The sequence below is a fragment of the Pseudofrankia saprophytica genome (genome assembly GCF_000235425.2).
GTDB classification, from domain to species: Bacteria; Actinomycetota; Actinomycetes; order Frankiales; family Frankiaceae; genus Pseudofrankia; species Pseudofrankia saprophytica.
Window position 1 is genome coordinate 1241409 of record NZ_KI912266.1, and the last position, 51980, is coordinate 1293388.

43 protein-coding genes are annotated in these 51980 nt (G+C 73.5%); 18 read left to right on the top strand and 25 right to left on the bottom strand.

Annotated features, from left to right (window positions below; genetic code table 11):
- Positions 1-161 precede the first annotated feature (161 nt).
- Positions 162-359 (top strand): DUF3073 domain-containing protein, encoded by a 198-nt coding sequence (locus tag FRCN3DRAFT_RS0205445; protein WP_007515514.1) that lies wholly within the window; start codon positions 162-164, stop codon positions 357-359.
- Positions 360-758: 399 nt separating this feature from the next.
- Here the strand turns inward: FRCN3DRAFT_RS0205445 and purM are convergent, their stop codons facing one another.
- The 3 genes from purM to FRCN3DRAFT_RS0205460 form a co-directional block, all read right to left on the bottom strand.
- Entirely contained in the window at positions 759-1940 is a 1182-nt protein-coding gene (gene purM, locus FRCN3DRAFT_RS0205450; RefSeq protein ID WP_007515513.1) for a phosphoribosylformylglycinamidine cyclo-ligase, read from the bottom strand.
- Positions 1937-3802, bottom strand: coding sequence for an amidophosphoribosyltransferase (gene purF, locus FRCN3DRAFT_RS42795; RefSeq protein WP_007515512.1), 1866 nt, complete (start codon positions 3800-3802; stop codon positions 1937-1939). Before purF ends, purM begins: the two co-directional genes overlap by 4 nt.
- Before the next feature lie 336 nt (positions 3803-4138).
- The gene (locus FRCN3DRAFT_RS0205460; RefSeq protein WP_232793929.1) at positions 4139-4963 is read right to left on the bottom strand and encodes a sterol carrier family protein; all 825 of its coding nucleotides are present in this window, start codon (positions 4961-4963) and stop codon (positions 4139-4141) included.
- Positions 4964-5147: 184 nt separating this feature from the next.
- Between FRCN3DRAFT_RS0205460 and FRCN3DRAFT_RS0205465 the strand changes: the two genes are divergently transcribed.
- Entirely contained in the window at positions 5148-8903 is a 3756-nt protein-coding gene (locus FRCN3DRAFT_RS0205465; RefSeq protein WP_007515510.1) for a sacsin N-terminal ATP-binding-like domain-containing protein, read from the top strand.
- A gap of 10 nt (positions 8904-8913) precedes the next feature.
- Here FRCN3DRAFT_RS0205465 and FRCN3DRAFT_RS0205470 read toward each other — a convergent pair whose 3' ends face one another.
- The 6 genes from FRCN3DRAFT_RS0205470 to FRCN3DRAFT_RS57585 all read right to left on the bottom strand — a co-directional run bounded on the left by FRCN3DRAFT_RS0205470 (position 8914) and on the right by FRCN3DRAFT_RS57585 (position 15004).
- Complete coding sequence (locus tag FRCN3DRAFT_RS0205470; RefSeq protein ID WP_007515509.1) at positions 8914-9870, bottom strand: TauD/TfdA dioxygenase family protein; 957 nt, start codon at positions 9868-9870, stop codon at positions 8914-8916.
- 101 nt (positions 9871-9971) lie between these two features.
- Complete coding sequence (locus FRCN3DRAFT_RS0205475; RefSeq protein WP_027140288.1) at positions 9972-11171, bottom strand: LLM class flavin-dependent oxidoreductase; 1200 nt, start codon at positions 11169-11171, stop codon at positions 9972-9974.
- A gap of 88 nt (positions 11172-11259) precedes the next feature.
- Positions 11260-12300 (bottom strand): ABC transporter substrate-binding protein, encoded by a 1041-nt coding sequence (locus tag FRCN3DRAFT_RS0205480; protein WP_007517022.1) that lies wholly within the window; start codon positions 12298-12300, stop codon positions 11260-11262.
- A gap of 70 nt (positions 12301-12370) precedes the next feature.
- Positions 12371-13258: an ABC transporter ATP-binding protein gene (locus tag FRCN3DRAFT_RS0205485; protein WP_007517021.1), complete on the bottom strand. Its 888-nt coding sequence runs from the start codon at positions 13256-13258 to the stop codon at positions 12371-12373.
- Positions 13231-14229: an ABC transporter permease gene (locus FRCN3DRAFT_RS0205490; protein WP_007517020.1), complete on the bottom strand. Its 999-nt coding sequence runs from the start codon at positions 14227-14229 to the stop codon at positions 13231-13233. Before FRCN3DRAFT_RS0205490 ends, FRCN3DRAFT_RS0205485 begins: the two co-directional genes overlap by 28 nt.
- Positions 14230-14935: 706 nt before the next feature.
- The gene (locus tag FRCN3DRAFT_RS57585; RefSeq protein ID WP_425343334.1) at positions 14936-15004 is read right to left on the bottom strand and encodes a hypothetical protein; all 69 of its coding nucleotides are present in this window, start codon (positions 15002-15004) and stop codon (positions 14936-14938) included.
- Between the two features lie 14 nt (positions 15005-15018).
- Between FRCN3DRAFT_RS57585 and FRCN3DRAFT_RS0205495 the strand changes: the two genes are divergently transcribed.
- The 3 genes from FRCN3DRAFT_RS0205495 (at position 15019) to FRCN3DRAFT_RS51060 (ending at position 17729) form a co-directional block, all read left to right on the top strand.
- Complete coding sequence (locus tag FRCN3DRAFT_RS0205495; RefSeq protein WP_007517018.1) at positions 15019-16404, top strand: NtaA/DmoA family FMN-dependent monooxygenase; 1386 nt, start codon at positions 15019-15021, stop codon at positions 16402-16404.
- Between the two features lie 63 nt (positions 16405-16467).
- On the top strand, positions 16468-17286 hold the full coding sequence (locus FRCN3DRAFT_RS42800) for a sulfotransferase domain-containing protein (protein ID WP_007517017.1): 819 nt from the start codon (positions 16468-16470) through the stop codon (positions 17284-17286).
- 83 nt (positions 17287-17369) lie between these two features.
- Entirely contained in the window at positions 17370-17729 is a 360-nt protein-coding gene (locus tag FRCN3DRAFT_RS51060; protein WP_007517016.1) for a DUF2530 domain-containing protein, read from the top strand.
- 135 nt (positions 17730-17864) lie between these two features.
- Here FRCN3DRAFT_RS51060 and FRCN3DRAFT_RS0205510 read toward each other — a convergent pair whose 3' ends face one another.
- The 3 genes from FRCN3DRAFT_RS0205510 to FRCN3DRAFT_RS0205520 form a co-directional block, all read right to left on the bottom strand.
- Complete coding sequence (locus tag FRCN3DRAFT_RS0205510; RefSeq protein ID WP_007517014.1) at positions 17865-19124, bottom strand: IS110 family RNA-guided transposase; 1260 nt, start codon at positions 19122-19124, stop codon at positions 17865-17867.
- A 229-nt stretch (positions 19125-19353) separates the two neighbouring features.
- Positions 19354-19992, bottom strand: a complete 639-nt coding sequence (locus FRCN3DRAFT_RS42805) for a flavin reductase family protein (protein ID WP_051466149.1) — start codon at positions 19990-19992, stop codon at positions 19354-19356.
- A gap of 216 nt (positions 19993-20208) precedes the next feature.
- A complete protein-coding gene (locus tag FRCN3DRAFT_RS0205520) occupies positions 20209-20802 on the bottom strand; it encodes a winged helix-turn-helix domain-containing protein (protein ID WP_007517011.1) in 594 nt (197 codons plus the stop codon).
- An 81-nt stretch (positions 20803-20883) separates the two neighbouring features.
- Here FRCN3DRAFT_RS0205520 and FRCN3DRAFT_RS0205525 point away from each other — a divergent pair, with 81 nt between their 5' ends.
- Positions 20884-21063 carry a hypothetical protein gene (locus FRCN3DRAFT_RS0205525; protein ID WP_027140289.1) on the top strand — a complete coding sequence of 60 codons (180 nt, stop codon included), beginning with the start codon at positions 20884-20886 and terminating at the stop codon, positions 21061-21063.
- 211 nt (positions 21064-21274) lie between these two features.
- Here FRCN3DRAFT_RS0205525 and thpR read toward each other — a convergent pair whose 3' ends face one another.
- Positions 21275-21859 (bottom strand): RNA 2',3'-cyclic phosphodiesterase, encoded by a 585-nt coding sequence (gene thpR, locus FRCN3DRAFT_RS42810; RefSeq protein WP_035926449.1) that lies wholly within the window; start codon positions 21857-21859, stop codon positions 21275-21277.
- Positions 21860-22146: 287 nt separating this feature from the next.
- Between thpR and FRCN3DRAFT_RS0205540 the strand changes: the two genes are divergently transcribed.
- A complete protein-coding gene (locus FRCN3DRAFT_RS0205540) occupies positions 22147-23166 on the top strand; it encodes a Gfo/Idh/MocA family oxidoreductase (RefSeq protein WP_007517008.1) in 1020 nt (339 codons plus the stop codon).
- Positions 23167-23247: 81 nt separating this feature from the next.
- Here the strand turns inward: FRCN3DRAFT_RS0205540 and FRCN3DRAFT_RS0205545 are convergent, their stop codons facing one another.
- Entirely contained in the window at positions 23248-23673 is a 426-nt protein-coding gene (locus FRCN3DRAFT_RS0205545) for a MarR family transcriptional regulator (RefSeq protein WP_027140290.1), read from the bottom strand.
- 244 nt (positions 23674-23917) lie between these two features.
- On the opposite strand from FRCN3DRAFT_RS0205545, the gene FRCN3DRAFT_RS42815 reads away from it, so the two are divergent.
- The 3 genes from FRCN3DRAFT_RS42815 to FRCN3DRAFT_RS42820 all read left to right on the top strand — a co-directional run bounded on the left by FRCN3DRAFT_RS42815 (position 23918) and on the right by FRCN3DRAFT_RS42820 (position 27695).
- Complete coding sequence (locus tag FRCN3DRAFT_RS42815) at positions 23918-25096, top strand: sensor histidine kinase (RefSeq protein ID WP_007517005.1); 1179 nt, start codon at positions 23918-23920, stop codon at positions 25094-25096.
- Positions 25097-25110: 14 nt separating this feature from the next.
- A complete protein-coding gene (locus tag FRCN3DRAFT_RS0205555) occupies positions 25111-25800 on the top strand; it encodes a response regulator transcription factor (protein ID WP_007517003.1) in 690 nt (229 codons plus the stop codon).
- A 527-nt stretch (positions 25801-26327) separates the two neighbouring features.
- Entirely contained in the window at positions 26328-27695 is a 1368-nt protein-coding gene (locus tag FRCN3DRAFT_RS42820; protein WP_007517001.1) for a citrate synthase, read from the top strand.
- A gap of 340 nt (positions 27696-28035) precedes the next feature.
- Here FRCN3DRAFT_RS42820 and pdxH read toward each other — a convergent pair whose 3' ends face one another.
- Positions 28036-28905: a pyridoxamine 5'-phosphate oxidase gene (gene pdxH / locus FRCN3DRAFT_RS42825; RefSeq protein WP_007516998.1), complete on the bottom strand. Its 870-nt coding sequence runs from the start codon at positions 28903-28905 to the stop codon at positions 28036-28038.
- Positions 28906-29238: 333 nt separating this feature from the next.
- Here pdxH and FRCN3DRAFT_RS0205570 point away from each other — a divergent pair, with 333 nt between their 5' ends.
- The 4 genes from FRCN3DRAFT_RS0205570 to FRCN3DRAFT_RS0205585 all read left to right on the top strand — a co-directional run bounded on the left by FRCN3DRAFT_RS0205570 (position 29239) and on the right by FRCN3DRAFT_RS0205585 (position 33409).
- Positions 29239-30336 (top strand): citrate synthase 2, encoded by a 1098-nt coding sequence (locus FRCN3DRAFT_RS0205570; protein WP_007516996.1) that lies wholly within the window; start codon positions 29239-29241, stop codon positions 30334-30336.
- Entirely contained in the window at positions 30329-31450 is a 1122-nt protein-coding gene (serC, locus tag FRCN3DRAFT_RS0205575; RefSeq protein WP_007516994.1) for a phosphoserine transaminase, read from the top strand. The genes FRCN3DRAFT_RS0205570 and serC overlap by 8 nt, the downstream gene beginning before the upstream one ends.
- Positions 31451-31861: 411 nt before the next feature.
- Positions 31862-32638: a hypothetical protein gene (locus tag FRCN3DRAFT_RS0205580; RefSeq protein WP_007516993.1), complete on the top strand. Its 777-nt coding sequence runs from the start codon at positions 31862-31864 to the stop codon at positions 32636-32638.
- A gap of 3 nt (positions 32639-32641) precedes the next feature.
- The gene (locus tag FRCN3DRAFT_RS0205585) at positions 32642-33409 is read left to right on the top strand and encodes a L,D-transpeptidase (RefSeq protein WP_007516990.1); all 768 of its coding nucleotides are present in this window, start codon (positions 32642-32644) and stop codon (positions 33407-33409) included.
- Between the two features lie 701 nt (positions 33410-34110).
- Here the strand turns inward: FRCN3DRAFT_RS0205585 and FRCN3DRAFT_RS0205595 are convergent.
- On the bottom strand, positions 34111-34383 hold the full coding sequence (locus FRCN3DRAFT_RS0205595; protein WP_007516986.1) for a hypothetical protein: 273 nt from the start codon (positions 34381-34383) through the stop codon (positions 34111-34113).
- Positions 34384-35054: 671 nt separating this feature from the next.
- Here FRCN3DRAFT_RS0205595 and FRCN3DRAFT_RS0205600 point away from each other — a divergent pair.
- Entirely contained in the window at positions 35055-36194 is a 1140-nt protein-coding gene (locus tag FRCN3DRAFT_RS0205600) for a CE1 family esterase (RefSeq protein WP_035924364.1), read from the top strand.
- A 57-nt stretch (positions 36195-36251) separates the two neighbouring features.
- On the opposite strand, the gene FRCN3DRAFT_RS0205605 is transcribed toward FRCN3DRAFT_RS0205600, so the two are convergent.
- Positions 36252-37178 carry a hypothetical protein gene (locus FRCN3DRAFT_RS0205605; protein WP_007516983.1) on the bottom strand — a complete coding sequence of 309 codons (927 nt, stop codon included), beginning with the start codon at positions 37176-37178 and terminating at the stop codon, positions 36252-36254.
- Between the two features lie 1118 nt (positions 37179-38296).
- Between FRCN3DRAFT_RS0205605 and mscL the strand changes: the two genes are divergently transcribed.
- From mscL to FRCN3DRAFT_RS54845, 3 genes are all read left to right on the top strand, one after another.
- Positions 38297-38737 (top strand): large conductance mechanosensitive channel protein MscL, encoded by a 441-nt coding sequence (gene mscL, locus FRCN3DRAFT_RS0205610; RefSeq protein ID WP_007516981.1) that lies wholly within the window; start codon positions 38297-38299, stop codon positions 38735-38737.
- 452 nt (positions 38738-39189) lie between these two features.
- The gene (locus tag FRCN3DRAFT_RS0205615) at positions 39190-40848 is read left to right on the top strand and encodes a S1C family serine protease (RefSeq protein WP_027140291.1); all 1659 of its coding nucleotides are present in this window, start codon (positions 39190-39192) and stop codon (positions 40846-40848) included.
- 709 nt (positions 40849-41557) lie between these two features.
- A complete protein-coding gene (locus FRCN3DRAFT_RS54845; RefSeq protein ID WP_198939429.1) occupies positions 41558-43372 on the top strand; it encodes a hypothetical protein in 1815 nt (604 codons plus the stop codon).
- Positions 43373-43405: 33 nt separating this feature from the next.
- Here the strand turns inward: FRCN3DRAFT_RS54845 and FRCN3DRAFT_RS0205625 are convergent, their stop codons facing one another.
- The 8 genes from FRCN3DRAFT_RS0205625 to FRCN3DRAFT_RS0205660 form a co-directional block, all read right to left on the bottom strand.
- Positions 43406-44053: a response regulator transcription factor gene (locus FRCN3DRAFT_RS0205625; protein WP_007516976.1), complete on the bottom strand. Its 648-nt coding sequence runs from the start codon at positions 44051-44053 to the stop codon at positions 43406-43408.
- 136 nt (positions 44054-44189) lie between these two features.
- Complete coding sequence (locus tag FRCN3DRAFT_RS0205630; RefSeq protein ID WP_007516974.1) at positions 44190-45059, bottom strand: MOSC domain-containing protein; 870 nt, start codon at positions 45057-45059, stop codon at positions 44190-44192.
- Positions 45060-45243: 184 nt separating this feature from the next.
- A complete protein-coding gene (locus FRCN3DRAFT_RS0205635) occupies positions 45244-47385 on the bottom strand; it encodes a copper resistance protein CopC (protein WP_232793930.1) in 2142 nt (713 codons plus the stop codon).
- An 88-nt stretch (positions 47386-47473) separates the two neighbouring features.
- Positions 47474-48223 (bottom strand): YcnI family copper-binding membrane protein, encoded by a 750-nt coding sequence (locus FRCN3DRAFT_RS0205640; protein ID WP_007516970.1) that lies wholly within the window; start codon positions 48221-48223, stop codon positions 47474-47476.
- Between the two features lie 274 nt (positions 48224-48497).
- Positions 48498-49148 carry a hypothetical protein gene (locus FRCN3DRAFT_RS49195; RefSeq protein WP_027140292.1) on the bottom strand — a complete coding sequence of 217 codons (651 nt, stop codon included), beginning with the start codon at positions 49146-49148 and terminating at the stop codon, positions 48498-48500.
- A gap of 211 nt (positions 49149-49359) precedes the next feature.
- Positions 49360-50259: a metal ABC transporter permease gene (locus tag FRCN3DRAFT_RS0205650; protein ID WP_007516967.1), complete on the bottom strand. Its 900-nt coding sequence runs from the start codon at positions 50257-50259 to the stop codon at positions 49360-49362.
- Positions 50256-51119 (bottom strand): metal ABC transporter permease, encoded by an 864-nt coding sequence (locus tag FRCN3DRAFT_RS0205655; protein WP_007516966.1) that lies wholly within the window; start codon positions 51117-51119, stop codon positions 50256-50258. The genes FRCN3DRAFT_RS0205650 and FRCN3DRAFT_RS0205655 overlap by 4 nt, the downstream gene beginning before the upstream one ends.
- A gap of 58 nt (positions 51120-51177) precedes the next feature.
- On the bottom strand, positions 51178-51957 hold the full coding sequence (locus FRCN3DRAFT_RS0205660; protein WP_051466655.1) for a metal ABC transporter ATP-binding protein: 780 nt from the start codon (positions 51955-51957) through the stop codon (positions 51178-51180).
- Positions 51958-51980: the final 23 nt, after the last annotated feature.

A 51980-nucleotide genomic window follows, 5' to 3' on the forward strand; every position in this document is an offset into this window, starting at 1 on the left:
GCGAGGCGCGAACGGTGCGCTCAGCACGCCTTCGAGTGACCGCCGCTGACAACTGTCGGGTTGGCGTGCCGACCGGCCCACGATCCCTGTAGTCTCGGTAGGCACGAGACAGTTAGAGCACCGGGGCGGGTCCCCGTCGTCATGTTCGAGGGGGTCGAGCCATGGGGCGCGGCCGAGCGAAGGCCAAGCAGACGAAAGTCGCCCGCGAGCTCAAGTACAACTCGCCGTCGATGGATCTGGACCGGCTCAAGGCGGATCTGGGCGTCTCTGGATCGACCACTCGGGACACCACCGAGGAAGACGATCCGTACACGGATGACGAGGACGACTACAGCTCGTACCTCGACGAGGACGATTAGTCTGGTTCGCTCCGTGCGGGCTGTGTTGCTGGTTCGCTCCGTCCGGGCGGCGCGCTCCGGCCCCGTACTCACGACCTCCGAAATCGGCTTCGCCGATTCCGCAGGGACCCCGTCGCTCCCACGGGACCTCCGCGCGCCGTCCTCCTCCGCTCACGGGCGCTGCGGCGACCTCGCGGAGGCCCAGCCCCGTTCGCTTCGCTCCGGGGCCGGGCCTCCGCGAGGCGCGCCTCCGCGCCGCACGGTCGCCCGCCGCTGAACGTCACCAAACCAAGACCAACCCGATCTGGGGCCTTGCGGCGCCACTTCGCATCGCTCGTGGCTGGGCCTTCGCGCCAGCTCGGGCACGACACGCTCGGACGATGCGAGGTTGGCGTACCTGACGGTGTGAGGTAGGCCTACCTATGGGTGGTCGCCGGTGAGGCGGGCGGTAAGCCCATCCACAGCGGGCTCGGTGCCCTTGCTGTTGTCCGCTTCGGTGACGTGGCCGGCTAGCCAGGCGGGGACACCGCGGGTCGCGAGGACAGCCAGGGCGTCGTCCACGGCCGCCGGCGCCACGACCGCGACCATGCCGATGCCCTGGTTGAAGGTGCTCTCCATCTCCTCCCGGGCCACCGGGCCGCGTTCCGCGAGCAGCGCGAAGATCGGCGGGGGCGTCCAGGTGGACCGGTCGAGCGTGGCCAGCAGGCCCGCCGGGATCACCCGGGCGAGGTTCGCGGCGAGCCCGCCGCCGGTGATGTGCGCGAACGCGTGGACGTCGGTCGCCGCGGCGAGCGCCAGGCAGTCCTTCGCGTAGATCCGGGTCGGTGTGAGAAGCGCGGCACCGAGGGTGGTGCCGAGCGCCGGCTCCTCGCGCCGCAGCACCGCCTGGCCGTCCGGGCCGATCCCCCCTGGGAACTCCGGCTCCACGCGGCCGAACAGCACGTGGCGCACCAGCGAGAACCCGTTCGAGTGCACCCCCGACGACGCCATCGCGATCAGCGCGTCCCCGGGCCGGACCCGCTCGGGCCCCAGGACGTCGTCCGCCTCGACGACGCCGATCCCGGTCGCGGCCAGGTCGTAGTCGTCCGCGCCCATCAGGCCGGGATGCTCCGCGGTCTCCCCGCCGACGAGCGCGCAGCCGGCCTGCTCGCAGCCGGTCGCCACCCCGGAGACCAACAGCGCCACCCGGTGAGGGTCGAGCGAACCGCAGGCGATGTAGTCGAGCAGGAACAGCGGCTCGGCGCCGCAGACCACCAGGTCGTCGACCACCATCGCGACGAGGTCGACGCCGACCGTGTCGTGGACGTCCAGCGCCCGCGCAATGGCGATCTTGGTGCCTACCCCGTCGGTCGACGAGGCGAGCAGGGGCTTGCGGTAACGGCTGGTGTCGAGAGCGAACAGCCCGGCGAATCCGCCCAGCGAGCCGACCACCTCGGGTCGGCTGGCCCGCGCCACATGGCCGCGCATCGCCTGGACGGCCCGCTCGCCGGCCGCGACGTCCACGCCGGCGGCCTGGTACGACGCGCCCCGCGGGGCACCACTGGCCTCGGCCCCGTGGGACGGAGCGACGCGGCCGTCGCCAGGGCTCACGGGCGCGGTCATGGCCGGACGCTCCCAGCCGGCGCGACACCGGCACCCGCGCCACCGGCACGCCCCGCCGACACCGCCGGCGCCTTCGACGCCGGCGCGGGCGAGGAGGCGTCCAGGGCGGACAGGTCCTCGATGCCCTCGAACGTGTCTATGCCGGCCAGCTCGTCGAGGTCGTCGGGCGACGGGTCCGCGCCGTTCATGCCGGCCACGACCCCGCGGCGGAACGCCTCGGCGAGCGCGGCGCTGGTGGCCTCGCCGCTACCCATCGCCTCCAGCTGGTGCTTGCCGGCCAGCCGGTCGGAGTCGGACAGCGGCACCGGGTAGATGCCGTCGAAGCATGCCCGGCACAGCTCGTCAGCCGGCTGGCGGGACGCGGCGATCAGGCCGTCGAGCGAGACGTAGGCGAGCGAGTCCGCGCCGAGCGACTCCCGCACCTGCTCCACCCCCGCCCCGCTGGCGATCAGCTCGGCCCTGGTGGCGAAGTCGATGCCGTAGAAGCAGGGCCAGCGCACCGGCGGCGAGGAGATGCGGATGTGGACCTCGGCGGCGCCGGCCTCGCGCAGCATCCGCACCAGCGCCCGCTGGGTGTTGCCGCGCACGATCGAGTCGTCGACGACGACGAGCCGGCGGCCCTCGATCACCTCGCGCAGCGGGTTCAGCTTCAGCCGGATGCCCCGCTGGCGGATCGTCTGGGACGGCTGGATGAACGTTCGCCCGACGTAGGAGTTCTTGACCAGGCCCTCGCCGAACGGAATGCCGGAGGCCTCCGCGTAGCCGACGGCGGCCGGCACACCGGACTGCGGCACCGGGATGACCAGGTCGGCGTCGACCGGCGCCTCGCGGGCGAGGGCCCGTCCGGTCTCGACCCGGGTGGCGTGCACCGAGCGGCCGGCGATCGTCGTGTCCGGGCGGGCAAGGTAGACGAACTCGAACAGGCAGCCGTGCCGGTCGGCCGGGGCGAAGCGCGCCGAGCGCGGCCCGGTCGCGTCGATGATGACCAGCTCGCCCGGCTCCACCTCGCGCACGAACGTCGCGCCCACGATGTCGAGCGCGCAGGTCTCGCTGGCCACCACCCAGGCCCCGGCTCCCGCCGCCGGGTCGGCGGCGGCCGATCGCTCGGCCCGTTCGTCGGCGCGGCTGTCGAGGCGGCCCAGCACGAGCGGATGGATGCCGTGGGTGTCACGGGCGGCGTACAGCGTCGAGGCGTCCGAGAAGACCAGCGAGAAGGCGCCGCGCAGGCGGGGCAGGATGTCCAGCGCCGCGTCCACGAGCGTCGGGCCGGCATGGCTGGCCAGCAGCGCGGTGATCAGGTCGGAGTCGGTGGTGGCGTGCATGCCGGCGTCCCGGTCGTCACCGAGTTCCTCGGCCAGTTCCATGATGTTGGTCAGGTTGCCGTTGTGCGCGAGCGCGACGCCCTCGCCGAGGCGGGCGGTGCGGTAGGACGGCTGGGCGTTCTCCCAGGTGGACGAGCCGGTGGTCGAGTACCGGGTGTGCCCGACGGCCATGTGCCCGGACAGGCTCGACAGCGTCCGCTCGTCGAACACCTGGGCGACCAGCCCCAGCTCCTTGAACACCACGATCGCGCGGCCGTCCGCGACGGCCATGCCGGCCGCCTCCTGGCCGCGGTGCTGCAGGGCATACAGGCCGTAGTAGGTGAGGTTCGCGACGTCCTCGCCGGGCGCCCAGACCCCGAACACCCCGCAGGCGTCCTGGGGGCCGGCGGCGTCGCGCAGCTCGAGCTCCCAATCCCTGTCGACACGGTCCCGGTCGACACCGGCCCGGGCGGCCGGGCCGGGCAGGCGGCCGGCGGACTGACAGGGACCGGCCGAACAGTGATCACCGGAACCGGAAGCGGCGACTGTCCCCTTGGTCATGGCACCAGGTCTCCTTGCGTGTCACCGTCCGGGATCCGGGCTCGTCCCCGGGCTGACAGAACGGGCGGGCCCGCCAGGCCGCCCGCGCGGGAGCCAGTACGCCAACCCGCCGTAATCGAGATATGGACGGACCGTCCCACCATGAACGCGCCGTCGGCAGCCACTGTCTTCCACGCTAACAGGAGGCGGGTTAGTGGGCATTTCGCTTCGGACCTACCCGTGAGCAGTACCACCACGCGCCCACGCCCGTTCGGTCCACCGAGCGGACGGACGGTCGCCCGAGAGCCGAACGGGGCGAGAGGAGACGGGTGGCTGGTCGCCGGGCGGCTGGATGGGCTACAGGAGCGGGAAGTAGGGACGCAGGTCCGAACGCTCGCCGCTGGCCGTGAGGCGGCCGTCGGCCAGGGCCGCCGACCAGTCCAACCGACCTGCGGCCACCGCGACGAAGGCGACCGGGTCGGCCTCGACGACGTTCGGCGGGGTGCCACGGGTGTGTCTGGGTCCCTCGACCACCTGCGCCGCGGCGAACGGCGGCACCCGGACCTCGACCGACCGGCCGGGCGCCCGCGCGGCGAGCAGATCGACGAGCGTGCGCGTCACGATGCGCAGCGCGTCCCGGTCCGGCGCGAGCCCCAGGTCCAGGCCGTGCACGACTCCCTCGACGCACCGGGTCGCGACGAAGTCACCCAGCCGCACCGGCCCGCCGGGCGAGGTCACCACCTGGTCCCAGGCCGCCGGCCCGCCGGGCTGCCCGGTGGTCGCCGCCGCGAGGGCGCCGCGCGACGCGGCCACCGCCGTCCGCAGCAGCGAGCGCAGCTCGCTCGGGGACAGGCCCGCGGCGTCCGAGCGGGCGGTGTCCGCGATCGTCTCGGCACGGCCACCGACCCCGCCCAGGTACTCGACGGCGTTCGCCGCGCCGACGTCGCCCGCGCGGGCCTCGCCCCGGCCGGCGCCGGCCGCGCCAGCGGCGTCGGTGTCGGCCGTCTGGGTGGGCGACGCGTCGATGAGCGCATGCGCCAGCGCCCCACCAGACCGGGCGCAGTGCGCCACCAGGTCGGCCGTCGTCCAGCCGGACAACGCGCTGGCGGCGGCGAAATCCTCGTCACCCAACGCATCGACGCCGGACACGACCAGGTCCCACTGCTGGATGAAGGCCTCCACCAGTCGAGAGTCGTCCGGCCGCCGTGCGCCCGCTCGTCCAACCACTACTGTCACCTCCGCCGCACCCGACCGGCACAGATGTCCAGCCTAATTCGCGCCAGACCTGGACCGAGGCCGCACAGCGACGGACGGCCACCCACCGCCCAGCCGGCCAGCCGTTTCAGGCGGTGGCGAAGATAGAGCAGTGGAAGCGACGCATCTGGACGCGGCCGATGAGCCGGCGGTTGGTTCCGCCACACCGGCGGAGCCGACCGGCGATCCGTTCGGGACGGCGGCAATCCGTGGGCGGGTGCTCGATGCCTGGGCGGCCTCGCCTGCCCGGTTCCGAGAGGACGCCAACGCCGAGGAGGACGCGGCGCTCGGCGCCTACCGTGACCGCCTCGTCGTCGAGCTGCTGCAGAACGCGGTGGACGCCGCCGCGGCGGCCGGGGTCGCCGGCCGGGTGCTGGTCCGGCTCGCGGGCGACCGGGTGGAGGTCGCGAACACCGGCGCGCCGCTGACCGCCGCCGGCGTGGAGGCACTCAGCACGTTGCGCGCCTCGGCCAAGCGGGACGTCGGCGCCGTCGGCCGGTTCGGCGCCGGGTTCGCCGCGGTGCTCGCCGTCAGCGACGAGCCGTCGATCGTCTCGCGCGACCCGGCCCTGGCCTCGGCCGCGGCCGGCGTGCGCTGGTCCAAGGAGTCGACGGTCGCCGCCGTCCACGAGATCGGCGCCGCGGGGCTGCGCGCCGAGCTCGGCCGTCGCGACGGCGCGGCGCCCATCCTGCGGCTGCCGTTCGCCGCGGCGCGGGAGCAGCCACCGCCGGACGGCTATGACACGATCATCCGTCTCCCGCTGCGCGACGCCGAGGCCGCCGCGACCGCCCGGGAGCTGCTGGCCGGCTTCGACCCCACCCTGCTGCTGGTCCTGCCTGGCCTCGCCGAGGTCATCCTCGACCTGGACGGTGACGTCCAGACACACACCTGCCACTGGGAGTACACCGCGGGTGACGAGTCGGCCGACGAGCCGCCAGCGGCGATGGCCGCCCCCCGCCACGGCGACCCGGCCGACCCCGCGGACGTCCCGCTGGACGCCGCGCTGGAGATCGCGCTGCTCGATGGGGAGCGCTGGCGCGGCTGCGTGCGCCGGGGCACGATCCCGGCGGCGCTGCTCGCGGACAGACCCGTCGAGGAGCGGGCGAGGACCGGCTACGCGGCCCGCGCGATGGTTCGCGACGGGGCCTGGCCGGCGGGGATCCCCAAGGTGGTCCGCGCGCCGCAGCCGACCGACGAGCCCCTGTCGCTGCCGGTGCTGGCCAGCGTCGAACTGCCGTTGGAGCCCTCCCGCCGGCACACGGTCGCCGGGCCGCTGCGCGACTGGCTGACCGACCGTCTGGCCGAGGCGGTCGTCGCCCTGGCCGTCCACCTGGGTACCGCCGGTCCGGCCGGCGCGGGCGACCCCGCCGCGCCCACTCCGGACGGCGACGGCGACGGCCGGGACGAGGACCTGTTCGCGGCGTTCGCGTCGGCGGGCCCGGTGCCCGTCACCGAGCGCCGGCTCGCGCCGGCCGACGCGGATCCGCTGGTCCCGCCGGACCCGCTGGCGGCACTGGAGCTGGTGCCGTCCGGGCTGCCCGCCGGCCCGGTGGACGGCCGGCTGCGCGACGCCGTCGCGCGGATGCTGCCCGAGGTGGGGATCATGCCGGGCGGCCGGCTCGGCCGCGAGTGTGTCGTCTGCGACCTGGGCCCGGCCACGGACGCCGTCACCGCCCTGCTCTCCGCCGCGGGCAGCGGCGCCGTGACCGACCACGGCGCCGCCTCCGACCCGGACCTCGTCGACGCGGAGTTCGACGCCGGCGCCGTCCTCGAGACCGAAGGTCCCGGGGCGGAGGCCGGGGACTCCCACGAGGGCCCGGTCCCGGGGCTGCTGCCGGCGCGCTACGGCGCCCGGCACTGGCGGCGCGCCCTGGACGCGCTGGGCGTGCGCCGGCTCGACAGCGCCGGCCTCGTGGAGGTGCTGGCGGGCGTGCGCCGGCCGCCGGCCTGGTGGTCGTCCCTGTACGCCGCCCTGATCACCGCGCCGGACCGCGACGCCCTCGGCGCCCTGCCGGTGCCGGTCGCGACGGCGGCCGGCGACGACGCGGCGGGCGCGGGGCCGGCGCTGCGGGTGCGGATGGTCACCGGGCCGCGCGGGGTGCTGCTGCCGACCGAGGGTCTGGACGTGCTGGCGCTCGCCGCGTCCGGGCTGCCGTTGCGGGTCGTGCACCCGGACGCCTGTGTCGGCGTCGCCAGGGACGCGCTGCGCACCCTGGGCGCGGTCGAGGGCACCCCGGCCGGCGTGCTGCGCGACCCGGCCGTGCACGAGGCGGTCGTCGACTCCGACCCGGACGACGACCCCGAGGAGCTGCTGGCGCTGGCCACGGCCGTGCTCGCGCTGGTCCGCGACGCGGATCTGTCCCCAGCGGAGACGGCCGCCGGGCTCGACTGGCTCGGCGAGCTGCTCCTGCCGGACATCGAGGGCGAGTTCGCCGCGTCGGCCGAGCTGCTGATCGCGGACGGCCCGCTGGACCGCCTCGTCGCCGGTGACACGCCGTTCGGCATCCTGGCGCCGGAGGTCACCGACGCCTGGCCGGCGAGCGTGCTGGAGGCCGTCGGCGTGCTGCGCACGTTCGGGGTTCTCTACGCGAGCGACGTGACGCTCGACCCGGACGAGCCCGTGCTGCTCGACCTCGACGACAGCGACACCTGGGTCGACGAGGCGGCCGAGTCGCCCGCGCTCGCGCCGGCCAGGGCCACGGCGGCCCGCGCCGGCGGCCTTGGCGCTCCGATGGTGCTGTCCAGCTTCGCCGCCGTGCGTGACCTGGAGCTGGTGGACCCGGCGGCCTGGCCGGAGGCGCTCGCCGAGCTCGCCCAGCCGCCGCTGCGCGACGTCGTGCTCGGCGAGGAGCCCTCGTACACCCGCTGGTGGCTCGCCCGGCACGCCCTGCTGCCCGTCGCGAGCGGGCGGGACGCCGGCGGCGGCGCGGCCGCGGACGATGGCGCCGACGAGTACGGCGAGGACCTCGAGGACGACTACGACCGGGACCGCGACGACCGAGAGGCTTTCGGCTTCGACGACGGCCGCGGCGGGGTGGTTCGGCTGCCGCCGGCGGAGCTGCGCCTGCCGGGCGCCGACCCGCTGCTCGCGGGGCTGTTCGCCCCGGCGAGGCCGCTGCCCGGGGTGGACGCCGAACTGCTGCGCGCGCTCGGCTGCCGCCACACCCTCGACGACGTCCTCGGCGACCTCGCCGGTGTGCTCGACCTGCTCGACCGGCTGGGCGACGCCGATCGGGACGTTCCGTGGCTGTCCGCCAGGGCGCTCTACGTCGCCGCGGTGACCGCCGCGACCCGGCTCGCCGCCGGGCCGGACGGCCGGCCGGGTGGCGTGCTCGCCGACGGCCGGCTGGACCCGCCGCTGGCGGTACGCACCCCACTGGGGGTCGTACCCACCCGCGACGCCGTCGTCCTGGACGCCCCGGACCTGCTCACCCTGCTCGGCGACGCGGCGCCGCTGCGGGTGCCGCTCGACCGGGCGGCCGAGGTCGGCTACGTGCTCGGGGTGCCGCTCGCGTCGGCGGCCGCGGACTGCCCGGTGCTGGATGGCCCCTACAACACGGCCGAGCGCCAGGCGCCGGACGGCACGCCGTACGTCGAGCACGCCCGGCTGGTGGTCGCCGACCTCGCCGGCCGGCCGACGCAGACGCCGTGGCGGGTGGTCGGCGGCATCGGCGGCGAGATCCACGTCGATGCCGCGGGTGGCCCCGACGCGCTCGCCCGCGGGCTGGCCTGGCGGGCCGGCATCTGGCACCGCCGGCATGCCCTGGCCGCCGCCCTGCGCGACCCCGACGGCACCGCCTTCCGCGACGCCGAGGACGACCTGGACGACGAGGCGATCGCCCCCCTCTGGAGCGCCACACCCCGGTGACCGCCCCGGATCAGTCGGTCGGGACGGTGCCGATCGGGGAGTACTCGCTGGCGTCGCCGGCCCGGGCGACGCTGGGCCGGCCGTCCTTGCCGACCGGGATCGTGCCGGCGACGGTCACCCGGTGCACGATCCGCGGGCTGTCGGCGTAGTCGTTGATCGCGTAGTGCTGGGTCGCGCGGTTGTCCCAGATCGCGACGTCGCCCGTCCGCCACTTCCAGCGGACCGTGTTCTCCGGCTTCGCGACCACCTCGGCGAACGCGCGCAGCAGGTCGAACGACTGCGCCTGGTTCACCCCGGTCAGCTGCTTGACGAACCCGCCGAGCAGCAGCGACGGCTCGCCGGTCTCCGGGTGGACGCGCACCACCGGGTGCTCGACCTCGAACTCCTTGGACCGGAACTCGAAGAACCGCTCCTTGAACACCTCGGGCAGGCCCTCGAGGTCCTGCGCGCGCAGCCCGTAGTCGTGCTGGTTGGTGTGGAAGACGCGCAGCTTGTCGGCGGCGTCGCGCAGCTGGTCGGGCAGGTCCCAGTAGGACGAGACGGTGTTCGACCAGATGGTGTCGCCGCCGACCGGCGGGATCTCGACGGCGCGCAGGATCGAGAACGCCGGCGGGCGGTCGGTGAAGGTGACGTCGGTGTGCCACGCCCCGGCCCGGCCGCCCTTCGACGCGTCCAGCTCGTGGATCAGCGGGTAGCCGTCGAGGGACGACTGCGTCGGGTGGGCCAGGGTCAGGTCGCCGAACAGCCGGGCGAACGCGATCTGGCGGTCCGGGGTGAGCTGATCCTGGCCGCGGAAGAACACCACCCGGTGGCGCAGCAGGGCCGCGCGGATCGCCGCGATGGTGGCGGAGTCCAGGTCACCGTCGAGGCGGACCCCGCGGATCTCGGCTCCGATCCGGATCGTCAGCGGCTCGATGTCCAGGGCGACGGCGGTCGAGGCCGGCGCCGGCGAGGTGTCGACGGTCATTTCTCGCTCCTTGTGGAAGGCCCGGCCGACACGTGGGCCGGCCGGGTAGGGCGGTTACGAAGGTCGCGGTGGGTGGCGCGGGCGACGCGGTTGCTGGGAGCTCAGGAGGCGCCGGTCGGCACCGGGCGCTGGCCCCCAGCCGCCTGCCGGGCGGGCGCGGCGGGTGCGGCGGGCGGCTGCGCGGCGGCCGGGGCGCCGTCCGGCGTCGCCAGCAGCCCGCGGCGGCGCAGCAGTGGCAGGACGCCTTCGGCGAACCAGTAGGCCTCCTCCAGGTGCGGGTGGCCGGAGAGGATGAAGTGCTCGACACCGAGCGCGTGCAGCTCCTCGATCCGGTCGGCGACCTCGCTGTGGCTGCCGACCAGTGCGGTGCCCGCGCCGGGGCGCACGAGGCCGAAGCCGGCCCACAGGTTCGGCGCGATCACGAGGTCGTCCGTGCTGCCGGCGTGCAGGGCGGTCATCCGCTGCTGACCGACCGACTCGGCCTGGGAGAGCAGCGAGTGCGCGAACGTGATCGTGGCGGGGTCGAGGCCGCCGAGCAGGTCGTCGGCCACCGCCCAGGCGGCCGCGGACGTGTCCCGGGTGATGACGTGCACCCGGTAGCCGAACCGGAGCTCCCGGCCGGCCTCGGCGGCGAGCGCCCGCATCCGGTCGAGACGTTCGGTGACCTGCGCCGGCGTCTCGCCCCAGAGCAGGTAGACGTCGGCGTGCCGGGCCGCGACCCGCTCGGCGGCGGGCGACGCGCCACCGAAGAAGATCGGCGGCGGGTCGAACGGCTTGCGGGTGGTGGCGCCGACGATCCGGTAGTGCTCGCCTTCGAAGTCGAAAGGCGTGTCGCCCCAGGCACCGCGGACGATCTGCAGGAACTCCGCGGTGCGGGCGTAGCGGGTGTCCTTGTCGTGCCAGTCGCCGAAGCGGCGCTGCTCGTCGGTCTCCCCGCCGGTGACGACGTTGAGCAGCAGCCGGCCGCCGGACAGCCGCTGGTAGGTGGCCGCCATCTGGGCGGCCAGCGTCGGGGTGACGAGCCCGGGCCGGAACGCGACCAGGAACTTCAGCCGCCGGGTCTCACCCAGCAGGGCGGCGGTGGTCAGCCAGGCGTCCTCGCACCAGGTACCGGTCGGGGTGAGCACTGCCTCATAGCCGAGCCGGTCGGCCGCCTTGGCGATCTCGGCGAGGTAGTCGATGTCCGGCGGGCGGATGCCCGCCGTCCGTGACGACCGGTTCGCCTCGTGCGTCAGGGTGGCGGCGTCGAGGTTGCGGCTGTCGCCGGCGGTGGGCAGGAACCAGTGCGGATGGATCGACATCGAGGATCGAGCTCCTACAGGTGGGCCGGGCGGCCGGCGGCGCGGCCGATGGCCCTGCCCGCGCCGGCGGCGCGGGCAGGGCCCGGGATCAGCCGGCCGTGGACAGCGCCACGGTGTCGTTGAACTGGTCGGTCGCGAGATCCGCGATCTTCACCTTGACAGGAATGATCTTGGCGTCGGCGAACGTGTCGGCGACCTTCTGCAGGCGGCCGACCAGCGCGTCGTCGATCACGACGGCCTTCGTCGCGGTGCGGTCGACGAAGACCTTCGAGATCTCGATCGGGACGCCGGCCGCGGTGCCCCAGGCCTGTGCCCAGGTGTCGGCGTGGGCCAACGCCCACTGGCGGGCCTTGCCGACCCGGATCAGCAGGTCACGGATCGCCGCGGCCTTGCCAGGGTCGGCGATGACGTCCGGCCGCGACACCTCGAAGGCGAGCCCGGTGGACAGCCCGCCGGAACCGTCGACCAGGATCTTGGCGCCGTTGAGCTGCTGGGCGACGGCGGTGTACGGGTCCCAGATCGCCCAGGCGTCGACGCTTCCGCTGCCGAACGCGGCCAGGGCGTCGGGTGGCTGCAGGTAGGCGGGCTGGATGTCGTCGAACGTCAGTCCGGCCTTCGCCAGCGCCGTGAGCAGGTGGTAGTGCGCCGACGAGCCCTTCGCCACCGCGACCTTCTTGCCCTTCAGGTCCGCGAGGGTCTTGATCGGCGAGTCCTTCTGCACGACGATCGCCGCGCCGGTCACGTCCTGCTGGTAGGCGGCGACCAGACTGATCTTGAAGCCGGCGGCCGCGGTGAAGATCGGCGGCGTGTCGCCGACGCCGCCAAGGTCGATCGCCTTCGCCGTCAGCGCCTCGAGCAGCGGCGGGCCGGAGGTGAACTGGCTCCACTCGATCTTGTACGGAACGTCCTTGAGCTCACCGGCCGCCTCCAGCGCGGCCTGGATGCCCGCCTTCTGGTCACCGACCTTCAGGGTCACCTTGCTCAGGTCGACCGCGGCGGCGCTGGTGGCGGCCGGCGCGGCGCCGGCCGGTTTGTCGTCGCCGGACGAGCAAGCGCCGAGGCCCAGGACCGCGACCGTCGCGGCCAGCGGAACGGCGGCCCCCCGAAGGCGGCGGGCGAAGGGGGACATGTCGGTTCTCTCCTTGTGAATCTTCGGAGCCCGTGCCGTCGGTCGGCCAGGGCGAACGGCGAGGGCCGAGTCAGGCCGCGGCGGGGGTGGGCACGCCGAGCAGGGTGAGCAGGTGGGCCCGCAGCGCGACGATCTCGGGGTCGCCCGGCCGGCGCGGGCGGGCGGCGCGGATCGCCACGTCCTCGCTGATCACGCCGTCGCTCATCACCAGCGCGCGGTCGGCGAGCGCGAGCGCCTCGTCGACGTCGTGGGTGACCAGCACGACGGCGGGCGCGTGCCGTGCCCACAGGTCGGCGATCAGCGCCTGGGTCCGCAGCCGGGTGAGCGCGTCGAGCGAGGCACACGGCTCGTCGAGCAGCAGCAGGTCCGGCTCCCTGACCAGGGCCCTGGCCAGGGAGGCCCGCTGCGCCTCGCCGCCGGACAGCGTCAGCGGCCAGGCGTCGACGCGATGATCGAGCCCGACCTCGGCGAGCGCGGCGAGCGCCCGCGCGCGGGAGCTGTCGCCGTGCCCTGCCGACGACTCCCCTGCCGACGACCCCCGCGGCGAGCGAAGCCCGAGGGCGACGTTGCGCCACACCCGCTTCCAGGGCAGCAGCCGCGGCTCCTGGAAGGCCACCGAGCGCCGGCGCGGCACCGCGACGGTGCCGGCGACGTCGAGGTCGAGGCCGGCGAGGACGCGCAGCAGGGTGCTCTTGCCACAGCCGCTGCGGCCCAGCAGGGCCACGAACTCGCCCGGCGCCACCGTCAGGTCGAGCCCGTCGATCACCGCGCGCCCGCCGAACTCCCGGCGAAGGCCGCGCACCTCGACCGCCGCGCGTGCCCGGGGACCCGGCTTGTCGAGGACGTCGACCGCGAGACCGCCGGCCTCATCCGCCCCGCTGGTCCCACCGGTCGCACCGGCCGGCCCGAGCCCGGCGGCGGAAGGTTCGGTCACTGACCGCTGAAGCCGCGTCGCCATGACAGAGCTCCCTTCTCGAGCATGCGGACGAGCAGGTCGGTGGTCAGCCCGAGCAGGCTGTAGACGATCAGACAGACCGTGATCACGTCGGTCTGCAGGAACTCGCGGGCGTTCATCATCAGGTAGCCGAGGCCCTTGTCGGCGTTGACCTGCTCGGCGATCACCAGCGCGAGCCAGGCGACGCCAAGGGAGTAGCGCAGGCCGACCAGCATCCCGGGCAGCGCGCCGGGCAGGATCACGTGCCAGACCAGCTCCAGGCGGCGCAGCCCGAGGGTGCCCGCGGCCTCGACCAGCCGGCCGTCCACGTCACGGATCGCGGCGTAGGTGTTCAGGTAGATCGGGAACGCGACGCCGAGCGACACCAGGACGACCTTGCTGGTCTCCCCGATGCCGAACCAGATGATCAGAAGCGGGATCAGGCCGAGGAACGGAAGCGTGCGCAGCATCTGCATGGGCGCGTCGATCAGGTCCTCGCCCACGCGGAGCAGACCGGAGACGATCGCGAGCACGAGGCCCGCGATCCCGCCGAACAGCAGCCCGTAGGAGACCCGCCGCAGCGAGACCAGCAGCCCGTCGACGAGCGACCCGTCCTTGATCATGTCCCAGGCGGTGGTCACCACGGTGCTCGGCGAGGTCAGCGTGTGCGGGCCGATGACCCCCGTGCTGCAGCCGAGCTGCCACAGCGCGAGCAGCAGCGCGGGGCCGCTCGCCCGGCGCAGCCAGCGCGGCACCGGCCGGCGGCGGCGCGCGCCACCCACGCCGCGCAACGTCTCGATCTCCGGCAGGCGCCCCGCCGAGCCGGCGAGCTGGGGGTCGGCCAGCTGAGCGTCGGCGAGCTGGGGGTCGGCGAGCGCGGCGTCGGTGGACACGCCCTCGGCCACGGTCGGTACCCGCGTGGCGAGGCCAACGGGGACTCCGGGCGGACCGGGCGGCTCCGTCACCGCCAGCACGGTGCTCTCGGACGCGGACATGGCGACCTTTCGAGTCTGGGGCGCGCGAGGTCGCCGCGGTTCACGCAGGACCGCGGCCCGCCTCGGCTACCCGGCGCGGAGCTCTCTGGGGATTGGATTCGTGGTTACGGGAGGAAGGGGTGCTCGGCCGACGCCGCCCGGGCCGGGACGATCCCGCGAGCCTCAGCCGGGGCAGGCGGAGAGTGCCGGCCGGGCCGACGCCATCGGCCGGCGAAGACGGAGGGCGGAAAGCACGTGCCGGCGCACGAACGGGCGTCGGGCACGATCACGATGGGGCATCGGAGATGCCCGTCTCAGCGGTGCCGCCGGCCTAGCGACAGCTCCGACACAGCGAGCTCGCCACCCGCTTGAAGTCCACGTGTGGGCGGCCGACGAGCAGGGCCTGGTGGCGCCGGGCCGCGACGGGCGCGGCCGGGCGCGCGCCGCGCCGACGCGGGCCTCCAGCAGACATGGGTCGAACATAGGCCGCGGGTGGCACTATGTCCACAATTTCCGTTGAGAATATTGAGTTACCGACCAGCGCGACGGGCGGCAGGCGATCGATCGTCGATTGCGCGCCCCGGTCGACACGGCGAGTGGCATGGATGCCGCCGACGGTCATCGAACGGCCGCGGCCGATGGTCCGAACTGGCCACATATCGCCTGGGCCGTGGGGTGTTCCGGCGGAAGCCGCGACGGACCGGGCCGGCTGGGGCGATCCTGGTTGTCAGGAGCGCGGCGATCCGTGGACTAAATACACCCCATTCCGATCGTTGAAGTCGAGAAAGTAAGCCATGAGAGAGGCCCGAGATGAGCAAGCCGATCAAGCAGGTCCACCTGGCGGCGCACTTTCCCGGCGTGAACAACACCACTGTATGGAGTGACCCGGACGCTGGCAGCCACATCGAGTTCGCCTCGTTCCGCCACCTCGCGCAGACCGCCGAGCGGGGCAAGTTCGACTTCTTCTTCCTGGCCGAGGGGCTGCGGCTGCGCGAGCAGAACGGGCTGATCTACGACCTGGACGTCGTCGGCCGCCCGGACACGTTCACCGTGCTCGCCGCGCTCGCCGCCGTCACCGATCGCATCGGCCTGACGGGCACGATCAACTCGACCTTCAACGAGCCCTACGAGGTCGCCCGGCAGTTCGCCAGCCTGGATCACCTCTCCGGCGGCCGCACGGCCTGGAACGTCGTCACCTCCTGGGACGCGTTCACCGGCGAGAACTTCCGCCGGGGCGGCTACCTCCCGCAGGAGGAGCGCTACGCCCGGGCCAGGGCGTTCCTGACGACGGCGCTCGAGCTGGTCGACTCCTGGACGGGTGACGAGATCGTCGCCGACCGGGACACGGGCCAGTTCCTGAGCCGACCGCTGCCGGGCACGTTCGACCACCACGACCCGTACTTCGACATCTCCGGCCACTTCAACGTGCCGCGCGGCCCGCAGGGACGCCCGGTCATCTTCCAGGCCGGCGACTCCGAGGAGGGCCGCGAGTTCGCCGCGGCCAGCGCGGACGCGATCTTCACCGGCCACGCGACCCTCGAGGCCGGGCAGGCGTTCTACGCCGACGTGAAGGGACGCCTGGCCCGCTACGGGCGTGCGCCCGAGTCGCTGCTGGTGCTGCCCGCGGCGACGTTCGTGCTCGGCGACACCGACGCCGAGGCGGCCGAGCTGGCCCACGAGGTCCGGCGCAGGCAGGTCAGCGGCCAGACGGCCATCAAGTTCCTCGAGCAGTTGTGGAACCGCGACCTGTCCGACCACGACCCCGACGGCCCCCTGCCCGCGTTCGATCCCGTCGTCGGGGAGAACACCGTCGCGCGTGGCCGGGCGAGCGTGCGGATGTTCCGCGACCCGATCGCCATCGCCGCCCAGTGGCGGGCGCTCGCGGAGGCCAAGAACCTCACCAGCCGAGAGCTGATCATCGAGGTGACCGGGCGACAGACGTTTGTCGGCTCGCCGACGACCGTGGCGACGGCGATCAACGACCTGGTCCAGGCGGACGCGTCAGACGGCTTCATCCTCGTCCCGCACGTCACCCCGGGCGGGCTGGACCTCCTGGTGGACACCGTCGTGCCGCTGCTACAGGAGCGCGGCGTCTACCGGGCCGACTACGAGGGCACGACCCTGCGCGATCACCTCGGGCTCCCCCCGCTCGACACGCCGGCGTCGGCCTCCGCGCGCGGCCGAGCCGTGGTGTAGTGCGACCCCCGAAGGTGGGTGTCGTGGCCGGGCTACGATCATGCGTCAGAGGCGAGCCGGGGGGTGAGGACGACGCGGCCTGACTTCGTCGTCGCCGCCCCGCCCGAGACGGGCGGAACGCGGCTCGTCGCCGTGCTCGCGCGCCATCCCGGCCTGCGGCTCACCGAGCCGCGGCAGGTGCCGGTGGGAGCACCGGCCGGCGACGTCTGGGGTACCGACGGCGACGTCTGGGGTACCGACGGAGTGACCGGCGTCGCGGACGGGCGGGCGGCGGGGGGTCGCCAGGGCGTGCTGGCGCCATACCTGCTCGCGGACTTCACGGCGCAGCGGCGGCTACACGAGTGCACGGCCTACCCGCGGCTGTTGGTGGCGCTGCGCGATCCGGTCGACCGGGCGTACGCCGCCTGGCGGCGCGCGCGGGCCACCGGCGCCGAGCCGTTGGCCGACTTCGTCGCGGCGCTGCTCGCCGAGCCGGAGCGTGCCAGTGCCGGCTCCGGCTGGACATGGCGCTACGCCGAGCTGGGCCGCTACGGCGACCAGCTGAGAAGGTTGTACACGCTGTACAGCCCCGGTCAGGTGCTGCTCGTGCACTATCCGGACCTGATCGCCGGGCCGGGCGCCGTCTTCCATCGGGCCTGCGGCTTCCTCGATGTCCGCGAGGGTGCGGCTCCCGACGCGCGCGTCGGGCTCGACGCCGCGGCCGGGCCGGCCGGCGAGCCCGGCCAGCCGGACGACCGCCCGCCGCCCGAGCTGCGCGCGCGGGTCGTCGACCTGTTCGCGGAGGACATCCGCCTGCTGGAGTCGGTGACCCACCGCTCGTTCGACGCGTGGCTCACGCCGTCCGGCGAGTCGGCCCCCGTCGCCCGCGGCGCGGACGCCTGACCGCGCGGCCCCGGCGGTCGAGGCCCACGGTCCGCGCGTCACCAGGACAGTCGCGGGCCGCGTGGCCGGGTAACGTCCCCAGCGTGGAGGCGAACGCTACGACGAGCCAGGGCGCCGGCGCGGTGGGCCGGGAGCCGAACGGCCCCTCGGAGACGCCCGCGCGGCCGGACGGCCCGCCGCCTCAGCCGGACGACGGCGCGGGCGGTCTCGCTCCCCTGCCGCAGGACGGGGTCGTTCCCGTCGCGGTCGGCACGATGGTGTGGCTGGTGGCACTGATCGTCATGCTGCCGTTCACCGGCGACCTGCGCGCGGACGGACACCTGTGGTGGCTGGCCACGGCGGCCTGCGGCTTCGGCCTCGGCCTGCTCGGCCTGGTCATCGTCATCCGGCGCCGCAACCGCCTCCGCGACGCTCGCGAGAGCTCGCCGCGCCCTGACGCCTGACCGCTCCGTGGCTCTCTGACGCCTGAACCGTTCCGCCGCGCGCTGACGCCTGAACCGCTCCGCGGCCGGCCGGGGCGTCTTCGCGCGCCGGTCCGCGCCGCTGATTCGAAAACTCAGTGAGTCGGCCCCGTTTCGTCACCCAGGTGCCGGAACGGGGGCGGGCTGGAGGGTGACGTGGTAGCCGAGTTGGCCGAGCTGGTCGACGAGTCGGCGGGCGGTGCGGGCCTTGCCGCGGTCGTCGAGGCGGTTGATGAAGTGGTCGGGGCCGAGGTCCTGGTAGGGCAGGTCGGTGGTGAGCATGTGCCAGACGGAGATGAGAACGGAGTGGCCGACAGCGACCAGTGCTCGTTTCTTGCCGCGGCGGGCGGCGATCCGCCGGTAACGGGCCGCGAGGTAGGTCCCCTTCGTGCGGCCGGCCGAGACGGCGACCTGGCCGAGGGCGGCCTTGAGCCAGGGGTCGCCGTGGCGGGTCGGCCCGTTGCGGGCGGTGGCTCCGGACTGGTTGTTGCCCGGGCACATCCCTGCCCAGGACGCCAGCGCGGCGGCCGAGGGGAACCGGGCCGGGTCGGCGCCGATCTCGGCGAGGATGACCTGCGCGGTGCGCCGGCTCGCGCCGGGCACGGTCTCGATCAGGTCGAGCTGGCGGCGAAAGGGACGGACCTGTTCGTCGATCTGGGCATCGAGGCGTGCCTCGGTGGCGCGGCAGGCATCGATCCGGTCGAGCATCGTGCGGGCGATGAACGCGTGATGCTCGTTGAAGTTGCCACTGAGCGCGTCGGCGAGGATGGTCCGCTTGCGGCGCATGGAGCCCAGCGCGAGCTCGGCCAGCACCTGGCCGTCGCGTTCACCGGCGATCAGCGCCTCGAGCATCGCGCGGGCGGAGACCCCGAGCAGGTCGGAGACGACCAGGGACAGCTTGACTCCGGCATCCTCAAGGAGCTTCTCGAGCCGCTGGGCTTCCCGGGTCCGCTCCCGGACGATCTCGGTGCGATAGCGGGTCAGGTCCCGCAGCTGACGGATCGGCTCCGGGGGCACGAACGAGGGACGGACCAGGCCGTGCTCGACGAGCCGGCAGATCCACTCGGAGTCCAGCACGTCGGTCTTACGCCCGGGGACGGACTTCATGTGCCGGGCATTGAGCAGCCAGCACTCCAGGTCGTGTTCGAGCAGGTAGAACACCGGCTTCCAGTAGGAGCCGGTCGCCTCCATCCCGACCACCGTGACCCGTTCGGCGAGCAGCCAGTCCCGCATCACCAGTAGATCCCGGGTCATCGTCGAGAACGTCCGGACCTCGCTCTTCCTACGTCGGCCCGCCCCCGGCAGCCGGACGCAGACCTTCACGTCGCCCTTGCTGATGTCGATGCCCGCGCACCGCTCATGCACCACGTCGTCCACGTGGCACCTCCCGCCTGGTCCCGACCGGGGCGGACCGCCCGGCGGGGATCTACCAGGTCAAGAGTCTGATTCACGTGCTCGAGGCAACAGTTCCGGGTGCCTGTCGATCAGATCCCCAGCGTCCTACTAACCCACGGGCTCCGGAACGCGCCAAGGCGGCACGACGTCAGCCAGACGATCCACAGACAGTTTTCACCCGATCAGGGTGCGCCGTCAGGCGCACGGGCTACTAACCCTCGGGAGCCGGGTCTGACCCGGGTGCCTCGTTCCGCGCGAGCGCCTCGGAGATCGTGCCGTAACGGCCGTCGTGGTACAGGAGCGGCTCGTCCGTCCGGTCGATCCGACTGTCCACCACCTCGGCGACGACGAGGTAGCTCTCGCCGGCCGCGATCCGATGCTCGATCCTCGCCCGCAGCCACACGGCCGCGTCGGACAGCACCGGCTCGCCGGTCGGCAGGGTGCGCCAGCGGACCGGCGGCGCGAACCGGTCGACGCCGCTCGTCGCGAACCGGCGCGCGATCTCCTCATGATCGGACGAGAGCAGGTGCACCACCAGCGTCTCGGCGGCCAGCATCGCGGGCGCGCTCGACGACGTGGCCGACAGCGACAACGACAGCAGCGGCGGCGCGGCCGACAGCGACGTGACCGACGTCGCGGTGAACCCCACCGGGCCGGCGGGCCCGGTCAGGGTGACGACCGCGACACCGGCCGCGTGCCGGCGGAAGACCTGCCGTAGCGCCCCCGCGTCGACGGTGGGCGCGGCCCCCGGCGCGCGGCGGCCCAGCACCACCGGCCGTGGCTCCCGGGCCGTGTCCGGCACCTCGGCCAGTGCTGGGTCGACATCCGCGAGGAAGTCCGCGTCCGTCATCGGGTGCCCCACCAGCCCTTCCCCGCCGACGGCCACGCGAGGGCGAGGCCTCGCGTGGCCGGAGGGCTCTCGGCGAACTCCGTCGACGGATTCACGTCTCTACCCAACAGTTCCCGCCGCCACCATGCAGCCAGAACTCGAGGTGATTTGGACCAGGATCACGCGGATGGGGCCGGTACGGCGGCACCGAGGCCACCGTCCCGGCCCACCGCGCCGTCAGCCGAGCCTGTCGGCCGCGGCGGGACGGTAGCGATAGCCGACCCGGCGGACGGTCTCGATCCGGAATCGGTGCTCGGTTCCGAGCTTGCGGCGCAGCCGGGTCACCAGCACGTCGACGGTGCGCCCGGCCTGGCCGGGGTCGTCGTCGACGTGGTGTCCCCAGACGTGGCGAAGCAGCGCCGCCCGTGAGTACACCCGGCCGGGGTGGCGGACCAGGAAGTCGAGCACCTCGAACTCGAGGTACGTGAGGTCCAGCAGCTCACCGTCGAGCCAGGCAGCCCAGGCGGACCGGTCGACCGTGAGCCCGCCGCGCCCGCCCGACGCCCCGGCCGGGCCGAACGGGCTGCCGCCGGCTCCCGACGTGGCCGCTGCGGCCCCGGTCACCGCGCGCACGGCGACGGGGGCGCGATGGAGCTGGCGAAGGTCGAAGCGCTCGGCGGGGCCGCCCGGCGCACCGGCCCGGGCACGTGCCCCGGCCCCGGTGGGCTCGTCCGGCGCGCCCGCCGGACGGCGGACGGTATGGATGGTCGCGAGCGCGGGCACCCGCGGCGAGGTCGGAGGCGCGGGGACGGTGGCGGGCTGCGGCGGCATGTGGATCTCCTCAGGCAGGGCGGCGCGGGACGAGCGGCGGCGTGACGATGGCTGCGCCGGTGGGGTCGGCTCGAAGCGGGGATGGCTCGAAGCTGGGACGGACCTGCGCCGGCCGGGGGCGGTGACCTCGTGCTCGCCGCCGGCTTCGTCGACGGGCGCGGCGAGGAGGTCTGGTTCGCGACCGGTCTGGCGGCGCGAGGTGGTCGGCCGCGACGCCGGGAGACCGGCGACGCGGGCGAGCGGGGAGTGGCTGGCGGCTAGGGCGACGGGGTCTTCAGCGGACCGGACAGGCCGCGGAGGCGACCCGGAGCAGGTCGATGTAGCCCCTGGTCACCAGGTAGGCCGGCTTCAGCACGAAAGCAACGGAAACACACTCGTAGCGCGGCCGCCAACGTTTTCATGATGTGTTGTAATTCACTTTTCAAGTACTTGACTGAACAAAGTGGATTTTTGACCGCTGGGCGAGGTCGAATCAGGCCCCAACCAGAGGCCACGTGGACTCGACGGTGTAGCGCGGATGAGGGCCCAGCACGCTCCTCACGAGATCGAAATGGTCGACCGTCCACGCCAGTGCCGGCAGCTCCCCGAGCGCCACCAGCGCCGGTTCCAGGTCGGCGGCGCCCGGCCCCCGCTCCCGTCCGGAGGCGGCTCGGCCGCCACCGTCCTGTCCCGGCCGCCGGTCGTCGCGCGCCCGCGCCAACGTCAGGTGCGCGCGCAGCGGCCGATCGTCGAGGCCAGCGATCCCGGCCTTGGCCGCCGCGCGCCGAACCCCGGCGGCCAACGGGGCCAACTCGCCGGTGACGCCCGCCCACAGCACCCGGTGCCCGAACCGGCCCGCCCCCGCCAGCTCCACGGCGACCGGAGGGTGGCGGTGCGCCACCCGGCCGAGCCGATCAGCCAGATCCGCGCGCGGCGCGTCGTCGACCGGGCCGAGGAACGCCAATGTCAGATGGATCCGCTCCCGGTCGACCCAGCGCAGTGCCGGCGCCACTGGCCGGGCCCGACCGACCGCCGCGACCAGCGCCTCGATCACCTCGACCGGCGGTGTGACGGCCACGAACAGCCTCGCCCCGGCCGGACGGCCCCCGGACGTCCCGGAGGTGGCGGAGGTGGCGGAGGTCATAGACGTCCGGGAGGTCACAGGAGTCGCGGAAGTCACACCCGAAGGCGGCGCTTCCCGGGCGAGGCCCCGCCCGGCCGCGGTCGGCTCAGCGGACATCGCGTCCTCCTTGGTCCTCACCCCGGCCGCCAGCGGCCGAAGCGCCCTGCCGCCGCGGGATTCGCCGGCATGGCTCGCGCGGAGCGGCCTTCACCGGGCGCCGGGCAGGGGCACTATCTCTAGCCATGACCACCGTGCCTGAGCTTGTCGGCCCGCGCGACCCGATGGTCGCGCGGGCCTGGCGGGAGCGACAGCGCGCCGCGCGGCGCCTGGCGGACCCCGCGCGGCTGCCGGTCGTCACCGCGCTGGTCACCGACGGTTCGGAGCGCGCGACCGCCGCGCTGCTGCGGGAGGCCGGGCTGGAGGTGGTCGGGCTGCTCGCGCCCGAGCCGCTGGAGTCGCTGGCCTGGGCGGCGGACATCGAGGCGCCGCGGGCCTACGCCGACCTGGTCGCGCTGCTGTCGGACGACATCGAGGCCGTGTGCATCGAGCTGGCGCCGCCGGCTTCGGATCTGATCGCCCAGCGAGCCGCCGAGGCGGGGCTGCACGTGCTGATGGTGCGCGCGGTGACCGATGACCCCGCCGCGCTGCGCGCCGTGGCCGACGTCGCCGAGGACGCGGACCTCGCCCATGTCGTCGCCTTCGACGACCGGGCATGGCCGGCCGCCTGGCACGTGCAGGAATCGGTGCCCACGCTCGGCCGCCTCACCCAGATGACGGTGGTGGGTGCGCCGTCCGGGCCGCTGGGCCGGGCGGAGATCCTCGATCTCACGGTCCGCTGGTGCGGCGACGTGCTGGCCGTGTGCGCCGATCCGGAGGTCATGCCGGCGCGCCGGCTCACGGAGACCGCGCCCGTCACCCTCGCGCTCCTGACCGCGAGCGGCGCGACGGTCCTGGTGCACGAGCAGATGGGCGGGACGCTCGACGAGGCGACGTTCACGCTGTGTGGAGAGCGGGGGCGGATCGTCGTCGAGGGCCGCCGGGTCCGGCTGGCCGACCACGACGGAGTGCGCACCGTCTGGACACCCGCCCCGGCCTCCGACCGTCCAGGCCTGGTCGAGGCGGCCTACGACCTGGTGCGCGCGGTCGAGCTGGGCGACCCCGCGATGGTCCGCGGCGCCACCGTGCACGACCTGCTGACCGTCACCAGGCTGCGAGACGCCGCGCGCCGCTCGCGGGACAGCGGCGGCTGGGTCGAGCTGTGACGGCCGCCAGGCCGGGCGCCGGGGCGGTGGGGGGAACACCGGCACGGCGGGGGCGCCACCGAGGGTCGGAACCGGCGAGGGTCAGGACCCGGCGAGGCGTTCGAGGATGGGAGCCGCGCGGCCGAGCGCGGCGATGTCGTCATCGGACAGCTGGGTCAGGCGCTCGGCCAGCCACTCGTCCCGCCGGCGCCGGTCGGACTCGAGCAGGGCGCGGCCGGCCGCGGTGATCTCCGCGATGACCTGACGGCCGTCGGTGGGATGCGCGGACCGCGCGGCCAGGCCGGCGTCCGCGAGATAGGTGATGACCCTGGTCATCGACGGCGGCTGCACCCGCTCGTGCGCGGCGATCTCGCCGAGCGTCATCGGGCCGTGCCGCTCGAGCGTGGCGAGCGCGGCGATCTGCGTCGGCGAGAGGCTGCTGGAACGCTCCTGACGCATCCGTCGGGACAGCCGCATGACGGACAAGCGCAACGCCGACGCGAGTTCGGGCATCGCCGCGGTCTCCATCGTCCGACGGTACTCGTTAGCGAAGCTCAGGATGTACCGGGCCCCCTCGCGGGCCCGGCGGAAGGGACCATCGGCGAGCTCTCGCCCGGACGACCCTTCGGAAGCCACCGCTCGGGCGACGTAAGACCACCAACGGGCGGATCTGGACGACGAGGTAGGTGGTTACCCCCATCCTGGCGCCGAGGCTGTGACGGACCGTGTCAGGCTTATGACATGGCTCCTCAGCATCGGAGGGTGTGCTGACATGGCGTGGTCTCTGGTCTCGCCACCGAGTGACGGGCAGATACGCACGAGCAGGTCCGAGTGCCGCTTCCTGGCCCCGGTGATGCTCGTGCTGGCGACGGCCTGCCTCCTCACCACGCTGTTCGGGATGGCGCCGGGGGGCCGCGTATACCTTCCGACGGTCCTCGCGTTGCTCGCGATCCCCGGATCGTTCGCCGCCGCGGCGGTGCGCTGCCGGCTGGCCCGCGAACGGACCACGCTGCTGCTGGCGTCACTGCCGGTGCCGCCGTCGCTGGCGGACGTCAGGAGAGTGCTGCGGACGGCGCTGGGTGACCCGACGGGCGAGATCCATCTGTGGGTCGAGGACGACAAGCGCTACATCGTCGCGAACGGCGCGCCGGCTGATCCCCCGGACCCCGCCAAGGGCATCGTCCGATTCCCGTTGCGCGACCGTGACGGCCGCCCCCTCGCGGTGGTCGTCCTGAACGCCCGGCAGGGCGGACCCCGGGACTTCGTCGACGTGACGGTGAAGGCGCTCGCGGTCGCGTTGGAGAACGTCCGGCTGAAGGCGACCGCCGACGCCCGTCTCGAACAGATCGTCGCCTCGTCCGCCCGCGCCAACGCGGCCGCCTACGAGGCCCGCCGCCGCCTCGAACGCGATCTCCACGACGGGGCCCAGCAACGGCTCCTGGCGCTGGGTACCCGCCTCGGCGTCGCCCGCCACACCACGACCGAGCCCGAAACCCTCGCCGCCCTGGACGCCGCCCGCGGCGACCTCGCCGCCGCCCTCGCCGAGCTGCGCACCCTCGCCCGCGGCCTCTACCCCGCCCTCCTCGCCGGCGGCGGTCTCGCCCCCGCGCTCGAGGCCGTCGCGGACGCGCTTCCCCTCGCGATCACCATCACCGCCCCAGACGAACGTCTCGCCCCCGCCATCGAGGCCAGCGCGTATTACACCGCCTGCGAGGCGCTCACCAACGCCGTCAAGCACGCCCAGGCCACCGCCGCCGCCGTCACGATCACCTGTACCCCCCTCACCCTCACCCTCACCGTCACCGACAACGGCCAGGGCGGCGCGCGGGCCACGCCGGACGGCGGCCTCGCCGGGCTGAGCGACCGGCTCCACGCGCTGGGTGGCCGTCTGACCATCAGCAGCCCGCCGGGCAGCGGCACGACGCTCACCGCGGCCATCCCGATCACCTGAGCGACGGGGTTCTCATGCGGGTAGCCGTCGCCGACGACTCGGCCCTCTTTCGCGACGGCCTGGTCCTCCTCCTGCGCCGCGTCGGCGTCGAGGTGACGGTCGCCGCCGGGACAGCCGAGGCGCTGCTGGCCGCCGTCGCCACCGATCCCCCGGACGCGGTGATCCTCGACATCCGGATGCCACCGACCTTCGTCGACGAGGGCGTGCGGGCCGCCGAGAGGCTGCGCGCGACCCACCCGGAGATCGGCGTGGTGGTGCTGTCGACGTATGCCGAGGCACCGCACGCCGTGCGGCTGCTCGGCGACGGCTCCGGCGGGGTGGGCTACCTGCTCAAGGACCGGGTCGACGACGTCGACACGCTGCTGGACGCGTTGCGCCGGGTCGCGTCGGGCCGGCTGGTTGTGGACGAGCAGATCGTCGCCCCGCTGCTCGAGCATCGCCGCCAGGCGAGCTCGCTGGCCCGGCTGACCGCCCGAGAGCGGACCGTGCTGCGCCACATGGCGGAGGGACGGTCGAACCAGGGCATCGGCGCCGTGCTGCACCTCTCTCCGAAGACCGTGGAGAACCACGTCGCGAGCGTGCTGGCGAAGTTGGATCTTCAGGTCACCGCGGACGACAACCGCCGGATCCTGGCGGTGCTGGCCTGGCTACGCGACCGGGCGGACGACGATCCGTCCGCCGTTCCACTGCCCAGCCAGGGCTGACCGCCTCGGCGCGCTGGGCCCGACCGTTCGTCGAGCTCGACCGGGGCCAGATGGTCTCGTTCGGTGCGTTTTAAACTACTCTACGTAATTTCAAATATCGGCAAATAGACTCTTTTGCCGTCCTCTCGAAGCGATGCCAAGGGCAGTGGGGACCGGGCGGGCAATCCGGTACTACGGGCACACGCCAGGCGATACCTGATACACAACGCGTTCCCACCAATAACGATCGAGAGCTACCGGAACCAAGGTCGACGAGCGTTACGACCACGAATTGTGGCTAGCTCAGGGCGCTACGCATGGCTGTGGCGACGCAGCAGACCAACCCGGCTACGCGGGACGGACCGGGTGGCGCAACCCACGTCGGATGTTCCACTCCGATCACGCGCATGTGGCGCGCCGAGCGGCCAGACTTGGGAGTAACGAACTGCCAGCAAACCGGCGCGAGGGCTTCCGTTACCCGGACTCGTGGCGCCGGCGTCGTGCCAGCCCGTCGACCGACTGCGCTGCCACAGCGAGAGGAGCCCGGCGTGTCCGAGCAGGTCAGCACCCTGACCGTGACCGACAACCGCACCGGTCGTAGCTACGAGATTCCGATTAAAGACGGCGCCGTGCCCGCGGCCGACTTTCGCAAGATCAAGGTCGACGACGCCGACTTCGGGCTGATGACCTACGACCCTGCGTTCACCAACACGGCGAGCTGTCGCAGCGCCATCACGTTCATCGACGGCGACGCCGGCATCCTGCGGTACCGCGGCTACCCAATCCAGGACGTCGCGGAGAAGAGCAGCTTCCTGGAGGTCGCCTACCTCCTGCTCGCGGGAGAGTTGCCGACCAAGGACGAACTGTTCACCTGGGAAGACGAGATCACGCACCACACCCTGGTGCACGAGTCGATCAAGAAGTTCATCGACGGCTTCCACCATGACGCCCATCCGATGGGCATGCTGGTCTCGTCCGTGGGCGCACTGTCGACCTTCTACCCGGACGCCAAGAAGATCAAGGATCCGGGGCTGCGCCGGCTGCAGATCGTCCGGCTGATCGCGAAGATCACCACGCTCGCGGCGTACTCCTACCGGCACTCCGTCGGGTTCCCGTACGTCTACCCGGACAACGACCTGTCGTACGCCGGCAACTTCCTCAACATGATGTGGAAGGCGACGGAGCTCAAGTACGACCCGGACCCGGTCCTCGAGCACGCCCTCGACGTGCTGTTCATCCTGCACGCGGACCACGAGCAGAACTGCTCCGCGAACGCGATGCGCGCCGTCGGCAGCTCCGAGGCCGACCCCTTCTCGGCCGCCGCCGCGGCGATCGCCGCGCTCTACGGCCCGCTGCACGGCGGCGCCAACGAGCAGGTGCTGCGGATGCTGCGCGAGATCGGCTCGCCGGAGAACATCCCGGGCTTCATCGCGCAGGTGAAGGACGGCAAGAAGAAGTTGATGGGCTTCGGCCACCGGATCTACAAGAACTACGACCCGCGCGCCCGGGTGATCCGCCAGATCGCCGACGAGGTGTTCAAGGTCACCGGCACGAACCCGCTGCTGGACCTGGCGATGGAGCTGGAGCGGATCGCGCTCGAGGACGACTACTTCATCAGCCGCAAGCTCTACCCGAACGTCGACTTCTACACCGGGATCATCTACCAGGCGATGGGCTTCCCGGTGGAGATGTTCCCGGTGCTGTTCGCGATCGGCCGGATGCCGGGCTGGCTCGCCCAGTGGGAGGAGGGCCTGCTCGACCCCGAGCAGAAGATCGCCCGCCCGCGCCAGCTCTACGTCGGCTACGACGAGCGCTCCTACGTCCCGATGTCGACCCGCTCCGCCGCCCAGGACGCGGACGTGGACGCCATCGCCGCCCAGGCCGCCCAGGCCGCCCCGGAGCGCCCGCTGCGCTAGGCCCCCGCACCCACCCGGCGCAGGCCTTCGGCTGAGCGACTGACCCGCAAGACCCGCAAGACCCGCAAGAAACCCCGGCTCGACCCGAGCCGGGGTTTCTTCGTCTCCGCCGGCCAACCATGATCGCCAGATGTGTACCGGGATCCGAATGCCCAAGCCCCGCCAGTTCGGATTTCGATACACATCTGGCGATCAAGCCCGCTGGCGGCTCTGGTTGGGCCGTCCTCCAGCACGTGACCGGTCGCCCTGGTCAGCCGCTCGGGCTGGAGCGGTCATCGTCAGTCGCGCAGCCGGGAACGGACCTCGGCCATGGCGGCGGGGCACACGTGCCCATTCCGGGTCAGGGTGCGAGCCGCTCGACTGTCCACCATTCCTCGCTGTCCACCTTGGTCGACCTCCCCTCACTGTCGTCCGCTGCCACCGCGCTGGCCGGCCTACCGGTAAGTGGGGCCGTGCGGCGGTAGCGGAGGCGGTCGTGCAGGCGGTCGGGGCGGCCCTGCCAGAACTCGACGGTCTCCGGGACCACGAGCAGCCCGCCCCAGAACGGCGGGACCGGGATCGACGTCCCGGGCGGCCAGCGCTCGACGAGCTCCGCGTCGCGGCGCTCGAGCTCCTCCCGGGACGAGAGCACCGCCGACTGGTGGCTGGCCCAGGCGCCCAACTGGCTGCCCCGGGGGCGAGAGTGGAAGTACTCGGCAGAACGTTGCACCGACACTCGCTCCACGGTCCCCACCACGATCACCTGGCGTTCCAGCGAGTACCAGGGGAAGACCAGGCTGCCGTGCGGGTTGGCGGCGCTTTCCCGACCTTTGCGGGACGTGTAGTTGGTAAAGAGGAGGAATCCCTCGGCGCCGAACCCCTTCAGCAGGACCGTACGGGCGCTCGGCCGGCCGGCCGCGTCGGCGGTGGCGAAGACCATGGCGTTCGGCTCGAGCACCCCGGAGCCAGGCGCGGCGGCGTCGGCGAACCAGTGCGCGAACTGCTCCAGCCAGGTCGACGCCAGGTCGCTCTCGTCAAGCCGTCCACCGCCATAACCGCGGCGCACCGCGGCGAGGTCGGCGCCGAGCTGGGCGTCGGCCTCCGCCGGGACCCGAGCGAGGCGGGCGGGTCCGGGATGGACCTGACCGGAGTGGGCGTAGTCAGAGCGGGGCAGGTCCGATGGTGACGAAGCAGACCGTGGCCGGGTGGGCTCGGGCTCGGGGGCGGCCATGGGCCGATCCTGGCATCGCTCGCGGGGCCACGGGGAACCGGAGCTCCCGGTAGAGAGCGGCGGTCTCGCGGCAGTAAAGGCCGCCGGCGGAACCAGTACGCCGTTCTCTCCGTAACACGCAGGTTTCACCTGCCTGACCGCTTCGCGGGATGTGAAGTACGACACCTCCCCGTCACTGGGGGTTTCCCTGCGGCCCCGGACAGGACGATCGTCCCCTGCCAGGGGTTGGATGGTCGGCGGGGCCTGTTCGTGGCGTCGCCGGGCCCCGGGCGGCAGGATGCTCGCCGCGGGGGACGCAATCACTGCGATACATAGAGCGGAGATCCGGACTCGATGGCCGAGAAGACAAGCGATTTCAAGCCCGGTCTGGAAGGCGTGATCGCCTTTGAGACCGAGATCGCCGAGCCGGACAAGGAAGGCAGCGCGCTGCGCTATCGCGGCGTCGACATCGAGGATCTCGTCGGCAAGGTCGACTACGGCCATGTGTGGGGCCTCCTGGTCGACGGCTCCTTCGAGCCTGGCCTGCCGCCGGCCGAGCCTTTCCCGGTGCCGGTGCACTCCGGCGACATAAGAGTCGACGTGCAGAGCGCGTTGGCCATGCTCGCCCCCTACTGGGGCTTCGGCCAGCTGATCGACATCCCGGACGAGCAGGCTCGCCAGGACCTCGCCCGGTCCTCCGTGATGGCGCTGTCGTTCGTCGCGCAGTCCGCCCGCGGCCTCGGCCAGCCGGCGGTGCCGCAGACCGAGGTCGACAGGGCACGCACGATCACCGAACGGTTCATGATCCGCTGGCGTGGCGAGCCGGACCCCAAGCACGTCCAGGCCGTCGACGCGTACTGGGTGTCGGCCGCCGAGCATGGCATGAACGCGTCGACGTTCACCGCCCGCGTGGTCGCCTCCACCGGCGCTGACTGCGCGGCGGCGCTGTCCGCCGCGGTCGGCGCGCTGTCCGGCCCGCTGCACGGCGGCGCGCCGTCCCGGGTGCTCGCCATGCTCGACGAGGTGGAACGCACCGGCGACCCGGTCGGCTACGTGAAGCGCGCGCTGGACAACCACGAGCGGCTGATGGGTTTCGGCCACCGGGTGTACCGGGCCGAGGACCCGCGTGCCCGGGTACTGCGGCGCACCGCCCGCGACCTTGGCTCGCCCCGCTACGAGGTCGCCGAGGCGCTGGAGGCGGCGGCGATCGAGGAGCTCACCAACCGCTACCCAGACCGGCCGCTGCGCACGAACGTCGAGTTCTGGTCGGCCGTGGTACTCGACTTCGCCGAGGTGCCGGCGCATATGTTCACGTCCATGTTCACCTGTGCCCGGACCGCGGGCTGGAGCGCGCATGTGATGGAACAGAAGCGCACCGGCCGGCTCATTCGGCCGTCCGCGCGCTACGTCGGTCCGGCGCCGCGGCCCCTGGGGGATGTAGCCAGTGCCTGATACCGACATCGTTCTTCCCGACGAGCTGCGGCCGGTCGACGGCCGGTTCGGCTGCGGCCCGTCGAAGATCCGTCCGGAGGCGGTCGCGGCGCTGGCCGCGAGCGGAACCGGGCTGCTCGGCACCTCGCACCGGCAGAAGCCGGTGAAGAACCTGGTCGGACGGGTTCGCTCCGGGCTCGGCCAGCTGTTCTCGCTGCCGGATGGCTACGAGGTCGTGCTCGGCGTCGGCGGGTCCACGGCGTTCTGGGACGCCGCGGCGTTCAACCTGGTCCGTGAGCGCGCACAGCACCTCGTGTTCGGCGAGTTCGGCGGCAAGTTCGCGGACACGACCAAGGGCGCCCCGTTCCTGGGTGAGCCCTCGGTGGTGAAGTCCGCGCCGGGCACCCACCCGGACTGGTCGCCGCTGGCGGGCGTCGACGTGTACGCCACGCCGCACAACGAGACGTCCACCGGTGTCGCCAAGCGGGTGCGCCGGCCGGTCGGTGCCGACGAGGGCGCGCTCCACCTGGTCGACGCCACCTCCGGCGCGGGCGGCCTGCCGGTCGACGTGTCCGAGACGGACGTCTACTACTTCGCGCCGCAGAAGTGCTTCGGCTCGGACGGTGGCCTGTTCGTGGCGCTGATGTCGCCGGCGGCGCAGGCGAGGCTCGCCGAGATCAGGGCGACGGACCGGTGGATCCCGCCGTTCCTGGACCTGACCACCGCGTTGGACAACTCCACCAAGGACCAGACGTACAACACCCCGGCGGTGGCGACGCTGTTCCTGTTCGCCGAGCAGCTCGACTGGATGCTCGGGCAGGGTGGGCTGGACTGGTGCGTGTCCCGGACCGCCGAGTCGAGCTCGATCCTTTACACCTGGGCCGAGAAGACCCCTTACACGGTGCCGTTCGTGACCGACCCGGCGCATCGCTCGCAGGTGGTCGTCACGATCGACTTCGACGGAGTGGACGCGGCGGCGGTCGCGAAGGTGTTGCGGGCGAATGGCGTCGTCGACGTCGAGCCATACCGCAAGCTCGGCCGCAACCAGCTGCGGATCGCGTGTTTCCCGGCGGTCGACCCGGCCGACGTGGAGGCGCTCACCGGCGCGGTCGAGTTCGTGGTCGAGCACCTGTAGCCGCCACGCGACGCTCGACAGAACGGCCGGTCCGGTCCTCCTTCGGGAGGCGGACCGGCCGTTTCGCGTAGGTGCGGGGGTGGCTCGGCTTACGGGACGCACAGGTCGCCCGCCGGACCAGGCGGGCTGTGACCTGCCTGGCGCACTCCGGCGTGGGGTCGGCGGGGCCCGCCGCGAGATTGTCACTCAATGGCAAAACTCGCCCTTAGTGGTGGGACAAGCTTCCTACGTGGAAACCGACACCCAACGGCAGCGCTAGATCGTAACCCTACCTGTGTATCCGCTATGCCTTGTTGGTACCGTTCCTGACCGGTACCGGTGCGCGCGCAGGGGAAGTGCCCCCGTCGGCTCGGGCCAACTAGCCCTCGTGGGTGGCAACCGCGCGGGCCGGTCTGCGAGGGAGACGGATTCATGCGTAAATCCAGAATGCGGGCCGTCGTGGCCGGCACTATCGGCGCGGCGGTGATCGCCGTGGGTGCTCCGGCGTGGGCGGCTTCCCCCTCGCCGAGTGCCAGCCCCGAAGCGGCCTCCAGCCCGTCGGCCAGCCCCACGGCCACGGCGACTCCCGTGACGAACGGCCTCGGCGTGACCATCAGCCCGCCCGCGGTCATCCCGCCCGGCGCCACGGCCACGGCCACCTCGACGGAGACGCCGACGCCGACGCCCGAGGCCGGCCTGACCAGCACCGCGGTGACGTCGGCGAGCCCGACGGCCACCGGCACACCCGGAGTGATCGTCGTCCCGGGCTTCGGTGAGATCGACTTCAAGAAGGGCTGCGACACCTTCAACTCCTTCTCGCCGATCAAGGTCCCCTGCGACAAGGAGATCAACGGCATCGAGGACTTCGAGGTCAACCCGCTGCTCATCACCGCCACCTGCGGCCCGAACGGCCCGGACTGGACGATCAAGAACACCGGCGCCAAGGCACTCGGCTTCGGCTGGTTCGACATCAACCTCGGCGGCGGCATCTCGACGATCGCGCCGGGCGAGACCCAGAAGCTCAACACCCACTCGAAAGCCGTGATCGCCTCGCCATGGGACGCGGCGACCAACGTCCTGCTGGTCGCGATCCCCGCCGTCGGCTTCTCTACCTGCCCCGGCGCCCCGGCCCTCCCTGCCGTTCCGGTCAGCCTGCCGACCGCCCCGCCCGCCGCTGCTGTCCCCGGCATCCCGCACTTCACCGGCTGATCCATGCGGTTCTCCGGCAAGATCGCTCGCGCCGCGGTGATGGCGGCTCTGGTCGCCGTCGCCGCGGCCGGCTGTGGGGGTGGCGGCACCCCGGAAGCCACCCCCACCCAGATGCCGGACCCGGTGAAGACCCAGCTGGCCGCCGTGGCCGGGGTCGGCGTGGACAGCACGATCCTCACCGCGACCGGTAACTCGGTCGCGGTGTACCCGGCGCCCGGGGCACCCGGCGCCGCCGCGACTCCGAAGCTACGGCTGGCCAACCCGAATCAGGACGGCGCGAAGCTCGTCCTCCTCGTCACGGCCAAGATGCCGGGCTGGTGGCAGGTCCTGCTGCCGGTCCAGCCGAACGGCTCGACCGGCTGGGTCAAGGCCGAGCAGGTGGCCGCGAGCAGCACTCCGTACCGGATCGTGGTGTCCCGCGGCCAGCACACCCTCACGCTCTACAAGTCGGGCGCCTCGATCGCTGTGGAGAAGGTCGCGATCGGGACCTCGGACACTCCGACGCCGGGTGGCCAGTTCTACCTGGCGGAGCTGCTCAAGCCACCGAACCCGAGCGGTCCGTATGGTCCGTACGCATTCGGCCTCAGCGGCTTCTCCACGACCCTCGACTCCTTCGAGGGCCAGGATCCGGTGATCGGCATCCATGGCACCAACCAGCCGCAGCTGCTCGGCCAGGACGTCTCCCACGGGTGCATCCGGCTCAGCAACGACGCCATCACTCGCCTGGCGGGAACCGTGCCGACCGGCACCCCGGTCGACATCATCGCCTAAGACGCTCGAGGGGCGCCACGGTGACCTGTGCGGTTCGTCGGATGCTGGTCGGGCACGACGCAAGACACGCGGGCTGTCGGCCATCTGACAGCTCGGGAAGTCGAAATCCGGTGGTCAGTCGGCCGCCGGATGCCTGAACCTTGGCAGGACGGTCCCGGCCGACCTATTCAAAAAGGGCGCGTAAGCCCGGCCTAGCTGGGTAGGGGCCCATAACGTTGCCGGTCAGGCCTCGAAGTCGCGGCTTGGACCGGCGACAGTTAGAGAGCAGGACGTCGAGACTAGGCGGAGGTGATGGGGATCCCTCCGCCGTTGGGACCACAGACGTGTGGAGTAGGAGGGCTCTACTCGTCAAGGACGGTCCCGCCCGGCCGCGGTCGCGCCGACCCTACGCTCGGAGGGGGGCGTATGGAGGCGCGACCGCGATCGGGGTATCCCGTCTCCCATCCCGCTGACCCACCAACCACTGGCCGACCAACCGCCGCTGGCTGACCAGCGGCCGGCGCCGGCCCCGGGTAGCACCCGTCAGGCCGCTCGCGGCGCCCGTCAGGCCGCTCGGCGCGGGGTCGCCCGCGGAGACGGCCGGTTCCTTGCCCCGGACGTCCACGGCGGTCGCCATCGGTGGCGCCAACCGCCGGGTCTCCTTCACCGCAGCCGATCGGCCGATCATCAGCGTCCCGCCGATGAGGGTCCACAAGGGCCGCTCAGGCCCGGTCACCACGGATGATGTTGAGGTGGGGCCGGTGGGCGTCCGGCTTGGAGGTGGAACCGGTCTTCTCGGCGGCCGAACGGTAGCGGTCGAAGGCAGCCTGAGCACGGCTTTCCAGGTCATCGACGAGCTCGAGCTGAGCACGGACCCGCCGCTCGCCCGCCGGTCCGGCGGCAAGCAGATCCGACAGGCAGTGGTCCACCGCCCGCCGCGCCGCCAGCCACCCAAGAAGCAGGCGGGAACGGTCCATGTCCGATATCTCGTCCACCGAGAGTTATCCCTCCGGATTGCTGACTGCTCGCTCCGGTCGCGTCTCCTGCCTCGCCTGGCGGTGCGACGTGTGTCGGCGCCGTCTCGGCGCCCGCGCTGGTGCCCACTCCCAGAGTGCCGCAGTTAGGCCGACGACGCTCGACAGTTCGACGAAACCGCCCATCACACCGATCTGCCAACTCGGCCTTGCCGCTGGCCAGCATCTCCAGCCCCACCCGGCCAGGCTGACGGACCCCCAGCCTCTGGGCCGACCTCGCCGCTGACCTGCCGGATCCGTTCCGCCGATCCGGCGCCGCGAGGTGGCACCCGACCCGCCGCCGGCCATGACGCGCCGTTCGAGCGGGCGGATGCCGTGGCCGGTCGGTGCCGGCCGATCCGGTGGTCGGGAGGATTCTCGTCGGTCGGCGAGCGGATTGGTGGGACGCAGCGGGGACGGGGTCTGAAGCGCGGCGACGGCGCCCCTGAGGCCCTTCACGAGGCCGGCGCAGGCCGCTCACGGGGGGGGCGGTTCATCCGCGGGATCGCGCTCGGCGCTGGGTGACGACGACCTGGGCATCGCCGCCGGTGGGCCGGGTGAAGCGGCGCATGTCGGGGCAGGACGTGGCAAAGCGAGCACCGACGGCCATGACGGGCGACCAGCGGTCGAACCGGTGGACAGTACCGGACAGAATGGGCGTTGTGTCGGCCGTTCGTTGCCGCCGGGCCGTCACGGTCTGGCTTCTCAGCCTCGCGCTCGCCGCGCCAGTTCTGGCCGGATGTGGAGTCCTCGCCGACGATCGACCAGCCACCCAGGCCTTGCCGGGCTCCACTCCGGCCGCGGCCGCCGCCGCGACGCGCACGGCCGGACCGGACGCGTACGAACGCTCCGGCCGGACCGGCAACCTGCGGCTGATACTGCCGGGCTCCGACACCGCGGGGCCGTACCCGCTGGTCATCGCGCTGCACAGCCTGTACCACGACGGCGGTGAAGTGGCCGGGTGGGGACTGGACCAGTTGGCGAAGACCGCTGGCTTCGCGCTGGTCAGCCCGGACGGCAGCGACGGATCGTGGAACGCGGGCAGCTGCTGCGACAAGGCGGCCAGCACTTCGATCGACGACGTCGGCTGGCTGCATGCGCTGATCCAGCACATGGAGACCAACTACCCGATCGACCCGGCCCGAGTGGTGATCATCGGGCTCTCCAACGGCGGGATGATGGCCTACCGGTACGCCTGCGAGCATCCCGAGGACCTCGCCGGGATCGCGGTCGTCGCCGGCAGCCTGCAGCGGCCCGGCTGCCGGCCGAGCACGCCGATCACGGTCGTCTCGGTGCACGGCGGCAGGGACCAGTACGTGCCCGCCGCCGGGACGCCGTGGCAGCCGGCGCTCAGCTCGCCGGTCACCTCGACCGAGCAGAGTCTCGCCCCGTTCCGGACCGCGAACCGCTGCGCGGCCCCGACCAGCCCCGGCGATGTCACGGCCACCGGCTCGGACGGCGCGCCCCGGCTGTCGGAGACCCTCAGCACGGGCAGCGCGGCGGTGACCCCGGCCCAGATCCGGGCCGCGATCGCGGCGCCGCCCTCCCCTGCCGCCGGTGTCCCCACCACGCCGTCGGTCACGCTGGTACCGACCGACCAGGCGACAAGCCCCACGGACGCGGTGCGCACTGAGTCGACCTGCGCCGCGGGTGCCCGAGTCGTCGACTACTACCTGCCGAACGTCGACCATGGCTGGCCCCCGGCCACCGGTCCGAGTGCCTTCGCCACCACGTCGGTGATCTGGCAGCTGCTGAGCGCGGTGCGCGCCCACCCGGCTCCCGCCGGCCGCTGACGGACCTGAGACGACCTGACGCGACCCGGGGCGTCTTCCACCTCCGTGGCGGCGGCCTCAGGCGGCCGGCTGGAAGGAGGCGCGCAGCGCGGTCATCAGGGTGTCGAGGTCCCCGTCGGAGTCGGCGGGCACCCGCACGATCAGGATGTACACGGCACCGGGCGCGTCGACCGAGCGCATCAGGTAGGAGACCTTCTGGCCCTGCCTCACATAGGTGCCAGTCAGCTCACGCACCTTGGCGCCGGAGACCGGATCGGTCACGTCGCCGGAGCCGGTGACGGCGAGGCTCGGCTGGCCGCCGAACTCGAGCGCCTGCACCTTGGAAAGCGCGCCGGCACCGTCGACCCCGGTTCGCCGGGCTACGCCGACCATCCGCGACCCCGACGGCTCACCGAAGAACACCCCGGTGGAGTCCTCACGTACCGCCCAGCCACCGGGGTGGGAGAAGGTCGACTTCGCCTTGCTGGCCGTGGTGGTGTACGCGACCCAGTCCGGCGGCACCGCCGAGGTCGGCGACGCGCTCGCCGTCGGGGCCGGGGATCCATCCGCCGGCGCGGACGCCGTCGGCGTGGCGCTCGGAGCCGAGGCCACGGCGCTCTCTCCGCTGGGCCGGACCTTCTCCCACACGACGCCCGCGCCGACACCGAGGCCGAGCGCGAACCCGAGCCAGACCAGCGCGATCACCAGCCGGCGCAGGAACAGCCCCATCCCGGGGTCAGGCGCCTCGCGAGCGGAGCCGGAACCGCCGCTCAGGCCCTCGTCGGCGTCGTCCTCGGGGTCGTTGACCTTGGCGAAACGGCCGGTTCCGGTGGGCGACGGCGAGGCGGCGGAAGCGGCCGCCCCGGTGGCCGCGCGGCGCGGCCCGGTCCCACGACTCGGCCCGGTCCCGCGGCTCGGCCCAGTCCCACGGCTCGGCCCGGTCCCGCGGCTCGGCTGGAAGCCGCCCTCGTCGTCGTCGCCGCCGGCGTCGCCGGCACGGGACACGCCGCCTCGATCTCCGGCACGCCAGGGACGCTCGTCGACGCGGCCCGGTCCGTCGGCCCTGGTCCGCTCCCCGCCGGGCGCGCCCGGCCTGGCGGCGAACCGGCCGCTGGCGCTACCACCCCTGGCCGGCTGCCCGGTGCCGACCGGCGACCCATCTGTCTCCGGGTCCTCGGCTGGCCTGACCCGCCCGGCCGGTCCGCGGTCGCGGTCGCCCCAGCCGTCCTGGCGACCCGTGCCACCCGAGGCACGGGCGTCGGTGTCCTGGTAGCCGCCGCGCCGGGGCGCGGGGGCGCCGTCCCGGTAGCCACGGGCGGGTCCGGTGCCTCGCGGGGCGGCTCGTCCGGGCTCCAGGCCCCCGGCCTGTCACGGTCGCGCCCGGCGTACCCCTGCTCGCCTCCGGCGCGCCCGCGGCCGCCCTCGTAGCCCGGCCGGCCGCCTCCCGGGTGGCCGGCGCCGTCCGCCCGGCCAGCGCCGCGGCCGCCGGTTGGGCGGCGGGCTTCCGGTTCCTCGTAGTACTCGTCACGCTGGTATGACGCGCGCCCGTAGCCGTCCTGCCGGTATCCGTCGGTCTCGTCAGCGCGACGCCCTGGCACCGCGGGCCGACGCGGGTCGGGCGGGCCGGGCCGGCGAGCACCGTCCGTCACCAGGCAGCCTCCATCCGGGCCTCACGCCAGCTTTGCCTCACACCGGTGTACCACCGGCGTTGGTTCCCCATTGCGGCAGGTCCTGATCAACCGGACCTTCGTCGCCCACAGAGCATTCAGCATGCCACTGGGCATTTCGATCGCAAAGCCGTCGTCCGAGCACCAACGCGGATAGGACGACGAAATCATGACGGATTGCCGTCCACCGGGCACGCGGAGGAGACCAGTCGGTCACGCAACGCGGTCGCATCGATCCGGTGCCCCACCTCGATGCCCCCGGCTTTCGCTCGGTTCAGGCCGTCCAATCGGGCGTTCGAGACATTCGTCTACGGTGGCCAGTCAGATGGCGCCCGGCCCGCACCCACGTCCGCCCCGGCGGCCGCGGGGAGCGGGACGGCCCGCCCGCGCTCGGGCGGGCCTCGCCCCACGCGGGTCACCGACCGGTGCCTGAAGGACAGATACGAGGGGGAGCAAATGCGGGACCTGCTCAAAGGGTTCAAGCAGTTCATTTTGCGCGGCAACATCATCGACCTGGCCGTGGCGGTCGTCGTCGGTACCGCGTTCACCGCGCTGGTCACATCGTTGGTGAAGAACATCTTCACGCCACTCATCGCGGCGATCGGCGGACAGCCGAACTTCTCCACCCTGCACTTCAAGATCCACAATAGCGTGTTCGCCTACGGTGCGTTCATCAACGACCTGCTCACGTTCCTCATCGTCGCCGCCGTGATCTACTTCATCGTCGTGATGCCACTGGCGAAGCTCGCCGAGCGGCGCACGCGGGATCAGGTGCCGGTCGAGGAGGAGCCGGTGCTGTCCGACGAGGCCCGGCTGCTGATCGAGATCCGCGACCTGCTGGCCGCCCGTGAGCCCGGCACCGGCACCGGCACCGGCCTGACCAAGTCGAACCTGTGACGGTCCCAGCCAGACCAGTCTGACCTGCTCTGACCTGACGGGCCGCCGCCAGCCGACGTGCCGGTCTGCGTCGATCGCGCCCGGGACCCCGGCGTCTCGACATCCGCGATACCGTGCGCGCGGGTCGGTGGCAAATGCCGCCGGCCGCCCCAGCGGGGAACGGATGACAGGGCGGGTGGTGGCGGGCGGGGCGCGATCCGGTCCAGCACGGCCATGCCGGTCGCCCGGTTCACCCAACCCACGGCCGCGCAGGCGGCGGCCTCAGCAGCCATCGGGGACAGCCCGCCACGCGGTGGACGGTGGGCGGCAGGACAGGAGGGCGCCGGGCGCTGTCGGCAGACCGACCGCGCCGGACCCGCCTGTCCGATAACCGATAGCCTATGGAGACCGCTTAGCGGAAACGTTGGATGGATTTCAGGAATCGCTCAGGGTCCGCCGGGAAAGTGCATCTCATGACAACGCGTCCCACCTTCAACACCACCGCGCCAGGCAACAACGACGCGGAGGGCCGGCCGATCGATGCCCGGGAGGTGCCTGACGCCGCGTCCGAGTACCGCTCGCCGTGGGCCCCGCCTGTGACGGCCTCGGCCGAGAACACCGGACCCGGCGCGGCTCCCCAGGGGCCGCCCGGCGGGTTCGGGCACATGCCCTACGCCGGCGGCGCGAACCCGGCGACCGGCCCCGTCCCGGTCGGCGCCGCGACCGGCGGCCTCCCGACGCACGCGGTGTTCAACACCGAGGGCACGCCGGGCCCCAACAACCCGCCAACAGGCCCCGGGCAGGGCTCCCCGTGGGGCCCGCCATCCCCGCAGTCGCCACCGTCACCGCCATCGCCCTGGTCGACGGGCCAGCCTTCCGGCCAGCCGTGGACGACCCCGCAGTACCCGCCACCCAGTGGTGGGTACGGCTCGCCCGTCGGCCCCGGTGGGCCGGGCGGGCCGGGCGGGCCGGGCGGGCGGAACACCGACTCGGCGCGCTCCGGCCCGCTGGGCGGACGGCGCCGGCTGATCGCCGCGGCGATCGCGCTGGTGCTCGTCAGCGGCGGCATCGGCGGCGGCGTCGGCGCCCTGGTCGCCGACAGCAACGGTTCCGCCTCCCAGGTCGTCACCAGCTCGGGGCTGACCCGCGACACCGACAACTCCCCCGTCGCGCCGGCCGCCGACGGCACCGTGAGCAAGGCCGCGCAGGTCATCCTGCCGAGCGTGGTCACGATCTCCGAGGTGTCCAGCAGCGAGGCCGGCACCGGGTCGGGCATCATCATCCGCGCGGACGGCTACATCCTGACCAACAACCACGTCGTGTCGGGCGCCTCCAGTGGCGGGTCACTCACTGTGACGCTGCAGAACGGCGAGCAGCTCGACGCCACCGTGGTGGGTACCGACCCCAGCTCCGACCTCGCGGTCATCAAGATCAACAAGACCGGCCTCACGGCCGCGACGTTCGGCGACTCGGACGCGCTGCAGATCGGCGAGCTGGTGGTCGCGGTCGGCAGCCCGCTCGGCCTCAACGGGACGGTCACCTCCGGCATCGTCAGCGCCGTGCACCGGCCGGTGCGCACCGGCGACAGCGAGGTGCAGGACCAGAACGCGGTGCTCGACGCGATCCAGACCGACACGGCGATCAACCCGGGCAACTCGGGTGGCCCGCTGGTCAACAGCAAGGGCCAGATCGTCGGCATCAACAGCGCGATCGCGACCGTTGACAGTGGTGGCGGCGGGTTCGGTCAGCAGCAGCAGCAGTCCGGCAACATCGGCGTCGGCTTCGCGATCGGCAGCAACTACGCGCAGAAGATCGCCCAGCAGCTGATCGCGACCGGTCACGCGACTCACCCGTACATCGGCGTGAGCGCGTCGGACACGGGCAACAACCAGACCGGCACCGGCGGCGCGGGCGCCCAGATCCGCTCGCTCGTCGGCGGCGGCCCCGCCGAGCAGGCCGGACTGCAGGTCGGCGACGTCATCACCAAGCTCGACGACCGGGCGGTGGCCGACACCGACTCCCTGATCGCGGCGGTGCGCGCACACGAGATCGGCGACACCGTCACCGTCACCTACACCCGCGATGGCCAGACCCACACCGACCAGGTCAAGCTGGCCCAGCAGCCGCAGTAGGCAGGCGGCGCGACAACCCAGCGCCCGCGGGCAGGGAGGCCAGACGGCCCCCGCGGCCGAGGGACGGGCACCCGAGCCCGGCCGGTGGCGACCACCGGCCGGGCTCGCCGCCTTCGGACCTTCGGACCGGCGCCCTGGGCGTTGCCCTTCGGCTTCTGGCGACCGCCAATGGCGGCCATGCCGCGAATACGCGACGGAATCGCCGGCTTTCATTCGAGCTTTTCCCACCAGCTCCACCACGGATCATCAGATAATGATTTTCCGGATCCGGCGACCGCCATGTGGCGCGGATTTGGCGCACACCGAGGCCGCTCGGACCCCGCCCAGAGCGGCCCGGCGGGCAGCGGCGGCGGCGGCGTCCCTCGGGGCGACTTGTCCCGTAACCGACGCGGTTCACCCAAGAACCTGCTGTACGTCCGGTAGCCCCAGATGAGACCATGTTCGGGAGTGGGGCGTCACGGATCGGCACCTGATGGGTCGAGTACGACCATCACCGTCAAGTCCGATGGGCTGTCGAACGCGCGACACGGCGATCTTCGCAAGCTTCACGCCCAAGGAAGGCCTGGCTCCTAATATTGGTGCGTCCGACAGAACGACAGGAGTGGCGGGCGATATGGGCGGCGACGCGGACCTAGTGGCACGAGTACGCCGCGGCGACCGTCAGGCGTTTGACGATCTCTACGATCGGTACGCGGACGACGTCTTCTCGATGTGCCTTGTGGTTCTGGGGGACCCGACGGTCGCCCGCGCCGCGGCCGGCACGGCGTTTGCCCTCGTGGCCCGCACCCGGATGAACCCGCTGAGCGAGCCGGATCGGCTGCGGTCGTGGCTGCTGGAGCTCGCCCGAGGCAGCGCGCTGGCCTGGTCCGGGTCGCCGCAGGCTCGTAGCGCCCCCGTCCCGCACGGCGTCAGCGCCGAGGAGATGATCGACGGGGCCGTGGTGCCCGCGCCGACCAGCCTGCGCGCCGGCCTCGCGCGCACCTTCGACCGGGCAGCCAGCGCCGCCGCGCATGAGCGGGCCGCCCAGGAGCGGCTCGCCTCCCGCACGGGCTACGGCCTGGAGTCGTCCTCGCTGCCGATCCGCACCACCGGCGCCGCCGTCGCGATGGCTGGCGCCGCCGCGTTCGCCGAGCCGAACGCGGACGACACGGACACGGACGCCGAGACCCGACACGACGTCGCGGGGGCCGTCGGCCTTGGCGCCGTGGCCGCGGCCGGGCTCACGGACGCGCCCACCGTCGCCTCCGGCGCGGCCGGAGACGTCGGTGTGGCCGCGGCCGGTACGGGACCGGCCGGCTCGAACCTCGCCACGGCGGCGGCGGGCAAGGGGACGGCGGCCGGCCACGCCCAGGGCGGGAACCTCGCCCAGGCGGCCGCCGACAACGTGACCAAGGCCGCCCACGGGACCACCAAAGGCGTCGGCGCCGCGCACGACCACGGCGGGAACGCCGCCCAGGCGGCCGCCGACCACCTGACCAAGGCCACCGGTCACGGGGCGGCGGACGCCGCCGGAGCACACGGCCACGCCGTCAACCTCGCGAAGGCCTCCGATGGCGGCTCCGCGGCCAGCCATGGCAACGCCGAGGCCACCCAGGCCGCGGCCGGCCACGGCAACGCGGCGGACGCCGCCGCGCAGGCGCGGTCGTCCCAGTATCAGAGCGCCGTCGACCCGGTCACCAGCCCAGTGCGGCTGCCCGACGACGACGTCGACCCACCGACGGTGGACGTCGACCTCAGCGAACTCCCCGCGTCGAACGTGGTGCCGTTCCCGGCTCACCGCCACGACGCCGACGGCCACTACTACGCGGACGGCCAGGGCGCGCCGCTGGTGCCGATCGACGGCGCCGAGGGGCGCCGTCGCCACGGGCCGGACTGGCGTACCCGCCCGGCGATCGCGGTCGCCGCGTCGTTGGTCGTGGCGGTCGCGGGCATCACCGCCGCGCTCAACTGGCCGGCACCGACGGCCGAGCTGTCCGCCCAGGACTTTCCCGACGTCGCGATCGTGGCGCCCTCCCTGGAGGTGGGCAAAGCGGGCGGCGACGCGTCGACCAGGCAGCCGACCCCGCCCGGCCCGACGGCCGCACCGACCGTCGGCGCCACCAGCCGCCCGGACCCGGGCGGCAAGCCGCGGCTCGTCAGCGACGACCGCCCGATCGCCACGACGACGCCAGCGCCGCCGTCGCGGGCGGGTGCCTCGTCGGCGCCCGTGACCACCCCGCCGCCTCCGCCGACCACCACCAGGGGCACCAGCTCCACGCCGTCGCCGACCCGCACGACGACCTCGCCGACGCCGTCGCCGACCCGCACCACCACCTCGCCGACGCCGTCGCCGACCCGCACGACCACCTCGCCTCCGCCAGGTGACGGCGGCGCTCCCACCACCGCCCCGCCGTCGACCTCCTCGGCACCGACCACCACGCCGCCGGCGCCACCCAAGACGACGAGTCCTCCGGCCAGCGCGCCGGACAACGGCACGGCGTCGCTTTCCGGGACCGGTGGCTCCGGAGCCACCGCCAACATCTAGCCCTAGCGTGGGCAGCCAGGCCGGCCGAAGCGGCTAGGACTCGCGGAGGTAGGTCAGGACGGCGAGCACGCGGCGGTGGTCGCTGCCGGACGCCTCCAGGCCCAGCTTGGAGAAGACGTTGGAGATGTGCTTCTCGACGGCGCCGGCGCTGACCACCAGCTCGCCGGCGATCGCCGCGTTGGAGCGTCCCTCGGCCATCAGCCGCAGCACCTCGCGCTCCCGCGGGGTCAGAGCGGCCATCGGGTCGTCGCGCCGGGTACGGACGAGCAGCTGCGCGACCACCTCGGGATCCATCACGGTGCCGCCCGAGGCCACTCGCCGGACCGCGTCGACGAACTCCCGGACGTCGGCGACGCGGTCCTTGAGCAGGTAACCGATGCTGCCGGCGCCGTCGGCGAGCAGCTCGGCGGCGTACTGCTTCTCGACGTACTGGCTGAATACCAGCACCGGTGAGCCCGGCACGGTGGAGCGGGCTGTGATCGCGGCCCGCAGCCCCTCGTCACGGTTCGACGGCGGCATCCGCACGTCGACGACCGAGACGTCCGGGCGGTGCTCGATGATTGCCTCGACCAGGGCCGGCCCGTCGCCGACCGCCGCCACGATCTCGCACCCCGCGTCGGTCAGCAGCCGGGACAGTCCCTCCCGCAGCAGCACCGAATCCTCGGCGATCACGACCCGCACGAGCCCTCCCGGTCCTGGTCCATGGTCGGCAAGCCGCCACGGCGCATCGCTGGCACGCCTCCGGCCGCGCGAGGCTTCGCCATTGTCGCGCGGCCCCTCGGCGTGGTCGTTCTCGAGACTCCCGGCGCTGACGGCGTTACGCGGGCGGCGGCGGAGTCACTGGATCGCCAGGGCGCACCGTGCCTGCGCCGCGCACCTGGACGTAGATGCCGCATTCGGTATGACCGTAGTGGTCGGAAAGCTCCTTGACGACCTTGAGGTCACGCTCGGCGGTATCCGGATTGACGGTGGTCGCGGCGCAGCGCCGGGTGACGGAGAGCACCTGGGCCCGCACCGGGCCCAGGGCGATCTCCCGGCCGACCCAGTCGCGCTCGGCCCAGGCCGGGATGCCGTCGACGTAGACGTTGGCCCGGAACCGCAGCGGGTGGACCGGTTGGCCGACCCGCTGGGCGAGGTCGCGCACGGATGCCAGGTTGACGACCGAGACCGCGCGCATCAGGTCCGGCCCGCCCGGCCCCGCGTCGGTGAACCGGTGCCCGCCATGGGCCTCGACCAGCCGGGGCAGCGCGCGGACCCCGTCCGGACTGTTCAGGCCGGGCGAGCCGTCCGTTCGGTTACTCCGAGCAGCGGCGTCGGACGTGCCGGCGGTCGGTGCGGCGAGCGCGCCGAAGTACTCCTCGACGGCGCGCCGCCCGGCCGCGGTGCCGAGGTCGGCCGACCAGCGGCGCGTGCCGTCGTCGACGCTGAGCTGGCCGGTAGGCGGGTCGTAGCCGGTGCGGACCCTGGCGAGCGCCTCGTCGCGCTGCAGCATCAGGAACCGTGTCTTGTGCAGCGCCACCGGACGTTCCTCGTCGAACTGGGTGTCGGGCAGCGCGAGCGCGAACAGCCGGTCGCCGGGGACGCCCTCGCCGACGCTCAGCGCGACCTCGTCGATCGGCTCGGCGGACAGCCCTTTCACCGGGTACCGGTAGAGCTCGGTCACCAGCGGATCAGCCGAAGCACCCATCTATCCGCTCCCTCGCCCGTCCGCCGCCGTCCGGCCGCCTGCCGCGCGACGGCGACGCGGTCTCACGCGGCAGAGGCGGCTCGCTCGGCGGCGCGCATGTCCGACGCTACCGGGCATCGGGCGGCTTCTTCACCGTGGCTCTCGCAGCGCCGTCGGCCGGCGGGCTCACGGCGCTGCCCACGGGTCAGCGGACGCGGTAGGTGACGATCGTGGAGTACTGGTCGAAGTCATTGATCCGCAGGGTGATCGTCATGCGCCAGTCGCCCGGGAGCGGGACCTGCGCCTCCTGGGTGGTCAGCACCCCGGTGCCGGCCGCGACCACCGGTACGTCGAGCGGGCCGACCTGGGCCGCGGGGAGCGACAGCGTCACCGACGCCTCGACCAGCCGCTGTAGCTGGCCCTGTGGATCACGCACGGTGACCTCGACGCCCTCCAGCCCGATCCGGGTGGGTGATACCCGCACGTCGACCGTGAGCGGTCCGGCGACGGTCGTCGTGTGGAACGGCGGCGCGTACGAGTTACGGCCGGGGACACGGTTGATCAGAACGACGGTCACGGCCAGCACGGCCACCGCGATCACCGCTTCGGCGACCACCCCGCGCCGCAGCGCGGCGAGTGCCCCGACGGTGACCTCCTCCCCGGAGTCGCCCAGGTCGGGCGCGGTGCCCGCCCCGGTGCCCTTCGGGTCGTCCCGCGCGCCTCGCCGGCGGGCGGTGCCCGCGACCACCGCCTCTGTCTCGGGTGTCATGGCCAGCGCGACCCGACGGTAGTGGCGCCTGACCCAGCGCTGGGAGACGTAGCCGATCCCGAGCATCGCCAGCACGAACCAGAGCTTGTAGAGCAGCAGCCGCCCGTAGTCGGTGTCGAACAGCGCTGGCAGCGTGCCGACCTCGCGCCACGCCTGGTAGGTGCCGCTGACCACGATCGCGGCGACCGCGGCCATCGCCGTGCGCGACCAGCGCGGGAGCACCGAGGCGAGTTCCGCGGCCCGGTCCGCGGGCACCGGCACGGCCTCGGCGCCATGCTCGTCCAGGTAGGCACGGGCGGCGTCGAGGTCCGCCTCCTCATCGGCCTCGCCGCTGTCTCCCCGCTCGATGGTGGAGGCCCAGCCGGCGGATCCGCCTCGTCCGCCCGTCGTCGCGGCCTCAGCGCCTCGCCGGTCGATCAGCCCGGCGGCGAGCGTGGCCAGACCTCCCAGCCAGATCGACATGGCGAGCAGGTGCACCGTCACGCTGCTGGCGGCGAGCCAGGACCACGAGCCCGCGCCCGCGTGCCCGACGAGCGCCGTCGTCGCGGCGACCGCGACGGCGAGGCCGCCGAGCTCGGCCATCACCCAGGGCGACGGCCGCTGGGCGCCGGTGGCCGGTGGCCGGGCGGCGGCTGCGTCGTCGGCGGTGGCCGCGGTGGCCGACAGCACGCCTCGCAGCAGCGGAAGCGCCAGCAGCAGGGCGAGCAGGTGGATCAGGGTGAGCCGGCCGTAGCGGTCCCCGAGGGTGGCACCGAGCGGATCCCAGCGTGCCAGTGCCGAAAGCCCGAGTCCGCCGGTGTAGACGCCCTGGAGGAGCAGACAGGCGATGGACCCGACGAAGGCCGCCACCCAGCCGGCGGCGACCAGCCGCCGGGGCGCGGGCCGGCGCAGCCCGGCCGGCCACAGCGCCGCCAGGAAGAACACGGCGCCGAGCAGCAGCGCCATCCCGGCGAACGCGACCAGCCGGGCGAGACCGAAGGTGAACCCGGTGACCGCAGACCCCTTCGGCGTCGCGCTGGCCGCCGCCGCGGCGCCAGCCGCCGGGGCCTCACCGATCCCGAACGCGTAGCCGCCCGCGATCGGATGGCTGTCGGCGGAGACGACCCGCCAGCTGACGAGGTACGTCCCGTTGGGCAGCCCCGGCTTGAGGGCCACGGTCACGTCGGAGCCGTGCGCGCCGCCGTGCGCGCCGCCGGTGTCGATCCGGGTGCCGTGGGTGTCGATGACCCGGATCGAGTTCGCGTCGGTTCTGACGGGCTCGCTGAAGCCAAGCGTGATGCTCGTCGGCGCGGTGGCGATGGCGGTGCCGCCGGCCGGGGTGGCCCGTTCCAGGATGGCGTGCGCCCAGGCCGGCGCGGCCGCGCCACCGACGACGGCCAGCGCCGCCGCGAGGGTCAGCACCAGCAACGTCCCGGCCCGGCGGCGACGATGCCCGGCCGCCGCGACCCGGCGCTGAGGACGACGGGCCGTCGGGCCGGAGCCTCCCGTCGGAGCCGTCGGCGCATCGGCCGTGGCGTCCGGCCGAGGTTGCCGGGAAGAACCCGGCGAATTCGCCGCCATGCCGGTTGTACCGCTCATAACCTTCAGTCTCTTCCTGTTACCGCTCCCGGCGGGCCTGCCCGCCCGGTGACCGTTCCACCGGGCGGGCAGGCCGCGCGTGCGCGCGTCAGCCGCCCGTGCCGGCGCGGCGCCGGGAGGTGGCGAGGGCGAAGCCGGCCGCCGCGAGCCCGAGCACGCCGACGACCAGCCCGGCGATCCCCAGCCCGCGAGCCGTGCCATCCGACAGGGACGCCGTCCCCGTCAACGTCGAGACTCCCGCAGGCGTGGCGGCGGCCGTGGCCCCGTTGCCGGTGTCCTCGGACGCGGTGGTCAGGGCCAGGGCGGGTGCCGGGTGCTCCGGCTCCGGCTGACCGGCCGCGCTCGTGTCGATCCAGCGCACGATCTCGCCGTCCGAGTAGGTCTGCAGCGTCTTGAAGGTGATCGACGAGACGCCCTCGGGCAGCGGGCCGGCCGAGACGACGAAGGTGTCGAACTCGCCTGGCCTGATCCCGGCGGAGCCGTCCGCGGCGGTCCAGATGATCTCGGTGACCACCTCGTTGACCTTGTCACCGTCGTCGGTGACCACCGGTTTGCTCGGGGCGCCCCTGCGGACCTCGTAGGTCCAGCCCGCCTTCGGCTGCACGCTGACCGACGCTATCGGCGTGTCGGTGGGGAACGCGACGTCAAGCTTGGTGGTCGACGCGGTGTCGCTCTCGGTCGGCACCTTGAACGCCAGCGTCGTGTAGCCGCCGGCGGGCGCGCTCGTCGGGGCGACGGAGACGTGTGCCGAGGCGGGCAGCGCCGTCGCGACGACGGCTACGGTTCCGGCGGCGAGCACGCCGGCGGCCCGGACGACCCGGGACATGGTTCGGGACATCGTGGTCCTTCCACGCAGGTGGACGAGCGATTGGCAGGGGAGGGCCACCCGTTGCCCAGGGACCGTCATGGCGGTCTCGCCCTGGACGGTCGCTCATGGGCCCGGTCGCCCAAGGGGGCTCACGGGTGGCGGCGAGGCGCCCACCGGTCGGCCCTGCTCCGCCGCGCGGTGGCGACGGAGCACCGGCCCCGGTCATGGGATGTGCCTCGTTGTGGCGTGCCGCGCCCCGTACCCGGCCGTCGTCTCCTGGGCGTCAGAGCCTCGAGCCTCGGAGTCAGGCGGGTGTCAGGGCGCCCCGCGACACGGGCGGTCCGCGCCGCCGCGCCGCCCGGCCGACTGGCGCGTCCCGCGGCGAGACCGGTGGCGTGGCCGACCAGGCCGACCGAGCCGGCACGCCGGCGTTCATGGCCGCCGGCAGGGCCGTGATCGCCCGGGCCAGCAGGCGCCGCAGCAGCGCCACCGCGCCGGCCAGCGGGCCGAGGACGCGCGCCGTCAGGTGGCCCGAGGTGGCGCGCAGCGTGGCCACGGCCCACAGCACCTTCTCGGCCCGGTGCAGCAGGGCGCCGGTGACGACGACCGCGACCAGGTGAGCCAGGATCATCAGCCAGGAGCTGGCCAGGTAGTGCCCACCGCCGTAGGCGAGCAGCTCCGCCGGGGCCACCACATGGTGATGCTCCGGGTTCGCGGCCCGGTGGCCGCTCAGGACGAAGGCGACGTGCAGCCCAAGCTGGGAGCCCGCCAGCGCGACCAGCACCGCCGGCAGACCGCGGCGACGCCCGGCCACGCCGTACGCCAGCCGGATCAACAACGCGCCGGCGACGACGACCAGCACGCCCGCGGGCGGCGCACCGCCGGCGGCGGCGTGCGCGGCGACCCCGAGACTGGTCGAGGCTCCGCCGGCGACGACCGCTCTGACGAGCCGCACGCCCGGGGCGGTGGGGTGCCCAGCCAGGGGGTGCCCAGCCAGCGCATCAGGCCACCGCGGACCGGTCACGCCGGGCGACCGGCGCGCGCGGGCCCGACCAGTCGTCACGACGGTGACTCTGCCATAACCCCAACGTTCGCCACTATTGCCCACGCAGTCGGCCAGGCGTCAGCTGTCCCGCCGAGCCGGCGAAGGCCACGCCGGATCACCCTCAGCCGGCCGCGGTGGGCTCCACGGCCGGGGAGCGGGACGTGACGAGATGGACGCGGGGGGCGACGAGCAGCGAGAGGGCGAAGAAGGCGGCGATGGTGAGCACGATGGCACCACCGGCGGCGACGTCCCACTGGGCGCTCACCGCGAGGCCGATGACGCTCGTGGCGACTCCCAGGGCCATCGACAGGGCGGTCATCGGGCCGGTGCGGGCGCACCACAGCCGCGCGGTCGCCGCCGGGCCGACGACCAGCGCGATCGCCATGATCGTGCCGACGGCGGGCACCGTGGTCACGACCGTCACCTCGACCACGAGCAGCACCACCAGGTCGAGTAGCCGGGCCGGGTAGCCGGCGGCCCAGAGCGCCGTCGGGTCGAAGGCTCCGAGCAGCAGCTCCTTGCGCAGCGCGGCGAGCACCGTGAGGACGACGGCGGCCACGACGGCGGTGATGGCGAGGTCCGCCGTGCCGACGGTCAGGATCGAGCCGACCAGGAAGGCCGTCAGATCCTTGGTGAAGCCGTCCTGGGCGGACATCAGGGCGACGCCGAGCGCGAACCCGCCGGACAGGACGACGCCCGTCACGCTGGACAGGTCACGCCCGCCGCGGCCGGCCGGAGCGGCCGAGGGCAGGGCACCGCCCCCACCGCGCGCCCCCGAGACGGCCGCGACCACGCCGACGACGAGCAGCCCGAACAGCCCGGCGCCAAGGACGAGGTGCACGCCCAGCAGCGCGGCGACGACGACGCCGGGGAACGTCGCGTGGGTCAGCGCGGTGGTCAGGAAGCTCAGCCGCCGCAGCACCACATGCACCCCGACGGCCCCGCAGAGGACGCCGACCAGCACGGCCTCGGCCAGCGCGCGGCGGGTGTAGCCGTCACCGAGGGTCTCCCACAGCCTCATCGCGTCTGCCGCGGGCGCAGCCGGGCGCGGGCGGCGGCGGCCGCGAGCGCGAGCAGGTAGGCGGCGACGAGGACCAGCACGACGGTCGCGCCGGTCGCGAGCCGGATGCCGTGGTCGACCGAGATCCGGTAGCTGACCAGCAGACCGAGCCAGCCACTCGCCATCCCGAGGGCCACGGCGACGGCGACGATCACGACGATGCGGTCGGAGAGCAGCCGTGCGGCCGCAGCCGGGACCACGATCATTGCGATCACCAGGACGGTGCCCACCGCGCGCACCGCGGCGACGACGACGAGCGCGATCGCCAGGTTGAGCGCCAGGTCGAGCGCGGCCACCCGGTAGCCGGCCGCCCTGGCCGACTCCGGGTCGAACGCGACGAGCAGTAGCTCCTTGCGCAGCGTCGCCAGGATCGCGAGCACGAACGCCGCGACGACGGCGGTCGTCACGATGTCGGCGACGCGCACGGTCAGCACTCGGCCGAACAGGAACGCCGTCAGGTCGGCCGTGTACGACGAGCGCCGGGACACCAGCACGACGCCGATCGCGAAGAACCCGGTGAGCAGGATCGCGAGCGCCGCGTCCTCGCCGACCCGGCGGGTCGCCGCGAGCAGGGTGAACAGCCCCGCCGCCACGCAGGCGACCACCAGGGCTCCCGGGAAGATCCCCGACTGCCCGCCGAGCAGGAAGCCGACCACGACACCCGGGAACACGGTGTGGGTGAGCGCTTCGGTCAGGAACGCGAGCCGGCGCAGGAGCACGAACACCCCGACGACGGCCGCGAGGCCGCCGAGCAGCAGCAGCTCGACCAGCGCCCGGACGAGATAGGGCCGCTCGAACGGCGTGATCAACAGCTGGCTCACTGCGCGGCTCCGCGGGACGGCCCAGGCGGGCCACCCCGCCGGGCCCGGCGGGCCGAGGTCATGGGCGGGCCACGATGACGCCGTGGGCCCCCAGCTCCACCGCGGCGCCGCCGTAGGTGGCGCGCAGCAGCTCGGGAGTGAGGGTCGCCGCCGGCGGGCCGAACGCGAACTGGTGCCGGTTGAGCAGGCAGACGTCGTCGCAGGCCAGGTGCGCGAGCGCCAGGTCATGGGTCGAGATCACCACCGCGGTGCCCGCGGAGGTCAGCCGGGCGAGCGCCGCGAGCAGCGCGTCCTGGGAGACCGCGTCGACGCCGTTGAACGGCTCGTCGAGTAGCAGCAACCGCGGCCGCGCCGAGATCGCCCTGGCCAGCAGGACCCGCTGGCGCTGCCCGCCCGACAACGTTCCGAACCGGTCGTGGGCACGGTGCTCGAGCCCGACCGCCGCGAGCGCCTCCTCGGCGGCGGCCCGGTCGTCGGCGCCCGGCCGGCGCACCCAGCCGATCCGCCGGTAGCGGCCCATCAGCACCACCTGCGCGACGGAGACCGGGAAGTCCGCGTCGAGGGTGTCCGCCTGGGGGACGTAGCCGACCTCGCGGCGAGCCCGGGCCGGCGCCTGGCCCAACACGGTCACCGAGCCGGACACCACCGGGACCAGGCCGAGCACCGCCTTGATCAGCGTCGACTTGCCGGCACCGTTCGGGCCGATCAGCGCGACCGTGCGCCCGGCCGGCACCCGGCCGGTCACCCGCTCCAGCGCCGGGGTACGGCCGTAGGCGACGGTCGCTTCCGAGAGCACCAGCGCGTCCGGCGCTCCCGCGGCGGCCGGTTCGGCCGGCACGGCCGCGTCGGCGGGCCGCGCCA

What these genes read in the sequence shown, in the direction of transcription:
- mscL (WP_007516981.1), top strand. Translation starts at nt 38,297, where the DNA reads ATGCGGGACCTGCTCAAAGGGTTCAAGCAGTTCATTTTGCGCGGCAAC.
- FRCN3DRAFT_RS0205650 (WP_007516967.1), bottom strand. Translation starts at nt 50,259, where the DNA reads ATGAGGCTGTGGGAGACCCTCGGTGACGGCTACACCCGCCGCGCGCTG.
- FRCN3DRAFT_RS0205525 (WP_027140289.1), top strand. Translation starts at nt 20,884, where the DNA reads ATGGCTCGAAGCTGGGACGGACCTGCGCCGGCCGGGGGCGGTGACCTC.
- FRCN3DRAFT_RS0205545 (WP_027140290.1), bottom strand. Translation starts at nt 23,673, where the DNA reads ATGGAGACCGCGGCGATGCCCGAACTCGCGTCGGCGTTGCGCTTGTCC.
- FRCN3DRAFT_RS0205640 (WP_007516970.1), bottom strand. Translation starts at nt 48,223, where the DNA reads ATGTCCCGAACCATGTCCCGGGTCGTCCGGGCCGCCGGCGTGCTCGCC.
- purF (WP_007515512.1), bottom strand. Translation starts at nt 3,802, where the DNA reads ATGACCAAGGGGACAGTCGCCGCTTCCGGTTCCGGTGATCACTGTTCG.
- FRCN3DRAFT_RS0205540 (WP_007517008.1), top strand. Translation starts at nt 22,147, where the DNA reads ATGACCACCGTGCCTGAGCTTGTCGGCCCGCGCGACCCGATGGTCGCG.
- FRCN3DRAFT_RS0205585 (WP_007516990.1), top strand. Translation starts at nt 32,642, where the DNA reads ATGCGGTTCTCCGGCAAGATCGCTCGCGCCGCGGTGATGGCGGCTCTG.
- pdxH (WP_007516998.1), bottom strand. Translation starts at nt 28,905, where the DNA reads ATGGCCGCCCCCGAGCCCGAGCCCACCCGGCCACGGTCTGCTTCGTCA.
- FRCN3DRAFT_RS0205445 (WP_007515514.1), top strand. Translation starts at nt 162, where the DNA reads ATGGGGCGCGGCCGAGCGAAGGCCAAGCAGACGAAAGTCGCCCGCGAG.
- FRCN3DRAFT_RS0205635 (WP_232793930.1), bottom strand. Translation starts at nt 47,385, where the DNA reads ATGAGCGGTACAACCGGCATGGCGGCGAATTCGCCGGGTTCTTCCCGG.
- FRCN3DRAFT_RS0205600 (WP_035924364.1), top strand. Translation starts at nt 35,055, where the DNA reads ATGGGCGTTGTGTCGGCCGTTCGTTGCCGCCGGGCCGTCACGGTCTGG.
- FRCN3DRAFT_RS42815 (WP_007517005.1), top strand. Translation starts at nt 23,918, where the DNA reads ATGGCGTGGTCTCTGGTCTCGCCACCGAGTGACGGGCAGATACGCACG.
- FRCN3DRAFT_RS0205580 (WP_007516993.1), top strand. Translation starts at nt 31,862, where the DNA reads ATGCGTAAATCCAGAATGCGGGCCGTCGTGGCCGGCACTATCGGCGCG.
- purM (WP_007515513.1), bottom strand. Translation starts at nt 1,940, where the DNA reads ATGACCGCGCCCGTGAGCCCTGGCGACGGCCGCGTCGCTCCGTCCCAC.
- FRCN3DRAFT_RS54845 (WP_198939429.1), top strand. Translation starts at nt 41,558, where the DNA reads ATGTGCCTTGTGGTTCTGGGGGACCCGACGGTCGCCCGCGCCGCGGCC.
- FRCN3DRAFT_RS0205490 (WP_007517020.1), bottom strand. Translation starts at nt 14,229, where the DNA reads ATGTCCGCGTCCGAGAGCACCGTGCTGGCGGTGACGGAGCCGCCCGGT.
- FRCN3DRAFT_RS42805 (WP_051466149.1), bottom strand. Translation starts at nt 19,992, where the DNA reads ATGACGGACGCGGACTTCCTCGCGGATGTCGACCCAGCACTGGCCGAG.
- FRCN3DRAFT_RS0205630 (WP_007516974.1), bottom strand. Translation starts at nt 45,059, where the DNA reads ATGGGTGCTTCGGCTGATCCGCTGGTGACCGAGCTCTACCGGTACCCG.
- FRCN3DRAFT_RS0205475 (WP_027140288.1), bottom strand. Translation starts at nt 11,171, where the DNA reads ATGTCGATCCATCCGCACTGGTTCCTGCCCACCGCCGGCGACAGCCGC.
- FRCN3DRAFT_RS0205570 (WP_007516996.1), top strand. Translation starts at nt 29,239, where the DNA reads ATGGCCGAGAAGACAAGCGATTTCAAGCCCGGTCTGGAAGGCGTGATC.
- FRCN3DRAFT_RS0205615 (WP_027140291.1), top strand. Translation starts at nt 39,190, where the DNA reads ATGACAACGCGTCCCACCTTCAACACCACCGCGCCAGGCAACAACGAC.
- FRCN3DRAFT_RS0205470 (WP_007515509.1), bottom strand. Translation starts at nt 9,870, where the DNA reads ATGACCGTCGACACCTCGCCGGCGCCGGCCTCGACCGCCGTCGCCCTG.
- FRCN3DRAFT_RS0205480 (WP_007517022.1), bottom strand. Translation starts at nt 12,300, where the DNA reads ATGTCCCCCTTCGCCCGCCGCCTTCGGGGGGCCGCCGTTCCGCTGGCC.
- FRCN3DRAFT_RS0205485 (WP_007517021.1), bottom strand. Translation starts at nt 13,258, where the DNA reads ATGGCGACGCGGCTTCAGCGGTCAGTGACCGAACCTTCCGCCGCCGGG.
- FRCN3DRAFT_RS0205495 (WP_007517018.1), top strand. Translation starts at nt 15,019, where the DNA reads ATGAGCAAGCCGATCAAGCAGGTCCACCTGGCGGCGCACTTTCCCGGC.
- FRCN3DRAFT_RS0205520 (WP_007517011.1), bottom strand. Translation starts at nt 20,802, where the DNA reads ATGCCGCCGCAGCCCGCCACCGTCCCCGCGCCTCCGACCTCGCCGCGG.
- FRCN3DRAFT_RS0205555 (WP_007517003.1), top strand. Translation starts at nt 25,111, where the DNA reads ATGCGGGTAGCCGTCGCCGACGACTCGGCCCTCTTTCGCGACGGCCTG.